The organism is Synechococcus sp. R50.1 (assembly GCF_047462115.1).
Classification (GTDB): Bacteria; Cyanobacteriota; Cyanobacteriia; order Thermostichales; family Thermostichaceae; genus Thermostichus.
On the sequence record NZ_JANSIN010000013.1, the window covers coordinates 1 to 56,227 of the forward strand.

Here is a 56,227-nt window from a genome sequence, read left to right on the forward strand (position 1 = left end):
TTGTACTTCATCAAAGCGCATTCCTCCCGGCAGTGACCCTACGGGTACAGTGCGGGGCTCCTGCGATTTCTAGCTGAGGCAGTGCTACAGCCACGGAGCCCAACCCTGGTGCCGAGCGGACAGATTCTGACGGCTTTGAATCGCTGCAGAGGGATGCACAAACTCATGGGCAATGCCTTGATAGGTCAGTTGCAAAGGACTCCGTCCCGCTAATGTGAACAGCAAGGGCCCAGAAGCACCACCGCTCACAGCAGCTCGTCGATCAGCCGCAGCACCTGCTGCAGCTCAGCACCGGGGATCCTTTGATGTTGTTCCAGGTTGATCTCCACCAACTGTTTGAGGGCAAGAAGCTTCAGGTTGACCTCCACCGCCGCCACCGCAATGGCTTGTGCTGCCGGCAAATAGCCACTGGCCCCCAAATCCAAAAGGGCAGCCCGCCGCAGATGGATGTTGTGGTGATTCAACACCGACAGCAGGCGCTGAGCAAAAGTCGGATCCCCAGTGAGACGATAGCAGGCCCGTGCCGCCGCACATTGCAAACGGATGGAAGTGTGCTCTAGGTAGGGACAGATTGGCTCCAGAGCAGCGGTCACTTGCAGTTGTCCAAGAGCCTCGACAATGGCTTCTAGGGCGGCTTGGGCTTCCGTCTGCAGTCCTTGCTCCACAAAGCGCAGCCCTTCCAGCAAAGCGGATCCCAGCTTTTCCACTTCGTCGGGATCCCTATGGAGGTTGTTGGCAAGGGCAATCTCAACCAGCGCCTGGGCAGCCGCTGCCACCACTTGGCCATCGGAGCAAGACAAAGCCGCCTTCAGGGGAGGGATCCCGGCGAGGGATCCCAGTTTACCCAAAGCACGAGCAGCATTGCGCCGCAGCGGATATCCCCCTTGAGCGGTGCGATCCGTTTCATCGGCCAGGGCCTCGATCAGGGCCGGGATCCCTTCGACGATGCGCATGCGTCCCAGCCACCAAGCGGCATAGTAGCGTTCCCCCGGATCCCCGTGGCGCAGCTTGGCGATTTGTCCAGCCGGGGTGAGATCCACCGATGGATCGGGATCCAGAGGAACAGCAGTGGTCATGGAATCGACAACGGAGAAGACACCGAGAAGGGATCAAGCGCTGCGGACACTGACGATCTTGGCGCCCGATTTGAGCAACCGCTGCATTGTTGCCGACAGTTGATCGGCAGAGACGAAAATCTGCTGGTTGGATTTGCGCACTCGGCTGGAAGTGGCCAGCGCCGAAGGCGGATTCAGCAGCCGGGTCACTTCCACACAGAACATGCGATCCGACTGGCCCGTTGGCGGCCCCAGGTGTTTGGAAATGGGGCTGGGCGGCAGCAGCCCCCGCACCCCAATGCGGCGAATGGCCGGGGTAAACCCGGTGGCCAAAGGCATCATCAAACGGGGTCTGGGCCCTTGGGAGCGATCGTTGTTGGCGTAGCCCCCGTAGAGAGCGAAGAGATTGGTAAAGTCGCGGGTGGAATGAGCCTTGCGGTATTCAAACCCACGCGGGTAGGGGACGATGTTGTCTCCAAAAGCTTCTAGGTATTCTGGGCTGTCGATGTAGGAATCGATCTCCGCGCTGTGGCCGCCAGATTGGTAGATGTCCAAATGGCGGGCGATGTCTTTGGGGCTGGTGGGAGCGCGTCCCAGCAGATGCTTGAAATTGAGCTCGATGGCCCGGGTTTGCGAGTTGGGGTAGAAAAACCGCTTTTTGTAGGCTTCGGACTTGGCGATCAATCGCACAAACTCCCGCACCGTCAGGCTGCCCTGGCGCAGCAGCGATTCCGCACTGGCTAGCTCCTTCCTATCGGCCCCAAACAAATGGTCGTTGCCCAGCACCTGACGGTAGATGGCCCGCAGCACCGCATTGAGCTGATCCTGGCTGGCGTTGGGGCGCAACTCCAGTGGGGTGGTCTCCGTAATGCCCCGGATCCCCATCCGGCTTGCCGCTGTAATTGCACTCATGCTAATTCCCCCGATTGAACTGAATGGACACAGATTGAGAACAAGCTTGCGTTTAGGGTCATTTCGATTCAAGCTAGGACATTGCACCCACACCTAAAGTGTTGGTTGCGTCGTCGCGTCGGCGTTGCGGAGCAATAATGCAGGGGGCCAAAAGGCTTTTCAAGGACTCCGTCCCGCTGGCGCGATCAATAGCCCAGGCGTCTCACCCTAGCCTGAAACGACTGTAGAAATCGAAAACTAAAATTAGAAATCAAAAATCGGCAGCCCCAAGCTGCAGAAGAGCAACAGTGGCGCCTTCCTATTGGGGAGACTGATCCGCAAACCCACGTGGTCAAACGTATCTCTCCGCAACGTAGCAGGCTCACCACCGTTGCCCTCAACAACCTTCCCTCGCCATCCCCCCTGGTTTATGGGATGAGCCAACTGGCTAGCCGGCGTCGCCCTTTTAGAGGGATCCCAAGCCAAGGGTTTAGCTGAGCGCGTTGATGGCGTAGTCGATGTAGGTGTTGGCCTCGGTGGCCGCTTGCCCGGTCAGGCCGTGGTTGGCTTTGATGTAGCGCAGGGCTTCGATGAACCAACTGGGGGAGAGTTCAAAAGCGGCGTTGATTTCGCGGATCCCGGCCAACTGATACTCGTCCAGAGGACCGGTGCCACCGGCTACCAAGCAGTAGGTGATGTAGCGCAGGTAGTGGCGCACGTCGCGGGCGCACTTGTCCTTGCCGGCTTGGGTGTGGCACTGCCCACCGGGTTGGGTGGTGTAGGGGAACTTGGCGTAAACCGCTTCGGTGGCACCGCGCACCAGCTCGTCGGCACGGCTGCTCAGAACTCGGGCGGCTTCCATGCTGGCGGCAGCCCGCTGAAAACGGCCATTGATGGCCTGCAATTCGCTGTTGCTCAGGTAGCGCCCTTGGCTGTCGGCAGTGGCGATGGCGTCAACAATTGGGGTTTGCATGATTCAAAACGCTCCTTTACTTAACTCAAGCTCAATGCAAAAAACAAAGCAAAAGATTCAAAGTCTCAACTGCAAAATCGCTGCAAAACAGGTTACTTTTCCAGGGATCCCCTGCCAACCCGAGTTGTCTTAGATCCCAGAGAGGTCTTCACAACTGGATCCGGACACAACAGAAACTTCAGTCCACAAGGGATCAAACCACAGCGGCAGCAGCGCGATCGAAGTAGGATTCGATTTCGGCAATCAGAGCGCTGCAGTCACCCCGGGTGATGCCGTTGGGGTCGTTTACCACAGCCACTGCAGCCTTTTTCATCTTTTGGATACCGTTGGCCACTGAGCTGCCGGGGGTGCCCAAGGCTTGATAGGTTTCCCGCAGGCCGTTCAGGCAGCGCTCGTTCAGCACACTGGCATCTCCGGCTGCCACTGCGTAGGTGATGTAGCGGAGAATAATGTCCATGTCCCGCATACAGGCAGCCACATTGCGGCTGGGGTAGGCAGGCCCACCGGGAGCGTTCAAATTGGGCTCCTCTGCAAACAACTGACGGATGGCATCGGTCACGATCTTGGAGGCATTGCTGGTGAGGCGGTTCACAGCATCCAAACGCTTGTTCCCCTCAGCAATTACCTGCTGGAGAGCGGCAAACTCGTTCTCTCCCAAAAAAGCGCCTTTGGAGTCAGCTTGGGCAACCACTTTGCCAAATACATCGTTCATGGTTTTGAATCTCCCTAGCGAAAGTAAAAGAGGTTATGAATCCACATTCCCTGCAGCGGACAAGAGAGCACCTGCCGGCCAGGAATGCAACACCGCTTGGATCCCCAGTGCCGAGAGGTGCTGTTTAACTCACAGAACCGCCGACGGGATCGAAGCCGATAGAACCAAGATGAGCAAGCGAAGCTCGCTCCCAGATCCAGGCCTTCATCCAAGGGATCGGACTTGGGCTAAGGAGCCTCAGCCGCTGCTGGCAACCTCAACTGGGCAGACGAGAAGAAGCTGGCTCGCCTTGTTTCCAGTCTTTTTCTACCGCGAAGGCAAGAAGCGATGAAATCAAAAAATGTAAATCGGCTTTACCTCGCGCAAAAGGTCTTAGATCGGTTTCCAACCTGCTTCCCATCTCGGATCCCAGGCTGTTCTCCCTGTCCTTCGCGGGAGTAGTTTTTTACAAAAGAGAATGTTTCTTTGCCTAGCTTTACAACATGAACAAAGATGTCAGCCCCGATCGCGGCTTTGCAGCTTGCAAGGGATCCATTTTCAGTATCGGAGCGAACATTCTCATAAAGGATACATAATTTAACACTTGCTGCAATCCTCGGTCGGGCCTGAGGTTGGGGCAAAATCTGAGAAGGTTCCCCTGGCTCTCCGGAGATTTTCGGTACATACCTCTACAGAATTCTCGATGCCCGCTTATGTCTATTGAGTCGGATCGCACTCCTTCCCCAGAGCTGCTGCAGATGGCGCGTTGGCTGGCAGGAGACTTCAGCAACCAAGAGCAAGCCTGGGAAAATCCACCGTTTTTCGCCCAGATCCGGGTGGCCTATCGCCCCTTGCCGGCCCACGTTTTGGGCGGGATCGGCTTTTATGTGGAGCAAGCCTACAGCGGCCATTTGGAGGATCCCTATCGGCAGGCGGTGGTGGAGTTGACTCAGGCGGGCGATGGGATCCTGATTCGCAACTATCGCCCTTTGGAGCCGCAGCGGTGGCGGGGCTGTGCTCGGGAAAGGGCAGACCAACTGAGTCAACTGAGGGCTGCCGATCTGGCCTATCTAGAGGGGTGTGATGTGCAGGTGAAGAGGCAGGGATCCCTCTTTGTCGGCGTGACAGAGCCGGGGTGCCGGTGTTGCGTGGTGCGCAACGGCCAAACCACTTATCTGCAGACCACCTTGCACCTGAGCGAGAGCGAGTTTTGCAGCCATGACCGAGGGATGGATCCCATCACCCACCGACAGGTTTGGGGGGCCCTGGCGGGCGCTTTTCGCTTCCAAAAGGTAGTCGATTGGCAGGCGGAGCTAATGCTGTAGGCTGCAGCCCATCCAGCCCCACAACTCCACAGTTGACAGCGCTATTGCGCACTCTCCCTCAGCCAGCTTTGTGTACACTGTCCTTGGCCGGGATCCAAATCCCCCAGGTTTGAGCGTGCTGTTTACCGGTTGCAACCGGGCTAGGCTCCTTTTAATTCAGTGTGGGTATTCAATGCAGGCGAGGTCGGGCCCAAAGGATGAGCCACGGTCTGGGTGGGCTTGGCACAGCCCTTGGGGAATGGTGATCGCCCTGGTTGGGATCTTGACCTTGCTGCTGCTCGGTGCCGGCTGTTCTGGCCAGGGGGAATCTGCAGCTTCCCCCCCTGCGTTGATCCCTCTCCCACCTCAACCGGGAACCGAGTCGATTCCCATGCCGGTGCGTACCCTGGGCAACAGCCGCTTCAAGCTCCTGGGCCTGACAGTGGGGGTGGCCGGGAGCGGAGCTGAGGTGTTACTGGATACCGGCTCGGCAGGTTTGCGCATCATAGCGACAGCAGCAGGTCGCTTTGGCCTGGAACGGACGGGGATCCCTTCCACTGTGACGTTCGGAGATGGCACGCAATTTATCGGGGTGTTGGCCCGCGCCCCCTTCAGCATAGGAGGGATCCCCAGTCGGGAGCCGGTAACGATTCAGTTGATCGACCGGATCACCTGTGTGGACGCCCTGGTGGCCAGTTGTTCAGAGAACTTGTTTGGAGAAGGGCGGCCCTTCGCCGGGATCCTAGGCACGTCCTTGGATGAGCGCAGCCCCGACCGCGAGCTGTTTAGTCCGCTCACCCGCCTTCCGGGCAATTTCCGCTCTGGGTACATTATTCAAACGGGGGGCTTCAACTCCACCCAGGGCCTGTTCACGGTTGGCCTAACGGCTGCCAACACCGTCGGCTTCAATTTCCGGCAGTTTCCCCAGGTGGGAAGCTTTCCCGACGGCACCCCCATCTGGCGGGATGAGGCTTTACAAGTGGCCTACAGCATCAGCAACACTTCTATTCAAAATGCTCTCAGCCCCACCGTTTTTGACAGTGGTTCTTCCGACATTTTTCTCAACGTCAGGCTGTTGGGGGCAGCTCCCTTCTCCACCTCGACCTTACCCCCTGGGGCAGAGTGGCGAGCGGTATTGGCGGGAGCTTTCGAGTATCGCATTCGAGTTGGCTTTCCCATTACGCCCAGTCGAGATCGGATTTTCGTCAACGGCAACCAGGGGGTGCAACTGTTGGGCATGCCGCTGTTTTTTAATATCGACGTTGCCTTCGATGTTGAGGGCGGGCGGATCGGCTTTCGCGTGCGTTGAGACAAAGTTGTTTTGAACCATCCCAAACGTTAACGTTGGGTTCAATTGCGGAGAAAAACTTGCCATGTTCGGTCGAGCCTTGAAAACCGGGAACAGCACGCCGCGCAGATGGCCTTGGGTTTGGGGACTGCTGTTGTTGTGTTGGTTGGGGCTAGGTGGGCCAGGGTGGGCCGTGAGCTTAGGGGATCCCTTGCCGGAGTGGGCTGAGTCTGTGCAGGTGGGACGACAGCGGCTGCGCGGGGTGGAGCAATACCGCGGCCAGGAACAAATCCGCGCCTATGGCAACGAAGCAGGACGGGTGTTTTGGATTCAAATCAACAGCAGCGCTGACTTGCCCCCGGATTACCGAGACTATTTGGGCGAATACCAACAATTTCTGGTAGAAGCTGTAGAAGTGGTGCCGTTGCGAGCCCGACGGCTGCGCTTCCGCCAGGGAAATCGCAGCGCCGAGTGGCAGGTGGTGGGCATGAGCGGTCGGTTTCAGGCGGAGGCGATCAGCAGAGATTTGGCTCCGCCAGGGTTGTTTGGAGATCCCTCGTGAAGAGCAGGAGAATTAGAGCTTATCCTAGAGATCCTAGAGAGAAACTTGAAACTAGAGTCTGCCAATGAATTTACTCCAGAAGAAAGTTGAGGTTACTCTTAATCGCTTCTTCGTCAAGGAGCTAACTCAAGAAGAGCTCACCTTCTATGAGTATAGTTGCAGGCCAAACCCTCTTCCAGATCTAGGAGAGGAGCAGAGGGCTCTCTCCAAGATTTGTAATCAGCTAGGTGTAATGGCTGTTCGTCTGGGAAATCGCATCATAACCCGAGAAAAAGTTCCGGCCAGTAAACTCAAAACAGAGGAATGGGAGTTGGAAGAGCTTGGTTCTAAGGCTCTAGATTGTACAGACCCTACAGAGAGACAGGCTCTAGAAACTTTCGAGCGCAAGAAACTAGATTGGAGTCTAAGATCTAAGTACAAAAGAACAGAGATTGAGCGATCAACAGGAGGAGGATTGATCTGGTGGGTTACGGGTCTGGAAGGAGTAGAACGGATTGAAGGAGTAAAACCACTTTGCGGAGATGGGTGGGAGGTTCACAGAGGAAGAGAGCTAGACGTTGTTATTAGACAAGATAAGAAGCTCTATCTAGAGATCGACATCCGATACCATTTCTACAGCCCATGGACGCTGCATGAGTGGCTGGAAAATTACCCAGATGTCTCAATTGAAATTGTACGAAACACATACAGGACAAAAAATAATAAATACCCAACTTGGGAGTATCGAGGCATTATTTCCAATCAGTCGCCAAGGGAAGTATGGTTAGCGGAGCTAAACACTAGCTTAGCGGATTATCATGTACAGAAGTACGGAGCAACTCCAGAAGAAGTTGATGGCTCTCTGGTGGTTCAAGTGGTCTCCAGAGAACGCAATTTCAGACAAAAGGCAGAGCCTATCCTTCATCTATCGCGGAGACTGTCGCCTGTTTTAACTTTGGAGATGCTAGCAAGTATAGAAGATCAAAGATGGACTGGCAAAAAAGTTAGCTCCTTGGTTAGCGAGCACATCAGAAAAAGTTTAGAAGAGAGATTGAAAGAGTCTAAAGAGACCGCAAAAACTATTATAGAAAATGTCTACAATATTTCTGACTTTCAGGCTGATCCCCTAAAAGCAGAAGGATACATTATGCCAAGGCCAAGGCTATTGGGGTTTGGTCATAGACAAGTCCAAAACCCCGCGAGAGTTAGGTACCAAGGATGTGCAAGAGTTGGCGAGACAAAGTTTGGACTTCTAAATCTTGACGATAATAAACGTGAGTATCCTACTGAGGTTCGCAAGTGCCTACTTGAAGTAGCTAAAAAGAGCGGAGCAAGAGTTGAAATAGACTTTTACGCAACCCGTCAAGATTTGCCTGAAGGCGACCTTGCTCAACAGAGGTTTTGGCAAAGCTGGGCCGACAAAGGGATCAAAACCGTTCTGGTTGTCATGCCCTTGTCGCCTAATGAGCACAAGCAAAAGATCCGCTTGCAAGCACTTCGAGCAGGAATAGCAACTCAGTTTATGATTCCTGGAGCTGACCCCTACAAAGCTCTAAATGTCGTACTAGGACTTCTGTGTAAAGCTGCGTGGCAACCCGTGTTGCTTGAACCCCTCGATCATCCTGAGTGCTCCGAGCTTACCATTGGTTTTGATGTGGGGACGAATCGAGAGCTTTACTACGGAACCTCTGCCTTCGCGGTACTGGCCAATGGTCAAAGCTTAGGCTGGGAGTTGCCCGATATACAAAGAGGAGAAACTTTTTCCGGCGAGGCAATTTATCAAACCGTGTCCAAGCTCGTCAATAGATTCTACAACAAATTTCATCGATACCCTAGAAAGGTTCTTTTGATGAGGGATGGCTTAGTTCAAAGAGGCGAATTTGATAAAACAATTGAGGAACTAAGAAAAGAAAAGATTGCTGTGGATATTGTTGGAGTGCGCAAAAGTGGCACAGTCAGAATGGGAAGAGAGGAAAAAGGAAGCTATAGAGACGCTGCAATGGGCACTGTCATTTTTGACCATGAACGAAGGTCATTTATGCTCGTAACAAGCCAGCCCATTAAGAAGTCCTCGGTGCCAATTGGCAGCGCAAGACCGCTGCGAGTTGTCCATGAACACGGCAACACTCCTTTGGAAGTTCTGGCTATACAAACTTACCATCTCTCCCAGCTTCATCCCGCCAGTGGTTTTCAAGCCTGTAGGCTTCCTTGGGTATTGCACTTTGCCGACAAAAGCAGTAAAGAGTTCCAGCGCATTGGCAACAGCATTTTTAGTGTGCTGCAGAACATAAACCGAGAGAAGTTGATTGCCGTCTAGCCAAGGGAGGGGATCCCCACCTGCCGGCCTTGCTAGGATTGGGGGGGTGGTTGGTGTTGCGGCTATGGAGATGAATGAGGTCTGGAAGACCTTTCTGAGCAATCCTGTTCCGTTCTGTGGCGGTTTTCTCAGCGGCCTGCTGCGTTTGGATGTGAAGCAAGATCCGCTGCGCAGTTGGCTGGAGTCCCAGGGGCTGAGGGTGGAGGAGCCCCCGCCTTCCGGTCGCTCCGACGGCCCCCAATCCATTTCCATTGAATAGGCGTACTCAATCGGCGGGCAGAGAGTAGGGATCCCTTCCGAACGCTTTCTCTCAGGTGTGGGAAGCGCTCTGATCCGGGCACAAGCAGCGACAAGAAGGGCAGCAAGAGCGGTGTTGCGAGGTGAGCTGATGTTCCCTGAACCCTCCCAATTTAGGAAGCGGCAGGGATCCCTTCGAGGCTGGGGCTATCTCGGCGGGGTGGTGTTCCTGGCAACGGGACTGGTCGGTCTGCCGTCAGGGGATCCAGCCGTGGCCCAATCGGCTCCCTCTTCTCTTGCCAGCCCTAAGCAGGATCCCCAAGCTTGGCTGGAGCGCTACAACGCCGCTCTAGAGCAATTGCCCCCTTTGCCCAACTTGCAATATCGCCAGCAGGTGCGGGTGGAGGGATCCCAAACCTTCACAGCCACGTTGGATGTGCTCTACCGCCGCGACGGCAGTTGGCAGGCTTGGGTAGCCGAAGGGGATCGCATCCGCCTCTTGGATTCGCGCCAATTGGAAGTGGTGAACCAGTCGGATCTGCTGCAGCTGTACTCGGTGTATGTGAGCCGACCGGAAGCCCTCTTGCCCTCGGTGAGCTTTTACTTGAAGGCGGATCCCAGCCGCTACCGCGTCCTCTCCTCAGAACGGGTGGATTTGGCTGGATCCCCTGTCCAGCACTTGCGCCTAGAGCCCATTCAGGAAGGCCAGTTGCGGGAGCTGTGGCTGGATCCGCAGTCGGGGCTGCCGCGGCAGGTGTTGCTGTTTTTGTCGGGGGTGTGGGGGCAGGCCTATGTCCTGATGGGGTTTACGGCGGTGCCAGCTCCCGAGGGAGGGGAGCGCTACTGGCTGCCGGAGAGCACCCGCATCAATTTGGGCTATGGCTTTTGGACCCTGGAGGGCTTGAACCGCCGCGTGTTCAGGGGATCCCTGTCCATCCAGCATGACTACCAGGACTACCGCATTTTGCCAGAAGGGACGCAGTTGCGCTTTTTGCCTTCGCAGCCGCCGGTGGATGCGCCGCCGGTGGTAGCCGGCCTGCCGGGGAGCGCTCCTCAAGCGGAGTTGGGAGATGTGCGGGCCTTGGGAGTGGATGAGCAGGGCAACCAGCAGTTCAGCATTGGCCTGGGCCGGCGCTCCAGCCCGGACAATTCCTTGGAAGACCGAATCGTTGCTTTCAACCTAACCCGACCCACCAGCCGCAACGCCCTGACCCAAATCGATACTTTAGCTCTTTTGCCTCTGGGGAATGGCCAGTTGCCCATCTATCTCTTCCAATTCGACACCGGTCGCCCCCTCTCGCCCCTGCAGGGGGTAGAGCGCCCGCAGGTGGATCCCAATGAGGTCTTCGCTCCCAGGCCGCCTGCCATCAGACTCTTCGGAGATTAGTTCCCCAATGCTGATAGATGCTGCCTATGGGGTGATCCCCATCCTGCCCCGCCCGCCCGCCCAGGAAGCTCCCGGACCCGGCTCTTCGCATTTGTATCTGCTCATCCAGCACCAGAAGGGGCATTGGGCTTTCCCAAAAGGGCACAAGGATGGCTCCGAAAGCGACCTGGAGGCGGCACAGCGAGAATTGCGTGAGGAAACCGGCTTGACCGACTACCAGCTCCTAACCCTGCCCGGCCAGCCTGACCCTCTGACGCTGCAGGAAGCCTACACCTTTACGGATCCCGAGGGGAACCGAGTAGCCAAAACCGTTACCTACTACGTGGCCTTGCTGCCGCCCCAATTTCCTCCCCCTGAGCTACAGGTGCAACCAGAGGAGGTGGCCGCCTACCGCTGGTGCTCCTACCCCGAAGCCTTGGAGCAGATCAGTTTTGAAGAGAGTCGGCAACTGCTGCGCCGCTGCCAAGCCCACCTGGAGCAGCTTTGGAAATTGGAGAAGACCTAAGTTCCGTATTTTTACGGAAGAGGTTTATCGGGGTTACCTTTATCTTGTCTTGCAGGCTTTCCGCGGGAAGTTCCCGAGTAAGAAAGCCAGCAGACAATCTGAGGGCTAGCCTTCACCTTTAGAGATTGGCTGATGAGCAATAGTCATCGATCTCCCCAGGAGGAGAGTTTTTCTGAATACGGATTGAACGCTGAAACTGCCTTTGAGTTCGTGCAGCCTTGGCCGTCTTGTTGGGCTTGGCTCATCTAAAGATCTCGTCTAAAGATCTCGTCTGGGTCAGGGCTGGGCTTGAACTGTATTCTGGAAAGCATTTTTTCACCGGCTTGTGGGGTAGCTAAGACTTCAGTCGTGTCATCAACCTCAGCGCAGGAAATTGTCCGAGCACGTCCTCTCGACCCATGAACCGTCCCCCCGTCTGTACAGAAGTCTCGGCCCATCTGCTGAACGCAGAGGTCAGCTTCACAGGAGTTGTTCGGTATTTCAGTGCCTTGGACAAAGGGGAGGGGCTGGGCACTTGGTCATTGGTGTTTCACCAAGGTCGCCTGGGGTTTGCTCACCACAGCTTGGAGCCCTTGGAGCGCTTGGATCGCCACCTGCGTCGGCTCAGCCATCAAGTCTTTTCTCTGACTCGCCAAAATTGCCTACGCATCCATCGGCAGGTGGAGGCGCTATTGGCTCAGGAGACTGGGCCTCTACCTGCAGACCTTCTGGGGCTGAGTTGGATGGTAACGGAGCAACTGCTGCCTTGGGAAGCTGCGCGCAGGTTGAATGCTTGGATCGGCGAGGAGGTGCTGCAAAATCTGTTGCTGGTTCCAGGGGGCTTTCAGCAGGAGATCATCCCACTGGACAACGTGCCCACCCTGGGCCAGTGGGATGGGGGATCCCTGCTCGACCTGATCCAAAAGCGGCTACGGGCATGGCAATCTTTGGGGCCTGAGATCACCTCCCCCTACCAACGGCCCTACTTTGCCAGCCGGGCCCAGGCAGAACGCCTTCCCGCCGAGCAACAGGAACGGCTAGGCCGGTTACTGAAGGGGTTTAGCTTCCGCCAGTTGAGCGCCCTTCTCGATCAAGACGACCTCCAGATCGCTCGCCGCCTACATCCTCTGGTCAAAGCCGGTATCCTTGTCCTGCGGGATCCCCAGCCCCCCTTTGATCGGCTGCCCAAAACCTACTCGGCCAAGCTTGAGACAGAATCACAGCCCTCAGAAACTCCCACCGTCCCTCTTCACCTGGCCAACGGGCTTGCAGATCTAGGCCCATCTCCCCAGGCCTCGAAAACCTGGATTGTGGCCTGTATTGACGACAGCGAAGCCATGCTCAGCGAGTTGCAGCGGTTGTTGGAAGGGCACAACCTGGTCATTCACACCATCAGCGACTCTTTGAAAGCCCTGATGAAGCTGACCACCCTCAAGCCAGATTTGATCCTGCTGGACGTGGGTATGCCCAACGTGGATGGCTACCAATTGTGCAGCCTCATCCGCAAATCCTCCGTGTTAAAGGATGTGCCGGTGGTGATGGTCACAGGCCACAAAGGTCTGATCGATCGGGTGAAGGCGCGCCTGGCCGGTGCCACCGATTACCTGACCAAGCCCTTTCGGCAGGAAGAATTGCTGCAGATGGTGTTTCGCTATCTCAGCTAGGGATCCCTCTAAAGGTTCGTCGAAAAAGAGATAAGGAGATGTCGATCATGGTGAAAGTTCTTGTGGTGGAAGATGTGGCCTCGGAGCGACAGCTCATCAGCGATTACCTCCGCTCAGAAGGCTATCAGGTGGTAGCGGTGGCCAACGCCCAAGAGGCATTGCAGCAGATCCGCAACGACAAACCCGATGTGGTGCTGACGGACTTGGTCATGGAAGGCATGAGCGGGCTGGAATTGTGCCGCCAAATCAAGAAAAACCCGGAAACCCAAAAGTTGCCCGTTGTGGCCTGTACTTCTAAAAATCAAGAGCTGGACAAACTCTGGGGCATGAAGCAAGGGATCGATCTTTATCTGACCAAGCCTTTTACCCGCGAAGACATTTTGCGGGCCGTGAAATCAGTAGTGCTCAGCCCGAGCTCATGATTTTTGCCACTTCTGTCCTTGCTGAGCTGCGCCTCCAGTTAGGATCCCTGTGATTATCACGAATTGTTCTTAGGAGATGTCTTAGAATTGGCAGAGCGAGAACGGCAATGGCGGTAGCTTTCTCCCCACACAGCCCTACTTCTACCCGTACCGGCGAGCTGTACTTACATCTACAGTTGGGGGTAGACTGTCGGGCCCTTTTGCCCATGGCATTTGCCCAGGAAGCTCTAATTGTTGGCCCGCACCACTTTACCCCTCTCCCCAACCAGCCCGCATGGGTGCTGGGCTTGTTCAACTATCGCAATCGCATTCTCTGGGGACTGGATCTGCCGCAATTTCTCGGCCTAGAGCCCTTGGACTTTGGGCAGCCCGAACACCACTTGGTGGTGATGCGCCCAGAATTTGGGGGCTCTGCATCGCCAGTGCGAACAGGCTTGGGCCTGGCAACCCAACACGTGAAAGGAGTAGCTCGAGTGCCCGCCGAGGAGATCCAACCCTTAACAAAAGCCCAGGCAGCACAAAACAACTTTCGACTGGAGAACTTCTACGACTCTTGCAAAGGGCTGGTGTTGGAAGGGGATGAGCCTCTCTGGGTGCTCGACCCTCTTGCCATTGTCCAAAAGCTCAACTCAGTTGATTCCTCGGCAAACCCTTGATCTTGGCGACCTTTTCCCCGACTTACCCTCACTTAAAGGCAAAATTCTATGGTTTCCTTCCGTCCCCTCTTTCTCAGGCCTGCTCCATCTTCCCGGCCCCAACGCAAAGTCGCGGGATCCCGCCTGGCCCTGGCAATCAGTTTTCCTCTGGGCATCAGCTCCCTGCTGTTTGCCGTCTCTGCCGGCAGCGTAGCCCGCACCTATTTCGAGTTCAAGCCGGCGATCTCGCGGCAGTTCACCCTGCAAAACCTGAGCGATCAGGTGATCTATTTGGATGAAGTCTTGACCATGTCTGCCCGCATGGCCGCTGCCAGCGGGGATCTGTCCTGGGAAGAGCGCTACAACATCCATGTCCCTCAGTTGGATGAGGTGCTGGCGGAGATTCAGCAATTGGATCCCGCCTCTTACGAAGCCTATGCAGCCAAAACCACAGCAGCCAACATCAAGCTGGTGGAGTGGGAAGTGCAGGCTTTTGATCTGATTCGGGCCGGCGAGCAGGAACGGGCTTTCAACTTGCTGCACAGCCCTGAGTACGAAGAGCAAAAGCGCATCTACGCCGAAGGGATCAACCAAACCCTGGAGGCCATTCGCAGCAACATTCAGGCCAGCGTCCAGCTTTACGAGCAAGATCTGCTGCAGGCTTTGATCTTTTCCGGCATCAGCTTCCCGATTCTGCTGCTGAGCTGGGGGATCATTTTGATCCTGGTGCGCAACTTTGTGCGGGAACGCAACGCCACCTACGAGCGACAAGTTTCCGACACCCGACTGGCCCAGCGGTTTGCCGATATTGCCCGGATTCGCCAAGAGCAAGAGCTGATCGATCCCCTAACTGACTTGTTGGGCGAGATGCGCCAGCGCTTCGGTGCCGAACGAGTGGCCTTCTATCGCTTGACCGCTCCCGAAGAGGCGCAGGTTATCGCTGAATCTCACGACAGCCGCCTGCCCGACACCTTGGGCACCCTCCTCCGCAGGATCCCGGCTCCGATCCAGCAGGCTCTCCACGGCGGGCAAGTTTACGCTTTTGGCCCGGTGCCTAGGCCAGATCTGGGCGCCGACTACCTGCAGAGGCTGGCCACAGCCCAACTGAAAGCCGAGATGATAGCGCCGGTGGTGCGTGGCGATGAGCTTTACGGTTTTTTGGCAATAGGCCGCGCCCAAAGCCAGAGCTGGTCTGACGAAGAACAGAAAACCTTGGCAGAGCTGGCCAACCGCCTGGGTCAAGCTTTGGGTAACCTGGGGGCGCTGGAGCAAAAAGCCGTGGCCGCCCAGGAACGGGAGCGGTCGGAAGCGCTGCAAAGAGAGCTGCTGCAGCTTATCAGCGAGGTCACAGAAGCCTCGCGGGGGGATCTCACGGTGCGGGCGCAGCTAACAGCCGGACAAGTTGGCATCATGGCGGACTTTTTCAACGTCATTATCGAGAGCTTGCGCGACATCGTGATTCAAGTGCAGCAGGCCGCCGGTCAAGTCAACCAATCCATTGGTCGTGACGAGGCAGCCATTCGCGAGTTGGCCGAAGCCGCTCTCCGACAGGCCACCCAAATCGAAGAGACCTTGCGCTCTGTCGAGCAAATGACGCTCTCAATCGAGGAGGTAGCCGATAAAGCCCAACAGGCCGCCACCGTTGCCGAATCTGCCGCCGCCACGGCCATCAACAGCAGCTTGACTATGGATCGCACAGTGCAAAACATCCTGCAACTGCGGGAAACGGTGGCCGAAACGGCCAAGAAGGTGAAGCGGCTGGGGGAATCTTCCCAGCAGATTTCCAAGGTGGTGTCCTTGATCAACCAGATTGCGCTGAAAACCAACCTCTTGGCGGTGAACGCCAGTATCGAGGCAGCCCGTGCCGGCGAAGAAGGGCGAGGTTTTGCGGTGGTCGCCGAGGAAGTCGGGGCACTGGCGGCCCAGTCGGCAGAAGCCACCCGCGAGATCGAGCGCATTGTGGAAGGGATCCAACGGGAAACCGGCGAGGTGGTACAGGCGATGGAAACCAGCACCGGCCAGGTGGTGGAGGGAACCCGCTTGGTGGAAGCAGCCAAGCAGAGCCTGGGACAAATTGTGGAAGTCTCGCGGCAGGTGAACCAGCTCTTTCAGGCCATTGCCCGCTCCACCGATGCCCAGGCAGATGCATCTCAAACGGTGCGCCAGTTGATGCAGCAAATCGCCAACATTGCCGCCCAGACGGCGGCAGCCTCGCAGCAGGTGGCCAACTCTCTCCAGGCTACGGTGGCGGTTGCCCGTCAGTTGCAGACTTCTGTGTCCACCTTCAAGGTGGGGGAGGCGGTTTAGCATGGGGCCGAATCCCACTTCCCTCGACCCACGCGAGTGGCAGGTTAGGCTGCAGTTTTTGGACGAAGCCCAGGCTTACCTCGACACCCTGGAGGCAGGGGTGTTGGGCCTGGGATCCCAGAGTTTGGATCGCCCCCGTTTGGATCGCTTGCTGCGGGCTGCTCATTCCATCAAGGGCGGGGCGGCCATGATGGGCTTTCCGGTGCTTAGCGACTTGGCCCATCGCCTGGAAGATGGTTTCAAGATCTTGCAGGTGGATCCCCAAAAAGCCGACCCCGCAGTGGAGCGCAACCTCTTGGCGGCGTTGGATTGCATGCGCCAAATAGCCCAGCAGCACCGCCAGCAGCGGCTTTTGGACGAATCTTGGCTGGCAGAGCGGGTGCAGCCTCTTTTCGATCAATTGCGAGAGCAGTTGGGAGAGTTGCAGCCTGAGGACAACGTCCAAGTCCTGGCAGCAGAGGCCGGGGGCGATATGCGGGTGCTGCTGTTTGCAACCGAGGTGGAGGCCTGTCTGCAGCGGTTGGAAGGTGTGCTGGCCCACCCCGAGCAGCCCTGTTTGCGGGAGGAGTTTCTCATTGCTGCCCAAGAGCTGGGGGCGCTGGGGGAAATGTTGGATCTGCCTGCCTTTGCCACCCTGTGCGGCTCAGTAGTCCAAGCTCTGGAGACGCTGCCGCCAAATGCCAAGGAGCAGGTGTTGCCCGTTGCTCAGGCGGCTTTACAAGCTTGGCGACGCTCGCAGGCCCTGGTGCTGGTCGGTCAGGTCGCTCTTCTCCCCAGCTCCTGGGATCCGGCAGAGCCTCCAGTTTCCCCCCCGCCAGAAGCCCCTCCCCCTGCAATGGCAGGAGCCACCGAGCTGCCGGATTCGATTCCAGCCGGGGCCAAAAGCGCTGCCGAGATGCTACGGGTGCCGGCTCGCCCTCTGGAACAGTTGGGGGAGCTGTTGGGAGAGCTCATAGGGGAGCGCAACCGCTTAAACAGTCGCCTGCAACGGCTGCGGGAGCTGGTCAGCTTGTTCAAACGGCGGGTTCGCACTCTAGAAGAAACCAACAGCCGCCTGCGCAGCAGCTACGACCGCGTCGCTGCCACCGTGCCTGCTTCTGTGCTCTTGAAAAAAGAAGGGGATCCCGGCCTGACCTTGGCCGATACCTTTGACCTCTTGGAGATGGATCGCTATGGAGAGATGCACCTGCTGACCCAAGAGGTGATGGAAACCGTTGTGCAAATTGATGAGGTAACCCACGATATCGACACCACCCTGCAGGAGACCGAAGGCAGCGCCCGCCAGCTCAGCCGCCTCTCCAGGCAAATGCAAACCCGTCTCGACCAGGTGCGCATGCAGCCTCTATCGGATTTGACGGATCGCTTCCCCAGAGCGCTGCGGGAGCTGAGCTTAGCCCATGGCAAGCCCGTGGAGCTGCGGGTCTTGGGGGGATCCACCCTAATCGAGCGCTCGATTTTGGAGGCCTTGGCGGATCCCTTGTTGCACTTGGTGCGCAACGCCTTTGACCACGGCATCGAGGCTCCAGACACCCGCCTGGCCCAGGGCAAGCCGGCCAAGGGCCTCATCGAAATTGCCGCCAGCCAACGGGGCAACCGCACTCTGATCACGGTGCGAGACGATGGGGCAGGGATCTGTCTGGATAAAATCCGGGCCCGCGCCTTGCAGATAGGGTTTTCCGCTGCCGACCTGGCTGAGGCCAGCTCCCAGGAGCTGCTGGAGTTGATCTTCCAGCCGGGCTTCAGCACCGCCGAGCGAGTCAGCGAGCTATCTGGACGGGGAGTGGGTCTAGACGTGGTACGCACCAACCTGCAACGAATTGGCGGCCAGGTGCAGGTGGAATCTTGGCCGGGACGGGGCACGCTGTTTACCCTCACTCTGCCCGTTTCTTTGAGCGTCACCCGCGTGCTGCTGACAGAATGCCAGGGGTTGATGTTGGCTTTTCCGGCCAACGCAGTGGAAGAATTGCTTATCCCCCCGCAGTTGCCTGCCGATTCCTTTCTCTGGGAAGGGGAGCAGATCCCTTTAATTCCTGTGGGCCACTGGTTTCGCTTCGCGCGCTGGCAGCCTCGCCGGGAAATTGACGAGACCCCCCTTCTCGACCGACCTGTGGTGCTGCTGGTGGTAGAAGACAACCGGCCCTATGGCCTGTTGGTGGATCGCTTTTGGCGGGAGCAAGAGGTAACTCTGCGCCCGGTGGAGGGAGGTCTGCCTCTGCCGTCGGGATTCTCCGGCTGTACGGTTTTGGCCGATGGGCGAATCGCTCTTTTCGTGGATCCGCCTGCCCTCTTGAGCTGGCTGCTCGCCCAGCGGGATCAGCCCTGTCAGTCGGCAAGGGATCCCCTTCCCCAGCCCAGGTTTGCCGCCCAGCCCACCCTGCTGGTGGTGGAAGATTCGGTCAACGTGCGCCGCTTCTTGGCCATGACCCTAGAAAGAGCAGGGTTCCGGGTTGAACAGGCTCGCGACGGACAAGAGGCCCTCGAGCACTTGCAGAGAGGAATTCCCATCCGAGCAGTGATTACCGACATTGAAATGCCGCGGCTGGATGGCTTTGGCTTGCTGGCCCAGATTCGTGCCCACCCCCTGTATGACCAGCTTCCCGTGGTCATGCTCACCTCCCGCAGTGGCGAGAAACACCGCCAACTGGCCCAGCGGCTGGGAGCCAGCGCCTACCTCTCCAAGCCCTTCCAGGAACAGGAGCTGATCCAAAAGCTGCGGCAACTGCTGCAACCAGCCTCTTCGGCACCTTCCACCGGCGTTTTGATGGCGAGGTAGTCCATGCCCCTGCTTTCCCCTCTGCGCCTGCGTCGTCTGGCTCGGCAAGAACAACTGAGAAACCGGCAGACCTTGATTACTTTCCAACTGGGCTCCTACTGCTTCGGCCTCCCTGTTGATCGGGCGCGGCGAGTTTTTAGCTGGGCAGAGTTTCAGCTTGCTCAGGAGGGCGGCCCCCAGCTTTTGGATACCGGTCGTTTGTTGCTGGGCCGAGGGATCCCTTTTCAACCGGAAGGGGTTATTCTGTTGCAGCCAGGCAGTTCTGAGGACGGATTGTCCGACCAGATCGACAACCCAGAAACAGGGGCTCTGCCCATTCCCACTCAGCCCCTCCTGCGCCGTCTGCCCTCTTCCCAGTTGCAGCCTCTCCCCAGCCGCTATGCAGCTCAGGCCCGCCAAAGGGGTATTGTGCAGTGGATCCCGCCAGTTGAAGGTCAGCTCCCCCTGTTGGTGTTCGACCCTCATCTCTGGCCTGCCTGTTCTTGAGAAGGGAGAAGGGGCAGTTGCAGCTCTGGATTCTCCACGCGGGTTAGCTCCCAGCGAAAGGGCTCCCCACCCCGTCGCTGCCAATTCAATTGGAAGGGTTGCTCCAGCGCATTCACCTGATCTCGCGTCAGGTTGGCCAAGGGGCCGCCGGATCCCTCGATCACAAACCAGAGAGTGGCCTGTCCTTGGCGACTGGGATCCCCTGGGCCGAGCTGCACCTGCAGCGCTTGGGGTTGGAGGCGCAAGCGAAAAAATTGCCCGAAGATCTCGCGGCTGTAGGCCAGCGCCCGCTGCTTATCCAGGCCCCAACCATCGCTATAGGCCTCAGAGACCAGCATCTCCACCTGATCCCAGTTGCGCTGCTCCACCGCCCGCAGCAATCTCTCCGTGTGGACGCGGATTTGTCGCTCAGGCCGCCCGTATTGCCAAAAGGCTCCCACCCCGATAGCCAAGACGACGGATCCCACCACCCCCCAGCGCAGCCAGGGGGGAAGGGGTGAAGGGGGAGAAGAGACAGAAGCAGACAAGGGATCCCTCTTGGGCAGTAGGGGGATTGCTCCCTCTAGCCTACGGGATCTACATGTGAGAAGATCAAAGCCTGACCCCGAAATCTGTGCAGCCTCTGCCGGTCACAGCACGCTCCCGAAATTTAGCCAACCGGTCATGACCAAGTCCAACGACCGCCTACTGCTGGAGTTTGAGCAGCCTGTCGCCGCCCTAGAACAACGGATTCAGGAAATTCGGGCCTTGGCAGAAGAAAACGACATCGATGCCTCTGAGCAAATTCGCCAATTGGAAGCCAAAGCCGAAGAGCTGCGCCGTGAGATCTTCAGCCAGCTCACGCCGGTAGAACGGCTCCAGGTGGCCCGTCACCCCCGCCGCCCCACCACCCTGGATTACGTACAGACCATCTGTGACGACTGGTTTGAGCTGCACGGGGATCGCCACGGCCAGGACGATCCAGCCATTGTGGGCGGGTTGGCCAAGCTGGGGGATCAGCCGGTGATGATCCTAGGCCACCAAAAGGGTCGCGACACCAAAGACAACATCCACCGCAACTTTGGGATGCCCAATCCCGCCGGCTACCGCAAAGCCCTGCGGCTAATGGAACATGCCCACCGCTTCGGCCTGCCCCTGCTCACCTTCATCGATACGCCGGGGGCTTACCCAGGCGTTAAGGCGGAAGCCGAGGGCCAAGGAGAGGCCATTGCCACCAACCTGCAGACCCTTTTCCGGCTGGAGATCCCCATCATCTGCACTGTCATCGGCGAAGGGGGATCGGGCGGAGCCTTGGCCATTGGGGTGGGCAACCGCATCCTGATGTTCGAGCACGCCGTCTACTCCGTGATCTCGCCGGAAGGCTGCGCGGCTATTCTCTGGAAGGATGCCAAGAAGGCTCCCCAAGCGGCGGCAGCCCTGCGCATTACCGCCCAAGACCTGCTGCAACTGGAGGTGATCGACGAGATCCTGCCAGAGCCGGTTGGCGGCGCCCACCGCGCGCCCTTGGAAGCTGCTCAAACCCTCAAAGAGGCTCTTCTCAGGCATCTCAAGGAACTTTCTAGCCTGAGCGGGCGAGAATTGCGCGAGGAGCGCTACCAAAAGTTTCGCCGCATGGGAGCGTTTCTGGAGCTTTCTGAATAGACTTATGCATCCCTGATTTATAGTCGTTTCAGATTAGGGTGAGACACCTGGGCCATTGATCGCGCCAGCGGGACGGAGTCCTTGAAAAGCCTTTTGGCCCCCTGCATTATTGCTCTGCAACGCCGATGCGACCAACATTTTAGGCGTGGGTGCAGTGTCCTGGTTTGAACTGAAATGACTATATTTGGGCTATATTTGGGGTTTAATTTGGGGTTTATTCGAGGGGAGAGGCCCTTTAGGAGCTGCTCTGGGATGAACTTCCGAAAGCACTCCGCGCCCTCAACCTGACCAAGAGGGGGCTAACTCCTACCAGGTTACCCGATCCCGCAGTTGCTCAATCCGGGCTGGGCCAATGCCATTGACCCGTTGCAGATCCTCCAAAGAGGAGAAGGGGCGGGCCTCGATAATGCGCTGCGCCAGGGCGGGGCCAATGCCGGGCAACTGTTCCAGCTCCGCCGCCGTGGCCGTATTCAGGTTAACGCGAGGGGATCCCCCAGGAGACGCCACCGGAAAAGCAACCGACGGGGAAGGGGATCCCGCCTCAGGAGGAAGAACGACCTCGACTTCCAGCAGCTCCGGCTCAGGTAGGGAAGCCGCAGCAGGGACAGGATTGGGGCAGCGACGGGATCCCTCTTCTGCCTGTTGTTGCAGGCGGCGGCTGGGGCCAAAGCGGGCATCGGCAATGAGCCGGTCGAACTCCCGCACAAAGTGATCCACCACTCGGCTATTGCGGATGATCAGGAGGTTTTCATCGTTGACGTGATTGGCGGCCATCGACCAGTTGTGGGATCCGGTGATCACGGTGGCGTTGGCGGTGCCAGGATCGACGAGGGCAAACTTGTGGTGTAGCTTGTCCCCCAGGGCCAGGTTGGGTGTCCCCACCGATTGGGCGGGCGTTGTCCAGGGCAGGCGGGCTGGATCCACGGTACAGTCTTCGCCGGGCAGCAGGAGCCCCCACATCTCCAGGGTGCGGCTGTAGTCTCGGAAGGCAAAACCGGGGTCGAACACCCCGCGGATTTCTACGTTGCGCTCCTGGCGCAGTTGCCTGAGTTGGTTGGCAATGCCCGGATCCGTAAAGACGAACAGAGCCAGATCCACCTGTTGCCGGGCTTGGGCCAGGGTGGCGGCAATAATGCCGTTGGAGGTGGCTTCGTAGGGCAGGGAGCGACTGGCAGGAGAAAAGTGAACCCTCACAATGGCATCGTCAATGTACACCGTTTCCAGGGGACGCTTGAGCTTTTGCACGCCGAAGCGGCTATCGGTCAAGCCACCGGGGCCATCGCCCCACATGAGATCGAATTCCTCGGTGTAGAGGCGGGCCAGCTCCGGGCTGTCCAGCAGCAGCAGATGGTTGGCATTGCCGACACTGCCAGGCGCATCAAAGTCCCCGTGAATATCAGAGAGGGTGAAATTGGCCGAGCCGGTCAAGACTTTCTGCCCGTCGATCACCACAAATTTGTGGTGCATCAGGCCACTGCCCTTGGAACCATCGGCGGTATCGTCCAGCCAGGGCACCTGGCCTCCATCCAGCAAGGCGTACACATCCCGCGTGGCGACCTCCTCAGCCGAAAACCGTCCATCCCGGTTCACATCCACCAGGTTGCGGTACTCCTCGAACTTGCTGCGGCTGCGCTCGTCCAGCGCCCGCACTTGGTCAGGGGTGAGTTGGTGCCAGGCCCGCACGTAGGTGTTTTCGGTAATGAAGCGCACCGGGATCCCGGCCTGTCGTCGCTCCACTAGGGCTTGGGCAATGAGCGGTAGGTTCAGCTCTTTCACGGCAATATCCACCGACTGACGAGCGGAGCGAATCTGGGAAATGATCAACTCTTCCAGGTTGTAGCCGTAGCGGCGGATCTGGCGGTAGGGATCCCGATAGGTGCTCTCGCGGCTTTGGTTGAACACCACCCGGATACGGGGGTGCTGCGGCAGAGGGGCCAGGGTGGGCAGCTCCGGCTCTTGGGGGTAGGGTCTGGGCCGAGGACCCACCCAGTAGCCGATCAAGACCAGAACGAGAAGCAGAGCAACCCAGGGCAGCCAGCGGCGGAGTTGCCGCAACCACGACGGGATCCCGTTCATGGCCTTTCTCCTCTCCAGCAATCACACCCCCAGGATACCGAACTTTATCGCAGCCACTTCTACGCGAAGGCGATCCCTGCTCTGCTCTACAGCTAACCGTGCGAGAGCGGCTGCTACCCCTAAGATGATGACAAATGTTTTAGAGTATTAACTTTTGTTATGAACTACAAAGCCCTCACCCTTGGGCTGACGGCGGCTGCTTGCTTAGCCTTGGTAGGCTGTGCCAGTTCCAGCAGCGATACGGCCATTGCCCCGCCGACGCCTACCCCAACTCTCTCTCCCAGCCCTACGCCGCTGCCCAACCTCGTCGCCGTTGCCGCCGCCAACCCCGACTTCAGTACCTTGGTGACGGCCCTGCAGGCAGCGGGCTTGGTGGGGACTTTGCAGCGGGAAGGTCCCTTCACGGTATTCGCTCCCACCAATGCTGCTTTTGCCGCTTTGCCCCCTGGCACGGTGGAATCTTTGCTGCGACCTGAGAACCGGGCAGAGCTGGTGCGCATTCTCACTTACCACGTGGTTCCTGGCTTGGCTCCTTCCAGTGCCCTCAGATCCGGCCAGCAGGTAACGACTTTGCAGGGATCCCCCGTCACCGTCACGCTTCTTGAGGGCGGACGGATTCGCATCAACAACGCCAACGTGATCGCCGCGGATATTCAAGCTTCCAACGGCATCATCCACGTCATCGACACCGTCTTGATCCCGCCTCGCTAGGGGTTTCGGGCATCATAGGATAAAGTCAAGTTCGGCGGTTGACCGAGGAGGCCCGGCGTGGAAAGGCCGAAGTGGGTAGCCATTGTTACAGGAATCCTGGCCATTACTCTGGGGGTGGGCTACTTGCTGCTGGTGCAGCTATTGGACTATCGCGGCGGCCAATTTTTGCCGGCACCACTGGATCCGCCAGGGATTCTGGGAGAGGGACTTAGGCTTTTGTTGGGGATCCCTGGCTCATTTGGCCGGTTGAGCTGAGGGTGTTTTTGACTTCCTGCTTCCCCTTCCTCTTTTACTTGCGGGTGGCTGATCCCCAGCAAAACTCTTGACAAAATTGTATGCTCAGCTACAGCAAGCCCTATGCTGGAGAAGCGGTTGCAGATTCAGTTGACAGCGGGGGCTGTCCTCTGGGATGACCGGTCGATTTTGGCTTTTTGATCTGGAGATCTGGGCAGGCTGTGGGTTGGGATGGTGCTGTCGCGCTCCACTTGGGTGTGGTTGTGGGCAGGGCTGGGTTTGGCGGCCCTGAGCCAATATCTGCAATGGGTTAGCGGGATCTACAGCTTCGTGGCTCCCCACTCCGAGCCTCTTGCGGATCTGGTGGTGGGCGCCATCCTTGGGGGGACAGCAGCAGCAGGTCTGGCAGCGCGCCATTGGTGGCAGCAGGCTCGCCGACGGCAAAGTGCTCCAAGTCAGCGGACACAACCGCTGCGGCGGGTTAAGTTAACTCGGAATCAGGTGCAAGCCGATCTGGAAGATGCCGATCGCCTGATCCAGAAGCTGCAGAATGACATCAGTCGCCGTGCCCTGCGTGCCAAGCTGCAAGAGATCAATCAGCGGCTTAACCAGGAGGAATTGCATCTGGTGGTGTTCGGCACCAGTTCCGCCGGCAAGACCTCGTTGATCAATGCCTTGATGGGCCGACCAGTGGGCGAAACAGCCCCCACCCTGGGCACCACCCAGCAGGGATCCATCCACACCTACCAATTGGAGGGCTTGAACAGCCCCATTTCCCTCACTGACACACCTGGGCTGCTGACGATTGGAGGGGCAGGGGAAGCGGAAGCCCGCGCCTTAGCCCAGAAAGCCGATCTGCTGATCTTGGTGGTGGCCGGGGATCTGCTGGCTTCGGAATATGCCGAAATGCTGGAGCTGGCCCGGCTGGGCAAATCCACCATCCTGGCCCTCAACAAAACCGATCAGATGCTGCCGGAGGATGTGGAGACCATCTTGACCCATTTGCGCCGGCGCACTGCCGGTGTGATCCCCGCCGAACAGGTGGTGGCCATCGCCGCCGATCCAGAACCCCTGAAGGTTCGCTACTACTCCGAAGATGGCTCTGTGCGGGAAACTTGGGAGCCGCAGCCCCCCGATACGGAGGCCCTCATCCAACAGATGGCTCAACTGCTGCAGCAGAAGGGATCCCACCTGCGCTTGGCCAATGCTCTGTTGCAAACCCGAACCTTGACCGAAGCTGCCCAACAGGCCCTACAGGAGGAGCGCTGCCAGCAGGGTCGTCAGATCGTGGAACGGATGCAGTGGGCCACCGCTGCTGCCCTGGCGGCAACCCCTCTTCCTGCTTTGGATGTGCTGGCAGGAGTAGCCATTCAGGCACGCATGATCGGGGAACTGCACCAGGTGTTTGACCGACGCATTACCTTGCGCCGGGCCCAGCAAATTGCCCAGAGTTTGGCGCAAATGGTGGTGCAACTGGGGGGGCTGGAGCTGGCTACTCAGGCTTTGGGCTCTCTGCTCAAGGCCAGCCCCTTGATGGTGATGGGGATCCCCCTGCAGGCAGTGACGGGGGCCTATCTGACACGGGTGGCGGGGCTCAGTTACCTAGAGTGGCTGTCTTCCGGGGATCCCTGGCAAGAGGAAATCCTGCAAGAGCGGATTAGGCAGCAGCTCCAAAACCGTCATCCTCTGGCCTTTCTCACCCAACTGGCCCGCCAAGCCCATTCCAACAGCTAGTCGAAGCATCCATCTTTTCGCCGCCACAGGCCCAACCTATCCCGTTCTCCGCCCGCTGCGGAAAATCCATTACACTGAGTACAGCTTTTTCTAACTTAACTTTGTAGAAGTTCTGTAGATTAGCAGGCTCCAGGTCACACAAGAGAGAACATTTGTACCAGCCATACTCAGTGTTGCCGGAAAAAGTTGCACAATTTGTTAATCACAAGTCAAGCCCAGTCCATCATTTTGTAGTCTGCTGCCCTAAACTGGCTCCGTTTGCGCCTTATGTCTTCCATCAACCCGACCTTGCCCATTCAGTGGATCGACGCGGATTCGGGAGAGGTGGTGGAAGAATGCCCTTGGGAGAGCAGTCCCCATCCGGGCACCTACGTCCAACTGGCAGAGCAGCACTACCTGGTTCTGGAAAAGCGTCATTCCTACCGGCTCCGGCAAGGCAAATACCACCTGTGTGGGATCCGCGCCCTGGTGCGTTCGGTCACCCCACCTCAGGAAGTGGGAAGGTTCCTGGGGGATCCCTCCTGTCGGTTTAATGCTCACTCGCCCTTGCTGCGTTGTGCCGTCAACCCCAGCGGGCCCTGTCAGGGCTGCCCCCACTACGAGTCGGCCCCGCGTTGCTAGCCCTCCAGCTCCAGAGCCAACACCTGGGTCAGCGCACGGTTGGTCTTTTCGCGAAACTCGGCCACGCTCACCCGTCCCAGCAAATACACGGCCAGCAACATCACCGCTGCCTCCACCCCAAAGACGGTGGCATAGGCAAGCACTGAAGAAGTGGGGAAGAGAATGCGCCCCAAATCGAGCAAAGCCCCGCCGAGCAAGGTGGAAACCGCCTGGGACATGGCCTGGGCCAGACCCCAAGCCCCGATAAAGGTGCCTGCCGTCTCCGCTGCCGTCAAGTCCAACATGAGGGTAATGGCGCCATTGGTGGTGATCCCAGAAGCCAAACCAAACAGGATCATACACAGCTGCAGCAGCCGTGGATTGCCTGTAAACCCTGATGCAATGGTCAGCCCAAAAGAGATGGCCACCAGCAGACAGCCCAGACGGGCCGTTGTCTGTTTGCCCAGCTTGGGCACAATGAAAAATCCGGTCAGCACAATCCCTGCCAAAATACCCAGGCTCCAAAAGGCATTGAGCTGGGTGCTCTGGGCCACCGTCATGCCAAACACCTCGCCGCCGTAGGGTTCTAGGATCGGCTGTTGGATAAACAGGCCCATGGTCATCAACACCAAGAAGCCGAAAAAGATCAGGGTTTGGCGGCTGGCGGTCAGCACCTTGATGGCCGTGCCAAGGGTGATTTGGTCTTCCCGTCCGGCCAGGGTGGAACGGGATCCGTAGCGGGAATAGCGCTTTTCCACCCCCCAGGTGGCAACCACCCCCAGCAGGATCACCACGGCTGGAATGATGATGAAGAGGCGATTAATGGTGCTCTGCAGGTTGTCCGGATCCAAGCCCCGCAGCAGAACTGCCGAGCCAATGGCCCCGCCGGCAATCCCCACCATCAACATAGACCAGACGATCCCCACCAACTTAGAGCGGTTGTCCTCGTCTGACACATCCACCAGCAAAGCCGCAAAAGGCGTGGAGCAGGCGCTGAGGCAGAGACCATAGAGGGCAAACATCAAACAGGCCAAGCCTACCCAGCCATAGGTGGCTCCAGACCAACCCGTGGCCGCAAAGCTCTCCCCCAAACCCCACACCACCTGCACCCCCAGGAAGATGCAGACCGCAAACAGCACCGATCCCAGACGCACATAGCCGGTGCGATGCAGGCCAAACAGGGGCTTGGCATCCGAGAGCTGCCCAAACCAAACCCGAGCCGGGGAGACCAACTGGTGCATGGCTAGGGATCCCCCCACCACCGTTGCCGGGATGGCCAGCAGATCCGTGTCGATCATGACGCGGTTCAGCACTCCCAGAGTGAGCAGCGACATCATTCCCAAGCCCATTTGAAACAGGCCCAGGCGGAACATGACATGCAGCGGCAAGGGCTGAACCTGCGCCTGAGGCTCTGGAGAAGTTGAAGTTACAGAAGCGTTGACCTCGGGATCCCGGCGGATATTGGCCATGATCTGGAATGATTCGAAAGGGTGCTACAGCCTTTTATCGTAGCCCAGGCAGCCTGGGATCCCGGCAAAAGCATGGGGTTGCCAAAAGTGAAACCGCCACGTCCTCTCCCCTTTTGGGAGCTATTGTCAGGGTATAGTCCCCCAATTTCCAATCCTCAGGAATATTGCTATACGCGCCCCCATCCCCTGGCTGCTGAGTTCACTGAGCTGGGTGGGCATTTCCCTGGCCGCTCCGCCGATGGTGTCTACTTCTCAGGCAACCCCTATGGATTTTCCCCTCCACCAGTCCCTTTCTTCCCCCTCGCCTTCAGAGTGGGCAGAGTACTTGGCCTACAGGCAGGTGATTGACCAGACGATTTCCATGACCTGGGATCCGCAAGCGCGAGCCTTGGCAAAGCAGTATGGGCTGGATATCGTCAACATCACCTGGGAAGATACCGGACGCCACAAGGGATCTGCCCTTGGCCCCAACATCAGCGACATGACCATCCAGGTACACCAGCTCAACCCCAGAACGGGTCACTACGAGCTGAGCTTGATGCCGGTGATCCGCTACCCCAACTTTGCCGATCTGTCTGCCGACCTGCCCCTCGATAGCCTACAGGTGCTGGTGGGCAACGAAAAAGGAAAACCCCTGCAACCCGTGTCGCTGCGAGAGCTGCTGGGGAATCTGCGCCGCTACTTACATGATCCCGGCTCTTGGGCCGGCAACCGGAACTCCCTGCTGGCTCCACGGGATAGCCATGTGTTGGTGAGCGCCCAAGCTGCCTTTTTGCCCATCCCTGCCGGGGGCTCTGCCCAATTCAACCCGGTGTTGTTCAACTACCAATCCTATCCCGGTAACCCAGCCGTGCTGGCAATCTTGGCCACCCGCGAGGGCACCAGCATTACGGTGATCGAGAACCGCACCGAAGATAGGGTGGGCGGGGCTATTTGGGGCCAGCGCCTTTTCTTCAATCAAAACGGTGAACGGGCCAGCCTCACCGGGCAGCGCCTCAGCGATTTTCGGGCCGAGCAAGCCGCCAACCCAACCCCCGGAGATCCCCATTCGGCGGAAGTAGCAGAAGAAGCCCTGAACCTGGTGATGGTGATCCAAGTACCTCTCCAGCAGCGGCAGCCGCCGCGAAGGGAAGTTGAGGATATCTCTGTCAATTTCGGACCCGCAGCCGACCTGGCCGGCCTCAGCAATGTAGAAGCCGCTGTCATCGGACATGGAGAGGTAGAGGGCCCCTTCACCGAGATCAACAACCTGGACATCGAGCGGGATCCCCGCTTTCCCATTCGGGTCACGGTCCAGTTCTACAAAGCCACCGACAATGGCGTGGTCTCCGCCGAGGACATGGCCCAAATCCACCATCAAATTGCCCGCGTCTACCGAGAGGCCGATTACGTAGGCAGCTTGGTGATTCAGGGGGATACAGGCCGACCTACGGAGTACGACCGCGATGCAGAGACAGAGCGCCCCTTTCCCTTTCCTGGGTGGCCGTGGCGTTAGGGCCTGCTGCGCATTCTTCCCACAACCTGCAAGCGAGGGGCAGCATCTTCTCGCCCTAGAGTTTCTCTACTACACTGACAACTGACCTGGTGCCAAGAGGAGGGGGTGTCGGCCCGATATCCTCGGCAAGGTCTGGGTCTGTAGAGGCGGTTGCCAAAGTATCCTCTTTTGAGGCGGAGGTGCTTGCCTGTACCAGCTCTTGCCCAAGGCAGTGGGGAGCTTTTCCTGCAACACTATGGCTGACGCAGTTCCCGTTCGGCGCTACGACCTGTTTGTGCAGGCTTCCCGGCTGCTGCAGCGCTACCGGCAGCTCACGCCGGAACTCCGTCCCATAGGGCTAGAGGTGGCTCTGGCCATCCAATATCACCGTGCTCAGGCCGGATCGGGATCTCTGCTGCCTTGGGTGGGATCCCCTCGCGGACTGCCCTTGCAGCAAGTGGCCCAGCGCATTTGCGACCCGTTTTACAGCAAAACCCACCCTCTTTTACCGACCTTGCCCGAAACCGGCGAGCCTTTGGTGTGGCCTCTGTTCAACCAGGGGGAAAACGGTTTGATCCGGCCCCTGGCCCCGAGCAAAGTGGGCGGGAAACTGGCGGAACGGCGCTGGCTCAAAGCCTGCAACAGCCAGGAAGGGATCGGCTGTCATGCCTTGGCGGCCCACTTGTGGCAAGACGAGCGCTTTTTGGCCGAAGACCGGGATCTCTGTCCTTTCCGCCTTTATGATGGGCGCTACCCCTTGAGCGTGGATCAAGGGCGACAGACTTGCGGCTTTGACGATCACCCCTGTGGCTGGCAGCCGGGACACCCCAAAATGTTGCAGGTGGTGGGCAAAGGCAAACAGGCCGAGATCCTGCTCCCCCACTGGACGGATGACATGTGGGCGATGCTCATTCCCTCCCATCGTCCGCTGCCGATTTACCCGCTCTTGGTGATGCTTTACTTTGGCCAGGAAACTTTGCAAAAGGGGCGGAGCAGCCTCTCCATCGAGCAATTTCGTCTGGATTTTCAGTTTAGCCAGTCTCAACTGCGCCTGTTGTTCGACACCCACCCTGAGCACCCCTTGAATCGACACCTGCTTACCTGGGCTCAGCAGCCAGAGGTGGAGTGGGGATCCACAGAACTCTTGCCCCAGATGCCGCCCCTCCTGCATCAACCTGCCGGGGGCAAGGTGGTCTTGGATCCCGATGAGCCGCCCCAGTTCCGTAGCAGTGGGATCCCTCACAGCGCCGGGACAGACCCGCTGATGGCAGAACGCCGCCGTCGCCGTCAGTTGGAGCGCAGCGAACGCCACAACGAGATCTTGCACCAGTTTCGCCGCTGGTTCCGCCTGGCAGGATTGGAAGTCCGGGAGGATCAGCATACCTTTGACTTTTTGGCCGTGGCGGACGGGCATCTGCTTTTGGCCGAAGTGAAGCTCCTGCACCACAAGGATGCGGCAGAGGCTTTGCAGGAAGTGGTGGGACAGTTGCTCTACTATGAGCGCTTTGCCCTCGGCCCTTGGATCGAGCAGGGCTTTTCCGTCCAGAAGGCCGCCGTTTTCGATGGACCGCCGCCGGATCCCTATGTGCGATTTCTAGAAGACCTGGGCATTGCCACCTACTGGATCAACGAGCAGCAGATGATCGATGGGCCGGAAAACTCTTTGCGTCTGCTGCGCCAGATGGGGGTGCGGGTACGACCGGATCCCGAATTGGGGGATTAGGGGAAAAAGCCTGCCCATGTTCTCCCCTGAGTTTTGACTCAGGCGGGGGTAACTTCTTGTCTTCTTAAGCGTACCTTAACTGCCCCTTTACTCAGATTCCTTCCTGAAGATGGTGTCCATATAGACGGTAAAAATACGGGATCCTTTGAAGTTTCGGGAGGAGTGAAGCAGATGTGGTCTAGGGTTACTTCGCGTCGTGTTGCCCAATCAATTGCGGTGCTAGTTTTTGGTTTGGTGCTTTTGGTTTCTCTGCAAGGGTGCGGCTCCAGAAGAACTCTTTTGCCAAAACTTACACCTGTGCCAGCACCGACCCCGACTTCAACACCCACAGCCACGCCAACACCGACGCCCACACCGACCCCGACTTCAACACCCACAGCCACGCCAACACCGACGCCCACGCCGGGAGGCTGTGATCCCAACGCCAACCTGATCCCAGTTGGCACTGTCCAGGGCACTGGCTTCACTTCCCCTCTGGTGAACCAAACAGTCACGGTTTCTGGAATCGTAGTAGGAGACTTTGAAAATGAGGGGGTGGCTGGCCAAACCTATCTCCAGGGCTACTACCTACAAGATGATGGTGACGGGAATCCCGCCACATCAGATGGCATCTTCGTTTTCAGTGGCACAGCTAATAACGTCAGGCTTGGGGATAGGGTTCAGGTGACCGGAACGGTTGCTGAGTTCCGCCAGCAAACCCAGCTCTCCAACGTCACCAGCTTTACTGTCTGTAGCTCTGACAATCCGTTGCCGGCCCCAGTGCAGATCTCTCTACCGCTGACTGCGGAGCAAAGGGAAGCTCTGGAAGGAATGCTGGTCACATTTGGAAATCAGCCCCTGTTTGTAACCGACTCCTTCTTGCTGGGACGCCACGGGGAGCTGAGTGTGGCCACAGAGCGGTTGTTCACTCCTACGCAAATTGCGGCTCCCAGCCAGGCAGCTGCCATTCAAGCGGAAAACGACCGAAAGCGGATTCGCATTGATGACCGGCTGCTCACCCAAAACCCAGATCCGGTTATCTACCCCACTCCGGGTGGCCTGAGCGCGGCTAACACTGTGCGCGGCGGCGATCGCGTCAGCAACATCACCGGGATCATGACCCAGTTGCGAGGCCGGAATGTCAGTGGCGATGTGGATGCGACCATCGACTACCGTATCCACCCCAATGATCCCAACAACTTGCCCAGGTTTACAGCCACCAACCCTCGCCCGCAAAACCCACCCTCAGTAGGGGGCTCCCTGAGGGTAGCTAGCTTTAACCTGTTCAACTACTTCAACACCTTCGGCAACGCCTGCTTCCCCAATAACTCCTCCTGTCGGGGAGCCAGCAACGCCACCGAGTTCACCCGCCAGCGGGATAAGCTCATCGAGGCTATTCGCCGCATGGATGCCGATATCGTAGGCCTCAACGAGTTAGAAAACGATGGATACGGTTCGAATAGTTCCATTCAGGATTTGGTGAACGGGCTCAACCAGGTCATGGGGGCAGGAACCTACGCCTTTGTGAATGTTGGAGTGCCCAACCTGGGCGGCGATGCCATCACCAACGGCTTTATCTACAAGCCAGCTACGGTTGAAATTGCCCCCGGCACTAACCCGGCCTTCCTGGACACAGGGGAATTCACCCAAGGCCCCGGACGCTTCCATCGTCCTCCTCTGGCTGTAACCTTCCGGCAGCGGAGCAACAACGCCACCTTCACTGTTGTGGTCAACCACTTCAAGTCCAAGGTTTCTCCCTGCGATCCTATTGACAACGATCCCTTCCAAGGCAATTGCAACGGCAACCGCACCCGGGCCGCTCAGCAACTCTTGAGCTGGCTCGCCACCAATCCAACTGGCTCCACCGATCCGGATGTGTTGATTATGGGGGATCTCAACTCCTACGCTATGGAGGATCCGATCAAAACTCTGGAGGCGGGCGGGTTCACCAACCTCAATGGCCCCAACAGCTACTCCTTTAGCTTCCAAGGACAGTGGGGATCTCTGGATCATGCCCTGGCCAACAGCAGTCTGAGACCCCAAGTTACAGGCTCAGCTAAGTGGCACATCAACGCTGATGAGCCCGTGAGCTTGGACTACACCCTGAGCTTCAAGAGTCCCTCTCAGCAGAGCCTATTCTACGCCAGCGATCCCTTCCGCTCTTCCGACCACGATCCGGTGCTCGTTGGCTTGAACCTGACTCCGGCCCCAACACCGACGCCGACGCCCACACCGACACCAACTCCTCCTTCCGTTAACCTGCCTTTGACTGAAGGCTTTGATAACTGCAACCCTGCTCCAGCCGGCTGGCAGATTGTGGATGTGGACGGCGACACCAGTCGTTCCTGGCGTTGTGTCAACTCCCTTGCCGAGGCCAACGCTTTCAACGGTCAGCAACCGGGTAATGACTGGCTGATCACTCCTCCTCTGAACCTGGCTTCCGTCAGCAACCCAGTTCTGACCTTCCGCAATCAGAGTTCTTTTAGCGATAACGGCCTTCCTCCTTCGCAACAACTAAGCGTTCTTTACTCCACCAACTACAGCGGTGCAGGCACTCCAGCGGCAGTGAATGCAGCCACTTGGACTGCTCTGACGATTCCCACTCTCTCTACGGGCAGCTTCGTCGACTCCGGCCCGATTTCTCTGGCTGGGATCCAGCCTTCCAACCGTGTTTACATTGCCTTCCGCTATCGCTCTTCTGGTACAGCTTCCGGCTCGGCCACTCGCTGGCGGGTGGATAGTGTCAACATCTCCGGGAACTAGGTGTGGGATCCTAGTGCCAACCTGAGTTTGATTGGCAGTGGCTGGGAAAGTGGATCTGCTTCCTCAGCCGTAACGCTCTCCTATGTGGTCTTGGCCGGGATCCACCGTTGCTCAGCGGGTTTCGAGCAGAGGGATTGACTTTTGGAGCACGGACTAAAGGGAGAGGAGCCGGGGGTGGTTGCCTTTGGCGGCACGGAGCGCTTAAGACACTTCGGGAGAAAAATGGTTGAGGATCCGGGGGGATTGCAATGTCCTCGTCTCAATCGAAATGACCTCATTATGGGATCCCCACCTGGGCGCAGATTTGCCCCTGTCGGTCGAACAACGTCACCGCCAACAGCAGGGATCGACCGGCATACTTTTGCACATAGCCTGTGGCTCGCTCCAGGATTTGGCGAGCCAACTCCTGCATCACGGGTGCTGCCCAGCCAAGGCCATCCAGATGGTGCACCGCTGCCTCTACTGTCCGCAACTCCAGCACTTGCCGTGCCTGTTCTGCCGTTCCCCCACGCCGGATCAGGGCTGCCGCCAGAATTTCCAAGCGGGCATCGGCCACGTGGCTGGAAGTGGTGAAGATCCCCCCTGCCAGCTTGATCAGCTTGCCGTGGTAGCCGATCAAATGAATGGACTCCGCCCCCCGCAGCGCCGCTTCCACCAGCAACGGCCCTATCCAATTGGCTACTCGCAGGATCTGGTCTTCCGGGATCCCTTGCCCCAGCGCCACCTGCTGCCCATGGCTGCCCACGCAAAAGATCAAATGCTTGTGCCGCTCCAACTTTTGTTGCAGCTCTTGGCGGGCTTGCTCTAAGCTCTCAACACTTGAGGAAGGCTCCACCTCCGCCCGCGTTCCCAACAGGGCCAGCCCTTCCAGCACCCCAAAAGCGGCATTGGAGGTGCGCTCCGCCAGCAGCTTTCCTTCAGGCAAGATAATGCGAACCCGCAACCGGCAATCGGGGGGGATCCCGGGCAAAAGATTGATCTCAAACAAACGGCGGGCATAGGCATAAATGGCCGGGCTGCCATCGGTGCGTCGCCCCAGCCCTTCCCCGGCTTCCAAGATCAAGGGGGAATCCTCGGGATCCCTCTCCTCCAACCTCACCCAAGCCCAGACCGGTGTGTCGCGGGTGAGATCCAGGTGGGGGCCGGGATCCGAGCGGGTAATGGCCAGAGCTGTTGTCTTCTCCAAGGCAGCTACCTGCTCCACCGGGATCCGGATCCAAGCCTCAAGGGACTGGGGCTCAGCCTGCACCGCAATCGCCAAGCGCCCCCCTTCCTTCTCCAAAGGGATCCCCAGAAGGTGGTGAAGAGCAGCTCTGGCCGAAGCAACGGCGAAAACCGGCAAGGTATAGCCCCGCGGTCGGGATCCCTGAACAGCATCCTGCATCTGCACAGCTTTTTGCTTCGGAAATGGATGACCGGAAAACCAAAATCTCCGGAAAATGCACACCTCAATTGTGGCTTGTGAGAGAACCCAGGAGTTTCGGGGAACACCTCCCGGAAGCAATCGTTAAATGATCTGGGGGAAGAAGAGGGGATCCGAAATTTGCCTTTTTCAATGAAGGTAGTCGAAAACTGGGGCAGCTATGAGCGAAGCAGTGCAGCACTACCTTGAGCGTCTGGAGTCGCAAATACAGGAGCTAAAAGCTGCCATCGAGCGGATGCCCGAGCAGGTGGTGGCCGTTCTCCTGGCTACCCAGGAAGCCAAAAAAAACACCCCCACCCCCTCCCGTTACAGCGTTCTAATCTCAGACTTGGTGGAAGATGGCAGCCACAACTTCCTGCTGGATGATGAACCCACCGTGGTGAGCAACCGCAGCATGGGGCATGAGCTGGCCCCCGAAGCCCAAATACAGCGCCTGAGTGCCCAGTTAACCGCTGCCTACAACCGCATTGCCGCCCTTGAGGAGCAGCTCTTGGCCCAGCGCTTGCAACACTAGACTAAACCACTAAACTGACACTCATCTAGCAAGGCTTCAGCGGGGGGCAGCAGAGGGCTTGCCTTTGCGTTGCACATCCTGCATCTGGAAGCCGTGTTTGCGCAGCTCTTGATCCAGCACCAGCTCGTTTTCCACGTGATCCACAAACAACACGCCGTTGAGGTGGTCGATTTCGTGCTGGATCACCCGCGCCAGCAAATCGTCCGCTCGAAGGGTGCGGGGCCGCCCCGTTTCATCCTTGAACGAAACCACAATCCCTTCTGGGCGCATGACCTCGCAGAATACCCCCGGAATGCTCAGGCAACCCTCCTGCCCGGCAACGGCCTCGCCAATGTACTCGCGAATCTCCGGGTTGATCAGCACCAGGGGTGGCACCTCCGGCTTATCGGGATAGAGATCTACCACAATCATGCGCTTAGGAATGCCAACTTGCGGAGCCGCCAGACCAATCCCATCGAAGCTGTACATGGTCTGTAGCATGTCCCGGGCAAGCTGGCGGATCTCCTCATTGACCTGGCTAACGCGCTTGGCCGGCTGCCGCAGCACCTTGTCCCCCATGCGATAAATGTGCAGGGGCGGATGCTTCAGCTTCACTTTGGGAACGGCAACAGAAAGGGTAGCCACCATCTGGCAGATCTCACAGAATAACAGCAGGTATCAGGCCTGGATCCCCATTCTACATTCAGTCCTGGTTGTGCTGAAACCACTGTTGCCTAGCTCTCCTCTCCCTTTGGAGAGGGGGTAGAGGCTTGTTTGGGATGATCATGGCTCAGGGTTGCTGTCGCCAGCCTCTGGAAGTCGTTGGGACTGCTGGTCAATTCCCTGCTTAAAGCCCAGGGCCACCAAAATGTTGGAAAGGGTGAGAAAAGCTTCCGCCCCTCCATGCAAGGGATCCACATTGGCCAGGGAAGTGCCGTAGTGCATCTGAGCGTACAGCCCTGCCGGGATGCTGACGGCCACAAAAAGCAACAACAGCCAAAATCCAACCAAAGCCAAACGTGGGATCCGGCGCAGCCGCGACAGGAAGAATAAAAAGACCAAGTAAGGGAACAGAGAGAGGGCAAATAAACTGTTCATCGCCTAGTCGGGATCCCCCTTCTGTGCAGGCTCATCCACCCTTTCAGCCCGCCAAATGCGGTAAGCAGCCCAAGCCAAGGTGCAGTTGCCCAGCAAGGTGAAGCTGGCCTGTGCAGTGACCACCCAGTCCAACTTGGGGTCGTTGTCAAACCAGTGCCAGGTGATTGCGCACATTGCCCCCGACAAAGCGGGCAGCATCGCCCAGCTCAAACTTCGCCATTCGGGCCGGCCCACTCGCTCCCCAAATTGCCACACGAGAACAACAGCAGCGATCCACTCCAAAACACTGGCAACGTGAATCCACCAGGTGGGAAGTGAAAGGGCGTGCATCAGGCGCTGAGGGAATGACGCAGCAGTTGGCGGTAAGTGGCCTCCTGCAGCAGCATTTGCTTGTGCAGTTTGACCAAGATGTCCTTGGCCTGCTCGGGGCTCATGCGAGAAACCAAGGTCTCGAAAGCCCGCTGGCGAAATTGCTGCTCCAAAGAGAGCTCTAGCGTTTCATCCATCATTATCACCTCAGAGTGCTCAGGTAGAGAGGTCTGCAAAGAGTTCCAACAGCGCAGATCTGGCCAGGTAGTGCAAGCAGGATAATACATATCTTAACAAATCGCAACAACGTGACAAGATGCCGGATCTCGACGTGCCGGAAGGGAGCTTGGCCGAGGCGAGGGCAGAGAACCTCAACCCAGTGGCAGAAAAGTACAGGCCCGTCAAGTTGGACAAAGGTGCATTTTGGATGGGGAAGGGGGAAGATTTTCCGGCAGGGATCCCTTTACATCCTTTCACGTTGTGCGACTTAGCAAGGCTCCATGATAGAAGTGAAGTACTCTGGAGCTTTGTTGCCACCCTTGCTGATTGGTGACTTACTTTGCTTGAATTGCCATGACCATTTTTGTGGGGAACCTAAACTATAAAGCCTCAACAGAAGAACTGAAAGCTTTCTTCCAGCAGAGGTGGAACGTTAAGTCGGTTACAATCCCGATAGACCGAGAGACAGGTCAGACACGAGGCTTCGCGTTTGTGGATCTGGCAACCGAAGCTGAGGAGGACGAAGCCATCGAGAGCGCGAACGGGCAGGAATTCATGGGCCGGCCTCTGCGTTTGGATCGAGCCAGGCCCCGCCGCCAAGCCTAAGCAAAGATTGTTCAACCCTGGGTTTGCCATTCTGGATAACCAAAGGACTCCGTCCCGCTAACGCGAACGGCAAGGTTTATCCCAACAGATGGGAGAGCTGCAAAGTCTCCAAGAGCGCCCAAGATGGTAAGGTTGCTACATCTTTCCGACATTCATCTGGGCAGTGGCCTTGCCTACGGCCACATTAACCCGGCCACCGGCCTGAATACCCGTTTGGAAGATTTTGTAGCTTCTTTGCGCTTGTGCATTGACCATGCTCTCAACCAAGCGGTGGATCTGGTGTTGTTTGGGGGCGATGCTTTCCCCGATGCGACACCCCCCCCTCTCCATCAAGAGCTTTTTGCCCAACAGTTTCGCCGCCTGGCCGATGCAGGGATCCCAACCGTCCTGTTGGTGGGCAACCACGATCAGTACGGGCAGGGACAGGGAGGCAACAGCCTGGCTATCTACCGCGCTTTGGGGGTCTCAGGCTTTATTGTGGGGGACAGACTGGAAACTCATCGGATCGAAACTCGCGGTGGCCCGGTGCAGGTGACCACTTTACCTTGGCTGAGTTGCTCTGCTCTACTCGCCCAACAGGAAAGCTTGGCGCTTGAAGGGGAAATCCTCGCGCATCAGCTCCTGCAGCGCCTCCGCCTAGCCCTAGAAGGGGAGATCCGCACCCTGCAGCCAGGGATCCCGGCGATTTTGTTGGCTCACGTCATGGTGGAGACGGCCCGCTACGGAGCAGAACGCCATCTTTCGGTGGGCAGAGGGTTTACAGTGCCCCTTTCGCTGCTGGCTCGACCTGCCTACCAATATGTTGCCTTGGGGCATGTCCACCGTCACCAGGTGCTGTGTCGGGATCCCTTGATGCTCTATCCCGGCAGCATTGAGCGGGTGGATTTTGGCGAAGAAAAAGAGGAAAAAGGCTGTGTGCTGGTGGAAGTCACCCCTACGGGGGCCAGCTATGAATTTTTGCCCCTGCCAACCCGTACCTTTCACACCATTCGCCTGGATCTGAGCGCAGATCCACCCCAGCAGGCGCAGTCTAAGCTGCTGGCCGCCATCGCCAAGGCCCCCGTGGCCGGCTCCATCCTGCGGTTGATCTACCGCATACGGCCCGACCAGCTAGAGTGCATTGATGAGCGGGCTCTGCACAACGCTCTTGCCCCTGCTTTTAGCTACACCATCGCCCCAGAAGTGGTCAGCCCCAGCCGCATCCGTCTGCCGGGATGGGATCCCAGCCGACTTGAGCCCCTGACGGCTCTGGAGCAGTATCTGGCCGACCGCAGCGATCTGGCCCCCTTGCACAACGATTTGCTGGCCGCGGCCCGTCAGTTGTTGGAGGAATATGTGGATCCTTTACAAGACTGGGCCCCCAACTGGGAGGAGCTGGGATCTTCAAGCCTTGCCCCAGTGGAAGAGGAGCAGTTGCCTTTGTTTTGATTGGTTTTGAGATGCTCTCTTTGTCGCCTCAGGGTTCATAGGGGTGGGGATGGGGGATCCCTGTACGAAGAAATCAGGACAGGAGTGCTCGCCAAAGCTGCGGGCTCCTCAAGTTTCAAGTGATCTGAATCACTTCGAAATGGCAAAAAGCAACACAAACTGGGAATCGGGTTGAAGACGTTGGCAACGACGGCATCAGCTCACTCACAGGGAACTGACTCAGACTGGTAGACCTCACACTGCCAGTCTTTTTTTGTTTGAGGTTTAGGTATTGTGAAGCTGCAGCAAGCAGGGGATCCCTTTCATAATCATTCACAAGATTCTTATCTTTATCTCCATAGAGGTCTGTTATCAAAAGACAAATAACCATCTGTTCTCGGCAAAGGCTACCAATTTGGTAAGTAGCCGTCAAGTGTGCCGAGTGTATAGAAGGTTGGTTCTTGGAGCATTTATTTTCTTGCAACAAGGGGTAATCTGTAGGAACGGCATACCTTGAGGAAGTAGGTTCTATGAACAGCATACTTTGGTTTCTCCTAATCGGAGCCCTAGCAGGTTGGCTGGCAGGAAATATCCGACGCGGCTATGGCTTTGGCTTGATAGGCAACATAATTGTTGGTGTTTGCGGGGCATTTTTTGGAGGATTCCTCTTCGATTTACTTGGCCTGTCGGCTACGGGCTTGTTGGGAAGCTTGTTGATGGCCACGATTGGGGCTTTGGTTTTGTTGGCGTTAATTGGCTTCGTTCGTCGGGCTTGATCTTTAAACTGCTCGCAAGAGTTTGCGTTTTCGTTGCAATCTTGATTGAACATTTACCGGAGAAGGAGAATTTTTATGAGCATTCGTGTTCTTTCGGCAGCGATGATTGGCTTAGCCATCCCCAGCATGGGTCTGTTGACAATGCCATCTGCTTCTGCCCAGCACTTGTTTGATTTGGGAGTGCGCCAACTGCAGCCGGGCACCATCATTCCCGTCCAGAGCTTCAAGGGAGAAGAGCCCCAGTACTTCAGTCCCAACAGCACCCACCCACTTACCCTGCGGGTAGCCCAGGACATCTACAACGGCAGCGGCCAATTGGCGATTCCAGCAGGCAGCGAGGTGCGAGGCAGCTTGCGACCGACTCAGGGAGGGGCCAGGTTCTTCGGCACAGCTTTGATTGCCAATGGGCGACTTTACTCGGTGCAGATGTCTTCTGATTTGATCCACTGATTTGATCCACACTGAGAAAGACCCGCGCCACTATTCTGCCGAAGCGATTGCTCAAGATGCAGCCATTGGTGCTGTGGGGGGTACGGTGCTGGGCTTGCTCACAGGAGGCGTTTCTGCTTTAGGGGTTATTGGCGGAGCTGGAGCCGGAGTGGCGGTGGGCAATATCACGGCACCTCAAGTCGTGGTGTTGCGCCCTAACCAAACGATTAACTTGGCTTTGGACAGTCCGGTGCGTCTGTGATCGACAAATTTTTGATCTGGTTTTGATTTGGTTTGATCTGGAAGCAAAAAGGATCCCGGTTTTAGGCCGGGATCCCTGTTTGGTTTTAGGGATTTTTTCGAGGAACACCACCTTCAGTGCAAGTAGGTGTAGGCCCGCAGATTGTCTTCAAAGTGCTGCTGCAAGGCGCGGGCTTGATCCAGCGTGATCTGCCCTCGCTGCAGGGCGGTCTCGGTGGCGTGGTGGAGGGTCTCCACCAGATCTTCGCTGTTGTACTGCACCCAGCTCAGCACCTCGCCGATGGTGTCCCCCTTGATGACTTGGGAAACGTGGTAGCCGCCGGGGCGGGAGCGAATATGCACCGCGTTGGTATCGCCAAACAGGTTGTGCAGATCTCCGAGAATCTCCTGGTAAGCGCCCCCCAGAAACACCCCCAGCAGGTAGGGATGTCCGTTGGGGTCGTGCAGCGGCAAGACCGAGGTGATCTGCCCATCTTCGCCAAAGAAGCGGTTGATCTTGCCGTCGCTGTCGCAGGTGAGATCGGCCAGGGTGGCCCATTGGCGTGGCTCCTCATCCAGACGATGAATCGGCATGATGGGGAAGACCTGGTCGATGGCCCAGCTATCCGGCAGGGATTGGAATAGAGAGAAATTGCCGTAGTAGATGCTGGCCAGCATCTCGTCCAGATCCAGGAGATCCACTGCCACGGGGTGCCCTGCTTGGTGCTGCTCGTAGGCCAAGGTGCAGATCTTGTCGGAGCAGTTCCAGAACAGCCGCTCCACTTCAGCTCGCTCCTGCAAGCTGAGGGATCCCTCAGTGAACTGGCGCAGGGCGGCCTCCTTCAGCTCCTGACAACGGCGGTAATTGACCACCAGAGTATCGGGCTGGATTTGGTAGTAAAGCTGGTTTAGCTTCTGGATCACCTCCGCATCGGAAGTGAGCTGGGTGGGCATCGGGTAGGGGCTGGCAGCGTTGACATCTTGCACGTCAAACACCAGCACCGACTGGTGGGACATCAGGGCGCGTCCGCTTTCGGTCACCAGTACCGGCGGCTGGATCCCGTGGGGTTCCAGGGCGGTGAGCACGGTCTGCACCACGGTGGCGGCGTAGTCCTCCATGCTGTAGCTCTGGGAAAAAGGATTGGGGGACTGGGATCCGTCGTAATCAACCCCCAAGCCGCCGCCGATATCCAGGTAGCCCATGGGGGCCCCCAGCTTGGTGAGTTCGATGTAGATTTGGCTGGCTTCCCGCACGGCTCGTCCATGCACGCTCACCATCGAGATCTGGGAGCCGATGTGGTAGTGCAACAGGCGTAGACAATGCAGCTTGCCCGCTTCCCGCAGCCGTTCCACCACTTGCAAAATCTCGGTGGCCGTGAGGCCGAACTTAGCCCGATCCCCAGCCGAGGTGCCCCAGCGTCCACTGCCCTGGGCGGAGAGCTTGGCCCGTACCCCCAAGATGGGGTCAATGCCCAGTTGGTCGGCAGCCTGCAGCGCCAGCTCCAGCTCTTGCAGCCGCTCCAAAACGATGATGGGTGTGCGCCCCAGCCGCTGGGCCAAGAGAGCCGTCTCCATAAAATCCCGGTCTTTGTAGCCGTTGCAGATCAGCAAAGCCCCGGGAGTATCCAGCAAAGCTAGGGCAATCAACAGCTCCGGCTTGGATCCCGCCTCCAGGCCAAAGTGGTAGGCGCGACCGTGCTTCACCACTTCTTCTACCAGGTGGCGCTGCTGGTTCACCTTGACGGGATAGACCCCTCGATACACGTTGGGGTAGCCAAAGCGCTGGATGGCCTGCTGAAAGCTCTCGCAAATTTGCCGCATGCGGTCGGCCACGATCTCGGGAAAGCGAATCAAGAGGGGCAACTGCAAACCCCGTGCCACCAGATCCATCACCAAGTGGTACAGGTCAATGCCCGGTTCCTGCTGCTGTAAGCCCTGTGGGGTCACCTCCACATGACCGGCGGCGTTGATACGGAAGTAGGGATCCCCCCAACCTGAGATGCGATAGAGCTTTTCGCTGTCTCGCAGTGTCCAGGGAGAACGAGTCAAAGTCGGCATAGTAGTCCCCCAGATACCGAGATGTGAACAGCGCAGGATTTCTGCACAGAATCCACAATATATTGCCATATTCCAGAATATGTCAAGGTTTTTCCAATGCGGGGGGACTCAGGCCCAAAAACCGCTAAGCCTTGCCAGACAAGGCTTTGGCTTGGGGATCTCTGTGCAACTGCCGCAGAACTCAGCTCGCTCAATCTCTTGTTTGCGCTGTTTTTCTTTGTTTTTCTCTTGAATTCTCCATTTTCTGTCTTTCCTTTCTGGACTTGGGTTGGATCCTGAGTTTTGCTGGGAAGCGTAGCGAGGAATACGGGGATGGCGCAGAGGGAAAGACAGCCACCTGGGGAAAGTGGGCCACGCACGGGATCCCAAGAGCTCTCGCCGGCAACCCTTGACAGGGCCCCGCAGGCAAGACAAGGATCGGGGCGGTGACCTCGGAGAACCTGAACCATGGCTCAACTGCCCCGCTTCCGTCGCCGAGAAGTGTTGCTTTCTTTATTGGCCACCGGCGCTACCTTGAGCGCCTGCCAAAGGGGATCCCGTTCTGACCAACCCAGCGGCAGGGATCCCGTTCCTGCCTCCGGCAGCCAGTCCTCCGACAAAGTTTTGCTGATCAACGGGGCCGGGTCCACCTTTCCGGCTCCTCTTTACTTGCGCTGGTTTTCCGATTACCGCCAGGTGGATCCCAAGGTGGAGATCAATTTCCAACCGGTGGGCAGCGCCGCTGGGATCCGGCAATTTATTGACCAGACAGTGGACTTTGCCGCCAGTGATGTGGCCATGACCGATGCCGAGATCGCCGAGGTGAAGCGGGGTGTGGTCATGATCCCGATGACCGCAGGCAGCATTGCCGTAGGCTACAACCTGCCGGGGATCCCTTCTGGACTCAAGCTGTCTCGACCCGTTTTGGTGAAGATCTTTCGCGGCCAAATCGACCAGTGGCGGGATCCGGAGATCCTGGCCCTGAACCCGGAGCTAACCATTCCCGATCTGCCCATCACCGTCTGCTACCGCTCCGATGGCAGCGGCACCACCGATACCTTTACCCGCCACCTGGCGGCCATCGATCCGGCTTGGGCCTCGGAAGTCGGTGCTGGCATGTCGCTGGAGTGGCCGGTGGGCATTGGGGTAAAGGGCAACGAGGGCATGAGCGCCCAAATGCTCCTCAGCGAAGGGGTGATCGGCTACGTGGAGTCGGTCTATGCCCGCGAGCTGGATCTGTCGGTGGCAGCTCTGGAGAACCGCCGCGGCGAGTTCATTCTCCCCTCCCCGGAAGCCTCGGCCCTGGCCTTGAGCGAAATTGAGCTGCCGGAAAACCTGCGGGCTTTTGTGCCGGATCCCGCTGGCCCTGGAGCGTATCCCATCGTCACCTACACCTGGATCCTGACCTACCGCCGGTACTCGGATCCCGCCATGGCCGCCGCCCTGCAAGCTGTGCTCCGCTGGGCCCTTACCGAAGGACAAGCCCTGGCCGAGGAGATGGGCTACCTGCCCCTGGCCGCAACCGTTGTGAACCGCGGCCTGGAGGCGCTGCAGCTTATCCAGAGCTAGCCTGGCAGCAGTCCCCCAAGAGTTGCCAATAGCTGCCAACCCAGGCCATACCCCAAGCGGCACCGAAAGCAAGGCTGCTGCAGGTACGGAGATCCGTAACCGGTCTGCCCTTCAGCCCCGAGAAATGGGCGGCATTCTCGCCCTGGCCTCGCCAACCAGCTGGTTAGGATCGACCCAGGAAGTGACCAAGCATCTGCCGGATTTTCACAGATTGGCTGCCCAAGCTACTTCACACAGGCTGGCGGCGGTAACCGAAGCAATGTACTCAAGAAGAGGAGAATAAGGAGCCGATGGGAAAAGTTGTAGGAATTGACCTGGGCACAACCAACTCGGTTGTCGCCGTAATGGAGGGGGGTGTCCCCACCGTCATCGCCAATGCTGAGGGTACTCGCACCACACCCTCGGTGGTCGCCTTCACCAAAGATGGAGAGCGCCTGGTGGGCCAAATGGCCCGCCGCCAAGCGGTGCTCAACCCGGAAAACACGTTTTACTCGGTTAAGCGGTTCATCGGTCGTAGGTACGATGAGCTGAATGCCGATTCCAAGCGGGTCTCCTACCAGGTGCGGCGGGACGAGCGGGGCAATGTCAAACTGTACGCACCCCGCCTGAACAAGGAATTTGCGCCGGAAGAGATTTCGGCCATGGTGCTGCGCAAGCTAGCGGATGATGCCAGCCGCTACCTGGGCCAACCGGTCACCCAAGCGGTGATCACGGTTCCTGCTTACTTTAATGACTCGCAGCGGCAGGCCACCAAAGATGCGGGCCGCATTGCCGGTTTGGAAGTGCTGCGCATCATCAACGAGCCGACAGCAGCCTCTTTGGCCTACGGCTTGGACAAGCGCAACAACGAGACCATCCTCGTCTTCGACCTGGGCGGCGGCACCTTCGACGTGTCCATCCTGGAAGTGGGGGATGGTGTTTTCGAGGTGAAATCCACCAGCGGCGATACGCAGTTGGGCGGCGATGACTTCGACAAGAAGATCGTCGATTGGATGGCCGAGCAGTTTAAGCAAATGGAAGGGATCGACCTGCGGCAAGACCGGCAGGCGCTGCAACGGCTAACGGAAGCTGCGGAAAAAGCCAAGATCGAGCTGTCCAGCGTTTCCGAAACCACCATCAACCTGCCCTTCATCACTGCCACTGCCGATGGGCCCAAACACCTAGAGCTGAAGCTCTCCCGCGCTCAATTTGAACACCTCTGTGCCGACCTGCTGGAGCGCTGCAAGGGGCCGGTGGAACAAGCCCTGCGGGATGCCAAGCTCACCAAGGCCGACATCAACGAAGTGGTGCTGGTGGGGGGATCCACCCGCATTCCGGCGGTGCAGCGGCTGGTGAGGGAGCTGCTGGGCAAAGAACCCAACCAAAGTGTCAACCCCGATGAGGTGGTGGCGGTTGGGGCGGCCATCCAAGCGGGTGTGCTGGCGGGCGAAGTCAAAGACGTGCTGCTGCTGGATGTCACCCCCTTGTCCTTGGGGGTGGAAACCCTGGGCGGTGTGGCCACCAAGCTCATCCCGCGCAACACCACCATCCCCACCCGCAAGTCGGAGATCTTCTCCACTGCCGAAGATGGGCAGACCTCTGTGGAAATCCACGTGGTGCAAGGGGAGCGAGAGCTGGCCCGCGACAACAAATCTCTGGGCCGCTTCAAGCTGGACGGGATCCCGCCGGCCCCTCGCGGTGTGCCGCAGATCGAGGTCACCTTCGACATCGACGCCAATGGCATCCTCAAGGTGACGGCCAAAGACAAAGGCAGCGGCAAAGAGCAGAGCATCTCCATCACCGGCGCCTCTACTTTGGATAGCAAAGAGGTGGAGCGCATGATTGCTGAGGCAGAAAAATACGCTGCCGAAGACCGGGCCCGCCGGGAGAAAATTGAGCGCCGCAACAAGGCCGACTCGCTGGCCTACCAAGCCGAGCGGCAGTTGAAGGAGTTGGGCGACAAGATCTCCTCCAGCAAACGCAGCCAAATCGAGACTCTGGTGCGAGAACTGCGGGAGGCCATCCAGCGGGAGGACGACAGCGCCATCCAGAGCAAAGAGCGGGAGCTGCAAGAGGCTCTCTACGCCATGAGCAGCGAGCTGTATCAACAGCCGGGGGCCTCCTCTGGCCCCACTCCCGGCTCAGGGAAAACCTCCGGCGGCAGCGATGATGTGATCGATGCCGACTTCACCGAGAGCAAGTGACTGCTCAGGGATCCCTCCGTGGGCCGCGGGCCCAGGGCGGATCCCGCCCTTACTTGTAGCGCCGATAATGAGGAGGGACGGGATGGGCGATGGCGTCTAGCCCGCCTCCTCATTTTCTTCAGTAGGTCGGAGGGAAGGAGCCCTTGCCGGGGACGCCTAGCCTCGTGGTTTTCTGCCCACTCTCAGCGATTTGCCTGCGGACGCCTCCATGCAAAACTTTAAGGACTACTACAAGATTTTGGGGGTCAGCAAAACGGCCACTGCCGATGAGGTGAAACAAGCCTATCGGCGCCTAGCCCGCAAGTATCACCCAGATGTCAACCCCAACGACAAAGCGGCTGAAGAGAAATTCAAAGACATTAACGAAGCCTACGAAGTTCTCTCGGATCCCAGCAAGCGCAGGCAATACGACCAATTTGGCCAATACTATCAGCAGGGCGGGTTTCGCTCCAGCCGCGATGTCTACACCTACAGCAGCAGCCCCTTCAGCCAAGACTTTGGGGGGAGCGGATTTGGGGGGAGTGGCGTCGATTTCAGCCAATTTGATGATTTTCAAGACTTCATCGATCAACTGCTGGGCCGGGTGCGCAGCCAAACCACAGACCGCAGCAGCGGATTTTCGGGATCCACTGGCAACACCAGTTACGATGCTGAGGCCACCATCCAGATCAGCATTCCAGAAGCTTTTGAGGGGGGCAAGCGTCGCCTGCGGGTGGGCGGGGATCGCGTGCTCGAGGTAAACATCCCGCCGGGAATTACGCCAGGGAAGCGGATTCGCCTGCGCGGCCAAGGCCACCCCAACCCCAACGGCGGTGCCGGTGATCTGTACCTTAAAATTGAGCTGAAAGACCACCCCTTCTATCGCCTAGAGGGATTCGACGTTTACTGCGATCTGCCCATCAGCCCCAGCGAAGCGGTTTTGGGCGCCCAGGTGGAGGTGCCCACCTTGGATGGGGTGGTGAAGCTGCGGATCCCACCTGGCATGCAGCCGGGGCGAAAGTTGCGGCTGGCGGAAAGGGGATTTCCCAAAGGCAACGGAGAACGGGGGGATTTTTACGTGGTGGTGCAGATCCATTTGCCCACCCAGATCTCCGAAGAAGAGCGAGAACTTTACGAAAGGCTGCAGCGGGTTCAATCCTACGATCCCCGCGCCGCCCTTAAGCTCTAGCATTGATATTCTCCGATATTCTCCCACGGCCAAAGCCTCAAGATTCTTGACAAGCGCTCCGCGCCGCCTGAAAGCAGGAAGCCGCCCTTCTAGCTTGCTTCCGGTAGCGGTAGGGCAGGGCTGGAGGCCCAGCCTTGGGGTCAAGATGGGGTCCTGCTGGAATCTGGTTGCGTCGGCGGGACGGGAGCTGCATTTGCTTCCAGAGGTTCCTGACGAGAGCATCCCTGGCTCCATTGCAGTTGCCGCAGGATCCCGCGCAACAAGGCCACCTCGGCTACGGTCAGGCCGGCTCGCTGGAACAGGGCGCGAAACTTGAGCATTTTGCGGCGGGCTGTGTGGGGGTGCAGGTAGCCAATTTGCAGCAACAGCGCTTCCAGGTGAGCGAAAAAGCCTTGCAGCAGCTCGAAGGGGGCAAGCCTTTGAGGCGAGGGCATAGGAGGAGCAGGGGAAGGGCTCTGGCAGACGAGGGTGTACAGCTCATAGCAACAAATGGCCACGGCTTGGGCCAAGTTTAAAGAGGGATAGGTCGCATCGGTGGGGATCTGGATCTGGCGATGGCAAAGGGCCAGCTCCTCGTTGCTCAAGCCGCGATCTTCGGGGCCAAACACGAGGGCGGCAGGGCCGGCGGCCAGCAGAGCGGGAAAGGCTTGGCGGGGGGACTGAATTTGCCATTCGGGTGGGTAGGTTTGGCTGCGCCCCGTTGTCCCGAAAACCTGCACACACCCTTGCAGGGCTTCGGGCAAAGTTTGCACCTTCCGGGCTTGATGGAGCAGGTCTGCCCCATGCACGGCTGTGGTGATCGCTTCCATATCGAGGGGATCGCATTGGGGATCCACCAGCACCCACTGCCTGAAGCCCATGTTTTTCATCACGCGGGCAATGGCGCCGAGGTTGCGCGGCCCAGCCGGCTGCACCAATACAAGCCGTACCTGCGCCAGTTGTTCAGGGCCAGAGTGGGTTGACATACTCCATGCCCTAAAGAGCAAGGATTCTTGACGCTTCACAGACCGATGCCAGCAAGCTGGTCTTACTAGGACTCCGTCCCGCTGGCGCGAACAGTCTCCACATCCGTTCTAGAGTCGGGCGCTCGCCTTGGCGGCGCGGAGCGCTTTGCCCCATCCCGACTTGCTCTATGCTTCGGGAAGCATTCCCATCCCGGTCGTGGACTGTGCCACAACCGTCGCAGACCACCACCCGAGTAGCTAGGTCAAGCTTGCCCCAATGCCAGCCACACTTCGAACAGTGCTGACTGGTTGCTGCCCAGCGGTCAATGACCCGCACTTCCCTGCCGTACTTGCCCCCTTTTGCCTCGCACAAAGCGCGAAACATCCCCCACCCTTGCCTGCTAATTGCCCTGGACAGTTTGCGGTTTTTCAACATCCCACTTACATTCAGGTCTTCCAAACAAACCACTTGGTTTTCGCTGATGAGCTTGGTAGACAGCTTGTGCAGGAAGTCCAACCGCAGGTCAGCAAGGCGACGGTGCAACTTGGCCATCCTCAGCCTTGTCCGCTCCCACCGCTTTGACCCTTGGACCCGTCTGGCCAATGGCTTTTGCAACTGAGCGATGCGCCGGTACAAAGGCTCATCGTTGGGGCTGTGGTACTGAGCTCTGTTACTTACAGCGGCAACGGTTTTGATGCCCAAATCCACCCCAACGCTGGGAGACTGAGCAGGAACACGCATAGGCTCCACCTCTACGACGAAGCTAACAAAGTACCGCTCCGCGCAGTCCTTGATTACGGTTACAGAGCTTGGTTGACTTGGCAGCGGACGGCTCCAGATAGGCTGGATAGTTCCTATCTTGGCGAGATGCACACGCTCCCCTTTCAGGGAAAAGCTATTGGCCACTAAAGTCAATGACTGCTTTGATTGTTTCTTCTTGAAGTGTGGAAAACCTCCTTTGTTCTCAAAAAAACGCCGGTACACTTGGTCTAAGTGCCTCAAGGATTGCTGTAGGGCAACACTGGATACCTCCTTGAGCCATGCCACTGATTGCTTTAACCCTGTCAGCCGCTTTGACAAAGCGTTGTACCCTGGATACTTGCCAACGGCTTGGCAGTGGGCCAGGGCCTCGTTCCAGACAAACCTGACACAACCGAATACTTTGGCTAGGGCTTGCTTCTGTTGGTCTGTAGGGTAGAACCTATACCTATAGCGGGCTTGCATGGGTTGAAGTTAGGTTGGCGCGTCATCTTAGCATATGGGATTAAGGAGAGACCGCAACAGCGTTTCCAGCTTGCAAGCGCACTTGGTGTTTGTCACCCAATACAAACGCAGGATACTAACGCAGGAAGGTTTGGACTTAATTGCGGCAGCATTTAAGAGCATTGCCCAATCGATGGATTTTGAGATTTTAGAGTTTAACGGTGGAGCAGACCATATTCATCTTTTGATTTTCTACCCACCTAAGTGGTCTATTTCCAGATGGTTAACGCTCTCAAGAGTCTCCAGTCGCAGGTACGGCCAGGCTAAGTTTCCCAAGCCCTACGGCAAAACTGCCTTGTGGAGCCCTAGCTATTTTGCATCGAGTGTGGGTGGGGCTCCTCTACAAGTCTTAGTTGCTTACAGCCAAAATCAAGAAAAGCCGCCCTCAAGGGCGGGGTTTTAGACCCAAATTTTTGATAAAGTCAGAGCACGGTTAGCCCGGAGGAGTGACAACGGCATGAAAGCCATGATCCTGGCAGCAGGCAAAGGCACGCGAGTGCGGCCCATCACCTACATGATGCCGAAGCCGATGATCCCCATTTTGCACAAGCCTGTCATGGAATTTTTGGTGGAGCTGCTGCGGGAACATGGGTTTAACCAAATTATGATCAACACCAGCCACTTGGCCCACCAAATCGAAGACTACTTCCGCGATGGGCAGCAGTGGGGGGTTCACATCGGCTTTTCGTTCGAGGGTCACTTTGAGAACGGCCAGCCGGTGGCCCAGGCCCTGGGATCCGCAGGGGGCATGCGCAAGATCCAGGATTTCTCCGGATTTTTCGACAGCACCTTTGTGGTGCTCTGTGGGGATGCGCTAATCGACCTAAACCTCACGCAGATCGTCAACTTCCACAAAGCCAAGGGAGCGCTGGCCACCGTGGTGTTGCGGGAGGTGGATCCCAGCCAGGTCTCCAGCTACGGAGTGGTGGTAACCGATGAGACGGGTCGCATCACTGCCTTCCAAGAAAAGCCCAGGCGGGAAGAGGCCCTCAGCCACACCATCAACACCGGCATCTACGTTTTCGAGCCGGAAGTGTTCGACTACATTCCCCCCGGCTGCCCCTACGACATCGGCAGCGATCTCTTCCCGGCCTTGGTGAAAGCGGGCGCTCCCTTTTATGGGATCACGGCTGACTTTCAGTGGGTGGACATTGGCCGCACCCACGACTACTGGCTGGCAGTGCAAAAAGTGCTGCGCGGCGAGATCAAGGGGGTCAAGGTGCCCGGGATCCAGATTCAACCCGGCGTATGGACGGGGATCAACATCCGCGCCAACTGGGATCGCATCCACATCGAGCCACCGGTCTACATCGGGGCCAGCAGCTATTTGGCGGACGGGGTCAAACTCATCGGCCCCACGGCAATTGGCTACGGATGTGTGTTGAATGAAGGGTGTACGCTGGATGGCAGCTTGATTTTTAACTACACCCAGATTGCGGCAGGCGTGACCCTACGCCACCAGATGGTGATGGGTCGCTACTGCATTTCCTCGGATGGCAATGCCATCGACACCGAAGAGTCCAACCTCACGTGGCTGATCGGAGATGCCCGCAGCAATGCCAACGGCAAATCCCCATAGCGCCCTCTACCTCTACGGGATCGTCGCTGCCCCTGGCCCGCGTCATCTGAGTGTGGTGGGGCTGGACAAGCAGCCGGTGCAGGTTCATGGGCTGGGATCCCTGGCCTTCTTGTATTCCCAGGCTCGACAAGAGCGCTACCTGGCCAGCCGGGCCAACTTGCTTGCCCATGAAGCCGTGCTGGAAAAAGTGATGAACGAGGGACATCGGGCTCTGCTGCCCCTGCAATTTGGTCTGGTGGTCAGCGGCTGGGAGCAGGTGGAACGGGACTTGGTGCAGCCCCGCTTGGCGGATCTGCTGGCTCTGCTGGAGCGCCTAGAGGGCAAGCGGGAGGTGGGAGTAAAGGTCTTCTGGGATCCCGAGCAGGAGCTCAAGCTGGGGCTAGAGGAAAACCCTGCCCTCAAAGCTCGGCGGGACGAAATGGCCGGCGCTCCTTTGGGATTGGACGCGGTAGTTGAGATCGGACGGGCTCTAGAGCAACTCTTGGAGCAGCGGCGTCAGCGCATTGCCCAAGCCTTCACAGCAGCCCTAAGCCCCTTGGCCAGCGACCGCGTGGAAGGAGATCTGCTCACCGAAAACATGGCCTACAACGGCTCGTTTTTGATCAATTGGGAAGATGAGCCGGTTTTTGCCCAAAAAGTAGAGGAGCTAGACCAGACCTTCCAGGGGCGGCTGCGCATTCGCTACAACAACTTCACCGCTCCCTACAATTTCGTCAAACTTTGACACACTCAGCTGTATTGGGTCACTTCTCTACAAAAGACAAGAGGAGACCGCTCGGCTGAATGGTCGAAGGCAGGGATTCTTTTGGGGATCCGCTCAGGTATTATGGGGATAGGCACTGCAGTGGCTAAGCCGAGGGAGACGGTATGGAGTGGCTTATTTTTATCCTGTTTTTAGCTCTGGCGGTCGGGATGTTAGCCCTGGCCTTTTATTTATCAAGACAAGAAACGTCGAGAAGCTCTGGAGCAGGTGGCCGCACAGCTAGAAATGCGGTTTTCTGCCCAATTGCCGGAAGAGATCCGATCCCGCCTGGTTCAAGCCGGCTTTGGGCTGTTTGAGCAAGGTTATGGGCGGCGTTTCTATAATTCGATGTCCAAGCGGCTGATCGATGGCACTGAGATTACCGTTTTTGATTACCAATACACCCGCGGCAGTGGCAAGAGTTCTAGCACTTATCGCCAGTCCGTCTTCTACGCCTATCACGAGGATCTTCATCTGCCCCGTTTTCGGCTGCACCCCGAAAATGCCCTTTTCCATGGCATCGCCAAAGCTTTTGGCATGCAAGATATCAATTTCGAGAGCCACCCTAAGTTTTCTCGGAGCTATCTCTTGCGAGGACAGGATGAAGCTCAAGTTCGGCTACGTTTTCATCCCGGCGTCCTCAGTTTTTTGGAGCAATATCCCAACTATTGTGCCGAAGGGGCCGGCGCCCACCTCATTCTTTGGCAAAATAACCGACAGGTGAGTCCCGAAGAGATAGCAAAATGGATGCGCTTGGGGGAAGAGTTGACGCAACAGCTGCGGCGTAGGTAGCAGCAGAGCCTACGGCCCCCCGCCGCGAACGGTCAACCTCGGCCTAAACCTCACCCCAAGAGGGTGCGCTGCAATCTCAAGAACCTCTCTACTGAGCGCCGAGGGCCGCCAACAAATCATCTGCCAACAACACCGCCGTATAGACCAAAGCCTGTCGTTGCTCAGGAGACAAATCGCCAACAGGAGTCTGGGGATTGCTCACGATACCCTGCAGTACTCTGCTGGCTATGTATTCCCGCTTGGAAACCCCTGGGCTGGAGATAGTGGGGTTGTCGAGAGAGAACTTCTGATGGTGCTCGAAGGGGAAGGCGTATTCGGGGGCAACCGGCATCGCTCGACTCCAGATGGATCTCTACACTCTGCTTTGCCTATTTTCCCATCCTCTCTCGCTGGGGATTTTAAAAAAGCGGTGCCTCAAAAAAGACATAACGGGTTATCGTAATCAGAGAGATCCCTATGTGGGGGAAGGATCTGGGCTGCTCTCCCTTGGGAACAGTGGACATGCATTTGAGGGATTCTTTTCGACGCACCAAAATTGTTGCCACCATCGGCCCTGCCAGCTCAAATCCAGCCATTCTCAGGGAGATGATCCTGCAAGGGGCAACCACCCTTCGCCTGAACTTCTCCCATGGGGATCACGAGCTACACCGCCGCAGCATTCGCCTGATCCGCCAAACCGCGATGGATCTGGGCATCCAGGTCGCCATTTTGCAAGACCTGCAGGGGCCCAAAATCCGCCTGGGCAAGTTCGCCGAAGGCTCGATCACCCTCAAGGCTGGGGATCCCTTTGTGTTGACCAGCAAACCTGTCTTGGGATCCCAAGAGCGCAGCTGGGTCACCTACGACAAGCTGGCCCAAGAAGTGCCCGAAGGAGCGACGATCCTCATCGACGATGGTCGAGTGGAGATGCGGGTGGAAGCCGTGGATCCGGAAGCGGGCGAACTCTTCTGCCGCACCATTGTCGGGGGTACCCTCTCCAACAACAAGGGGGTCAATTTCCCCGGTGTGCGCCTGAGCATCCGCGCCGTGACCCCAAAGGATAAAGAAGATCTCTACTTCGGCCTCAACCAAGGGGTGGATTGGGTGGCCCTCAGCTTTGTGCGGGATCCCTCTGATGTGCTGGAGCTGCGGGAGCTCATCGCCTCTGCCAAACGGCCTTCTTCGGGCTCAGCCGACAAGCGGGTACCCATCATCGTCAAGATCGAGAAACACGAGGCCATCGAACAACTGCCCCAGATTTTGGCCCTCAGCGACGGTGTGATGGTGGCACGGGGAGATCTGGGGGTAGAGCTGCCCGCGGAAGAGGTGCCGATCCTGCAGAAGCGGGTGATCGCCCTGGCCAACTCCCTGGGGATCCCGGTAATTACGGCCACCCAAATGCTGGACAGCATGGTGCACAGCCCCCGACCCACCCGTGCCGAGATCTCCGATGTGGCCAACGCCATTTTGGATGGCACCGATGCCGTTATGCTCTCCAACGAGACGGCTGTGGGCAAATACCCTGTCGAGGCCGTTGCCACCATGGCCCGCATTGCCGTGCGCACCGAGCGCGATTACTTTGACCTGACCTACGCCGACCGACGACAACGCCTTCGCACCCTTGCCATGCAGGAGCTGAGCCAAAACAACGGCAACAGTCCTGCCGGGATGCGGCCCAAAACCCTGATCACCGACTCGATTAGCCGCGCCGTGGGGGAGATCGCCCAAGAGTTGGATGCTGTAGCCGTGATGACCCTGACCAAAACAGGGGCTACTGCTCGCAATGTCTCTAAGTTTCGCCCCCGCACTCCCATCCTAGCCGTAACCCCCCATGTGGAAGTGGCACGGCGGCTGCAGTTGGTTTGGGGAGTTCATCCGCTGTTGGTTATGGATTTGGCCACCACCCGCCAGACCTTTCAAGCGGCCATCAGCTTGGCTCAGGAAGATGGCTTGCTCAAGGATGGCGACTTGGTGGTGCTCAGTGCAGGAACCCTGCCAGGCGTTGCGGGATCCACCGATCTGATCAAGGTGGATGTGGTGAAAGCGGTGGTGGCTCAAGGCAAAGGGTTTGGCAAAGGCATTGTCAGCGGCCCGGCCCGCATCTTGAGATCCAGCCTCGATGCCAGCAAAATCACCGCCGGAGACATTTTGGTTGCCCAATCCACCGACGCCAACTATGTGGAGGCGATCAAACAGGCAGCCGGCGTGATTACCGAAGAAGAGGGAGCCTCCTCTCATGCAGCAGTCATTGGCCTGCGGCTGGGAGTGCCGGTGCTGGTGGGGGTCAAGGATGCTACCCGCTTAATCCGGGATGGATCTATCGTCACTCTGAACCCAGAAAAAGGCATAGTGACCGCAGGAGCCGATGGCTTGGGCTTTTAAGCGGGCCTTAAGGTTGCCTGCAATACAAACTTGTATCTCTTGCTACGAAACGAGACCCAGTTCTATGATGGGGGTAGCGAGGCAAGATTTTCCCTGACCCTTCGGTGCGTCCCATCCATTCCACGTGTAGGTTAAGCTATGCCCACTTTACAAGCCACCCACTATGCGGTTGAGGCCATCCAGGAGGAAGCTCGTCGCCTCATTCAGCAGGGGGTCTTACGCCGCTCTGCAGCCATTGCCCACCTGCAACCCTTTTTCCCGCAGCGGGAGTGGCAGGCGATTGCCCAAGAGCTGGAGCTGCAAGACTACTGCCCCTCGGATCCCCTCTGCGATTTGATCGGCAACTGCGAGGAGTGGGGCGAAGACTAAGCCTCGATCTGCCGAGGATGGCAAGCGGTCGGCGTTGGCAGACAGCCAATGCCTCTTTTTATTCCAGCCGTTTTTTCCTCCTCTAATCTGTCGGCGGCTAAGCTGGATGAACTATAGTCAGTAATTAAACATCCCTTTTCGCCGGGTTCGCATGGGTCAGACGGCTGTCATTGCCACCTCAGATAGAGGTCTCGACTTGAATAACCTCAGTTTTGAGGTGCCAGGGTGGCTGCGTGCTCTGCTTTCCGGTGCCGAGGATCCCGGCGATGGGCTGCGGCCCTACACGGCTGAAGAAGCCGATCTGCTGCGCCGTGCCTTTGAGTTTTCCTATTGTTTGCATCAGGGCCAAAAACGCAAATC

53 protein-coding genes (1 of these 53 cut by a window edge) are annotated in these 56,227 nt (G+C 57.9%); 37 read left to right on the forward strand and 16 right to left on the reverse strand.

Going from position 1 to position 56,227, the window contains the following annotated elements; translation table 11 throughout:
* Positions 1-245: 245 nt before the first annotated feature.
* The 4 genes from NW870_RS05225 to NW870_RS05240 form a co-directional block, all read right to left on the reverse strand.
* A complete protein-coding gene (locus NW870_RS05225; RefSeq protein ID WP_414374276.1) occupies positions 246-1,076 on the reverse strand; it encodes a HEAT repeat domain-containing protein in 831 nt (276 codons plus the stop codon).
* A 33-nt stretch (positions 1,077-1,109) separates the two neighbouring features.
* The gene (locus NW870_RS05230) at positions 1,110-1,967 is read right to left on the reverse strand and encodes a phycobilisome rod-core linker polypeptide (RefSeq protein ID WP_011434279.1); all 858 of its coding nucleotides are present in this window, start codon (positions 1,965-1,967) and stop codon (positions 1,110-1,112) included.
* A gap of 469 nt (positions 1,968-2,436) precedes the next feature.
* On the reverse strand, positions 2,437-2,919 hold the full coding sequence (locus NW870_RS05235; RefSeq protein ID WP_011434281.1) for a phycocyanin subunit alpha: 483 nt from the start codon (positions 2,917-2,919) through the stop codon (positions 2,437-2,439).
* A gap of 193 nt (positions 2,920-3,112) precedes the next feature.
* Positions 3,113-3,631 (reverse strand): phycocyanin subunit beta, encoded by a 519-nt coding sequence (locus NW870_RS05240; RefSeq protein ID WP_011434282.1) that lies wholly within the window; start codon positions 3,629-3,631, stop codon positions 3,113-3,115.
* 692 nt (positions 3,632-4,323) lie between these two features.
* Between NW870_RS05240 and NW870_RS05245 the strand changes: the two genes are divergently transcribed.
* From NW870_RS05245 to NW870_RS05305, 13 genes are all read left to right on the forward strand, one after another.
* Positions 4,324-4,935 (forward strand): chromophore lyase CpcT/CpeT, encoded by a 612-nt coding sequence (locus NW870_RS05245; RefSeq protein ID WP_414374278.1) that lies wholly within the window; start codon positions 4,324-4,326, stop codon positions 4,933-4,935.
* A gap of 238 nt (positions 4,936-5,173) precedes the next feature.
* Positions 5,174-6,223: a hypothetical protein gene (locus tag NW870_RS05250; protein ID WP_414374280.1), complete on the forward strand. Its 1,050-nt coding sequence runs from the start codon at positions 5,174-5,176 to the stop codon at positions 6,221-6,223.
* Positions 6,224-6,287: 64 nt separating this feature from the next.
* A complete protein-coding gene (locus NW870_RS05255) occupies positions 6,288-6,764 on the forward strand; it encodes a hypothetical protein (RefSeq protein ID WP_414374281.1) in 477 nt (158 codons plus the stop codon).
* 232 nt (positions 6,765-6,996) lie between these two features.
* A complete protein-coding gene (locus tag NW870_RS05260) occupies positions 6,997-9,060 on the forward strand; it encodes an argonaute PAZ domain-containing protein (protein ID WP_414374284.1) in 2,064 nt (687 codons plus the stop codon).
* Between the two features lie 70 nt (positions 9,061-9,130).
* The gene (locus NW870_RS05265) at positions 9,131-9,319 is read left to right on the forward strand and encodes a hypothetical protein (protein ID WP_414374286.1); all 189 of its coding nucleotides are present in this window, start codon (positions 9,131-9,133) and stop codon (positions 9,317-9,319) included.
* Positions 9,320-9,448: 129 nt separating this feature from the next.
* Entirely contained in the window at positions 9,449-10,684 is a 1,236-nt protein-coding gene (locus tag NW870_RS05270; protein WP_414374287.1) for a hypothetical protein, read from the forward strand.
* 7 nt (positions 10,685-10,691) lie between these two features.
* Complete coding sequence (locus tag NW870_RS05275) at positions 10,692-11,189, forward strand: bis(5'-nucleosyl)-tetraphosphatase (RefSeq protein WP_414374289.1); 498 nt, start codon at positions 10,692-10,694, stop codon at positions 11,187-11,189.
* Between the two features lie 398 nt (positions 11,190-11,587).
* Positions 11,588-12,832, forward strand: a complete 1,245-nt coding sequence (locus NW870_RS05280) for a response regulator (protein ID WP_011434290.1) — start codon at positions 11,588-11,590, stop codon at positions 12,830-12,832.
* Positions 12,833-12,879: 47 nt separating this feature from the next.
* Positions 12,880-13,254, forward strand: a complete 375-nt coding sequence (locus NW870_RS05285) for a response regulator (RefSeq protein ID WP_011434291.1) — start codon at positions 12,880-12,882, stop codon at positions 13,252-13,254.
* A gap of 107 nt (positions 13,255-13,361) precedes the next feature.
* On the forward strand, positions 13,362-13,910 hold the full coding sequence (locus tag NW870_RS05290) for a chemotaxis protein CheW (protein ID WP_011434292.1): 549 nt from the start codon (positions 13,362-13,364) through the stop codon (positions 13,908-13,910).
* A 48-nt stretch (positions 13,911-13,958) separates the two neighbouring features.
* Positions 13,959-16,196: a methyl-accepting chemotaxis protein gene (locus NW870_RS05295; protein ID WP_414329978.1), complete on the forward strand. Its 2,238-nt coding sequence runs from the start codon at positions 13,959-13,961 to the stop codon at positions 16,194-16,196.
* 1 nt (position 16,197) lies between these two features.
* Positions 16,198-18,969, forward strand: coding sequence for a hybrid sensor histidine kinase/response regulator (locus NW870_RS05300; RefSeq protein WP_011434294.1), 2,772 nt, complete (start codon positions 16,198-16,200; stop codon positions 18,967-18,969).
* Positions 18,970-18,972: 3 nt separating this feature from the next.
* Positions 18,973-19,455: a hypothetical protein gene (locus tag NW870_RS05305; RefSeq protein WP_011434295.1), complete on the forward strand. Its 483-nt coding sequence runs from the start codon at positions 18,973-18,975 to the stop codon at positions 19,453-19,455.
* Here NW870_RS05305 and NW870_RS05310 read toward each other — a convergent pair.
* Positions 19,431-19,982 carry a hypothetical protein gene (locus tag NW870_RS05310; protein ID WP_414374291.1) on the reverse strand — a complete coding sequence of 184 codons (552 nt, stop codon included), beginning with the start codon at positions 19,980-19,982 and terminating at the stop codon, positions 19,431-19,433. The two genes, NW870_RS05305 and NW870_RS05310, sit on opposite strands and share 25 nt — an antisense overlap.
* 136 nt (positions 19,983-20,118) lie before the next feature.
* Here NW870_RS05310 and NW870_RS05315 point away from each other — a divergent pair, with 136 nt between their 5' ends.
* On the forward strand, positions 20,119-21,096 hold the full coding sequence (locus tag NW870_RS05315; protein WP_414356843.1) for an acetyl-CoA carboxylase carboxyltransferase subunit alpha: 978 nt from the start codon (positions 20,119-20,121) through the stop codon (positions 21,094-21,096).
* 306 nt (positions 21,097-21,402) lie between these two features.
* Here NW870_RS05315 and NW870_RS05320 read toward each other — a convergent pair whose 3' ends face one another.
* Positions 21,403-23,172, reverse strand: coding sequence for a phospholipase D-like domain-containing protein (locus NW870_RS05320; protein WP_414356844.1), 1,770 nt, complete (start codon positions 23,170-23,172; stop codon positions 21,403-21,405).
* Between the two features lie 159 nt (positions 23,173-23,331).
* Here NW870_RS05320 and NW870_RS05325 point away from each other — a divergent pair, with 159 nt between their 5' ends.
* The 4 genes from NW870_RS05325 (at position 23,332) to NW870_RS05340 (ending at position 26,472) form a co-directional block, all read left to right on the forward strand.
* The gene (locus NW870_RS05325) at positions 23,332-23,883 is read left to right on the forward strand and encodes a fasciclin domain-containing protein (RefSeq protein WP_011434299.1); all 552 of its coding nucleotides are present in this window, start codon (positions 23,332-23,334) and stop codon (positions 23,881-23,883) included.
* A 57-nt stretch (positions 23,884-23,940) separates the two neighbouring features.
* A complete protein-coding gene (locus tag NW870_RS05330) occupies positions 23,941-24,138 on the forward strand; it encodes a hypothetical protein (RefSeq protein ID WP_414356846.1) in 198 nt (65 codons plus the stop codon).
* A gap of 210 nt (positions 24,139-24,348) precedes the next feature.
* Positions 24,349-25,851, forward strand: coding sequence for a DUF697 domain-containing protein (locus NW870_RS05335; RefSeq protein WP_414374293.1), 1,503 nt, complete (start codon positions 24,349-24,351; stop codon positions 25,849-25,851).
* Between the two features lie 267 nt (positions 25,852-26,118).
* Entirely contained in the window at positions 26,119-26,472 is a 354-nt protein-coding gene (locus NW870_RS05340) for a DUF6464 family protein (protein ID WP_414349734.1), read from the forward strand.
* Here the strand turns inward: NW870_RS05340 and NW870_RS05345 are convergent.
* Positions 26,469-27,920, reverse strand: a complete 1,452-nt coding sequence (locus tag NW870_RS05345) for a BCD family MFS transporter (RefSeq protein WP_414374294.1) — start codon at positions 27,918-27,920, stop codon at positions 26,469-26,471. The genes NW870_RS05340 and NW870_RS05345 overlap by 4 nt on opposite strands.
* Before the next feature lie 265 nt (positions 27,921-28,185).
* Between NW870_RS05345 and NW870_RS05350 the strand changes: the two genes are divergently transcribed.
* From NW870_RS05350 to NW870_RS05360, 3 genes are all read left to right on the forward strand, one after another.
* Positions 28,186-29,415 carry a hypothetical protein gene (locus NW870_RS05350; RefSeq protein ID WP_414374296.1) on the forward strand — a complete coding sequence of 410 codons (1,230 nt, stop codon included), beginning with the start codon at positions 28,186-28,188 and terminating at the stop codon, positions 29,413-29,415.
* Between the two features lie 235 nt (positions 29,416-29,650).
* Complete coding sequence (locus tag NW870_RS05355; protein ID WP_011434306.1) at positions 29,651-31,117, forward strand: hypothetical protein; 1,467 nt, start codon at positions 29,651-29,653, stop codon at positions 31,115-31,117.
* Between the two features lie 171 nt (positions 31,118-31,288).
* A complete protein-coding gene (locus tag NW870_RS05360) occupies positions 31,289-33,859 on the forward strand; it encodes an ExeM/NucH family extracellular endonuclease (protein ID WP_414374297.1) in 2,571 nt (856 codons plus the stop codon).
* Between the two features lie 277 nt (positions 33,860-34,136).
* Here NW870_RS05360 and cbiD read toward each other — a convergent pair whose 3' ends face one another.
* Positions 34,137-35,243: a cobalt-precorrin-5B (C(1))-methyltransferase CbiD gene (gene cbiD, locus NW870_RS05365; RefSeq protein WP_414374298.1), complete on the reverse strand. Its 1,107-nt coding sequence runs from the start codon at positions 35,241-35,243 to the stop codon at positions 34,137-34,139.
* Between the two features lie 199 nt (positions 35,244-35,442).
* Between cbiD and NW870_RS05370 the strand changes: the two genes are divergently transcribed.
* Complete coding sequence (locus tag NW870_RS05370) at positions 35,443-35,796, forward strand: hypothetical protein (protein WP_011434310.1); 354 nt, start codon at positions 35,443-35,445, stop codon at positions 35,794-35,796.
* A 36-nt stretch (positions 35,797-35,832) separates the two neighbouring features.
* On the opposite strand, the gene def is transcribed toward NW870_RS05370, so the two are convergent.
* From def to NW870_RS05390, 4 genes are all read right to left on the reverse strand, one after another.
* Positions 35,833-36,423 (reverse strand): peptide deformylase, encoded by a 591-nt coding sequence (def, locus tag NW870_RS05375; protein WP_414374300.1) that lies wholly within the window; start codon positions 36,421-36,423, stop codon positions 35,833-35,835.
* Positions 36,424-36,558: 135 nt separating this feature from the next.
* The gene (locus NW870_RS05380) at positions 36,559-36,873 is read right to left on the reverse strand and encodes a DUF3593 domain-containing protein (protein WP_414374303.1); all 315 of its coding nucleotides are present in this window, start codon (positions 36,871-36,873) and stop codon (positions 36,559-36,561) included.
* A gap of 3 nt (positions 36,874-36,876) precedes the next feature.
* A complete protein-coding gene (locus tag NW870_RS05385) occupies positions 36,877-37,203 on the reverse strand; it encodes a DUF2499 domain-containing protein (protein WP_414374306.1) in 327 nt (108 codons plus the stop codon).
* A complete protein-coding gene (locus NW870_RS05390) occupies positions 37,203-37,382 on the reverse strand; it encodes an NblA/ycf18 family protein (RefSeq protein ID WP_238376817.1) in 180 nt (59 codons plus the stop codon). The genes NW870_RS05385 and NW870_RS05390 overlap by 1 nt, the downstream gene beginning before the upstream one ends.
* 373 nt (positions 37,383-37,755) lie before the next feature.
* On the opposite strand from NW870_RS05390, the gene NW870_RS05395 reads away from it, so the two are divergent.
* From NW870_RS05395 to NW870_RS05415, 5 genes are all read left to right on the forward strand, one after another.
* The gene (locus NW870_RS05395) at positions 37,756-38,007 is read left to right on the forward strand and encodes an RNA recognition motif domain-containing protein (protein ID WP_011434316.1); all 252 of its coding nucleotides are present in this window, start codon (positions 37,756-37,758) and stop codon (positions 38,005-38,007) included.
* 123 nt (positions 38,008-38,130) lie between these two features.
* Entirely contained in the window at positions 38,131-39,435 is a 1,305-nt protein-coding gene (locus NW870_RS05400; RefSeq protein ID WP_414374308.1) for a metallophosphoesterase family protein, read from the forward strand.
* Positions 39,436-39,944: 509 nt separating this feature from the next.
* Positions 39,945-40,190, forward strand: coding sequence for a GlsB/YeaQ/YmgE family stress response membrane protein (locus tag NW870_RS05405; protein WP_414350218.1), 246 nt, complete (start codon positions 39,945-39,947; stop codon positions 40,188-40,190).
* 75 nt (positions 40,191-40,265) lie between these two features.
* Entirely contained in the window at positions 40,266-40,640 is a 375-nt protein-coding gene (locus NW870_RS05410; RefSeq protein ID WP_414350220.1) for a hypothetical protein, read from the forward strand.
* Between the two features lies 1 nt (position 40,641).
* On the forward strand, positions 40,642-40,881 hold the full coding sequence (locus NW870_RS05415; RefSeq protein WP_414329398.1) for a hypothetical protein: 240 nt from the start codon (positions 40,642-40,644) through the stop codon (positions 40,879-40,881).
* 113 nt (positions 40,882-40,994) lie between these two features.
* On the opposite strand, the gene speA is transcribed toward NW870_RS05415, so the two are convergent.
* Positions 40,995-42,917: a biosynthetic arginine decarboxylase gene (gene speA, locus NW870_RS05420; RefSeq protein WP_414349960.1), complete on the reverse strand. Its 1,923-nt coding sequence runs from the start codon at positions 42,915-42,917 to the stop codon at positions 40,995-40,997.
* A gap of 447 nt (positions 42,918-43,364) precedes the next feature.
* Between speA and pstS the strand changes: the two genes are divergently transcribed.
* The 3 genes from pstS to NW870_RS05435 all read left to right on the forward strand — a co-directional run bounded on the left by pstS (position 43,365) and on the right by NW870_RS05435 (position 47,816).
* Positions 43,365-44,465: a phosphate ABC transporter substrate-binding protein PstS gene (pstS, locus tag NW870_RS05425; protein ID WP_414349959.1), complete on the forward strand. Its 1,101-nt coding sequence runs from the start codon at positions 43,365-43,367 to the stop codon at positions 44,463-44,465.
* Between the two features lie 290 nt (positions 44,466-44,755).
* On the forward strand, positions 44,756-46,648 hold the full coding sequence (dnaK, locus tag NW870_RS05430; protein WP_414329477.1) for a molecular chaperone DnaK: 1,893 nt from the start codon (positions 44,756-44,758) through the stop codon (positions 46,646-46,648).
* Positions 46,649-46,856: 208 nt separating this feature from the next.
* The gene (locus tag NW870_RS05435; RefSeq protein WP_414374311.1) at positions 46,857-47,816 is read left to right on the forward strand and encodes a DnaJ C-terminal domain-containing protein; all 960 of its coding nucleotides are present in this window, start codon (positions 46,857-46,859) and stop codon (positions 47,814-47,816) included.
* Positions 47,817-47,956: 140 nt separating this feature from the next.
* On the opposite strand, the gene NW870_RS05440 is transcribed toward NW870_RS05435, so the two are convergent.
* Both NW870_RS05440 and NW870_RS05445 read right to left on the reverse strand, forming a co-directional pair.
* The gene (locus tag NW870_RS05440) at positions 47,957-48,781 is read right to left on the reverse strand and encodes an RNA methyltransferase (RefSeq protein WP_414374314.1); all 825 of its coding nucleotides are present in this window, start codon (positions 48,779-48,781) and stop codon (positions 47,957-47,959) included.
* A gap of 10 nt (positions 48,782-48,791) precedes the next feature.
* Entirely contained in the window at positions 48,792-49,985 is a 1,194-nt protein-coding gene (locus NW870_RS05445) for an RNA-guided endonuclease InsQ/TnpB family protein (RefSeq protein WP_414374316.1), read from the reverse strand.
* A 34-nt stretch (positions 49,986-50,019) separates the two neighbouring features.
* On the opposite strand from NW870_RS05445, the gene tnpA reads away from it, so the two are divergent.
* The 4 genes from tnpA (at position 50,020) to NW870_RS05465 (ending at position 53,137) form a co-directional block, all read left to right on the forward strand.
* Positions 50,020-50,427 carry an IS200/IS605 family transposase gene (gene tnpA, locus NW870_RS05450; protein ID WP_414357785.1) on the forward strand — a complete coding sequence of 136 codons (408 nt, stop codon included), beginning with the start codon at positions 50,020-50,022 and terminating at the stop codon, positions 50,425-50,427.
* A 54-nt stretch (positions 50,428-50,481) separates the two neighbouring features.
* Positions 50,482-51,603, forward strand: coding sequence for a sugar phosphate nucleotidyltransferase (locus NW870_RS05455; RefSeq protein ID WP_414374319.1), 1,122 nt, complete (start codon positions 50,482-50,484; stop codon positions 51,601-51,603).
* Complete coding sequence (locus tag NW870_RS05460; RefSeq protein WP_414374322.1) at positions 51,581-52,327, forward strand: GvpL/GvpF family gas vesicle protein; 747 nt, start codon at positions 51,581-51,583, stop codon at positions 52,325-52,327. The genes NW870_RS05455 and NW870_RS05460 overlap by 23 nt, the downstream gene beginning before the upstream one ends.
* 264 nt (positions 52,328-52,591) lie before the next feature.
* Positions 52,592-53,137: a hypothetical protein gene (locus NW870_RS05465; protein WP_414374324.1), complete on the forward strand. Its 546-nt coding sequence runs from the start codon at positions 52,592-52,594 to the stop codon at positions 53,135-53,137.
* 88 nt (positions 53,138-53,225) lie between these two features.
* On the opposite strand, the gene NW870_RS05470 is transcribed toward NW870_RS05465, so the two are convergent.
* Positions 53,226-53,468: a hypothetical protein gene (locus NW870_RS05470; protein WP_414351871.1), complete on the reverse strand. Its 243-nt coding sequence runs from the start codon at positions 53,466-53,468 to the stop codon at positions 53,226-53,228.
* Between the two features lie 170 nt (positions 53,469-53,638).
* Between NW870_RS05470 and pyk the strand changes: the two genes are divergently transcribed.
* The 3 genes from pyk to NW870_RS05485 all read left to right on the forward strand — a co-directional run.
* Complete coding sequence (gene pyk, locus NW870_RS05475) at positions 53,639-55,498, forward strand: pyruvate kinase (RefSeq protein ID WP_414374333.1); 1,860 nt, start codon at positions 53,639-53,641, stop codon at positions 55,496-55,498.
* A gap of 138 nt (positions 55,499-55,636) precedes the next feature.
* The gene (locus NW870_RS05480) at positions 55,637-55,867 is read left to right on the forward strand and encodes a DUF4327 family protein (protein WP_414374327.1); all 231 of its coding nucleotides are present in this window, start codon (positions 55,637-55,639) and stop codon (positions 55,865-55,867) included.
* Positions 55,868-56,018: 151 nt separating this feature from the next.
* On the forward strand, positions 56,019-56,227 hold the start of the coding sequence (locus tag NW870_RS05485; RefSeq protein ID WP_414374329.1) for a RelA/SpoT family protein. Its footprint extends 2,074 nt past the window's final position; 209 of the gene's 2,283 nt are visible here — the first part of the coding sequence; its start codon is at positions 56,019-56,021; its stop codon lies off the right edge, out of view.

What these genes read in the sequence shown, in the direction of transcription:
- NW870_RS05225 (WP_414374276.1), bottom strand. Translation starts at nt 1,076, where the DNA reads ATGACCACTGCTGTTCCTCTGGATCCCGATCCATCGGTGGATCTCACC.
- NW870_RS05230 (WP_011434279.1), bottom strand. Translation starts at nt 1,967, where the DNA reads ATGAGTGCAATTACAGCGGCAAGCCGGATGGGGATCCGGGGCATTACG.
- NW870_RS05235 (WP_011434281.1), bottom strand. Translation starts at nt 2,919, where the DNA reads ATGCAAACCCCAATTGTTGACGCCATCGCCACTGCCGACAGCCAAGGG.
- NW870_RS05240 (WP_011434282.1), bottom strand. Translation starts at nt 3,631, where the DNA reads ATGAACGATGTATTTGGCAAAGTGGTTGCCCAAGCTGACTCCAAAGGC.
- NW870_RS05245 (WP_414374278.1), top strand. Translation starts at nt 4,324, where the DNA reads ATGTCTATTGAGTCGGATCGCACTCCTTCCCCAGAGCTGCTGCAGATG.
- NW870_RS05250 (WP_414374280.1), top strand. Translation starts at nt 5,174, where the DNA reads ATGGTGATCGCCCTGGTTGGGATCTTGACCTTGCTGCTGCTCGGTGCC.
- NW870_RS05255 (WP_414374281.1), top strand. Translation starts at nt 6,288, where the DNA reads ATGTTCGGTCGAGCCTTGAAAACCGGGAACAGCACGCCGCGCAGATGG.
- NW870_RS05260 (WP_414374284.1), top strand. Translation starts at nt 6,997, where the DNA reads ATGGCTGTTCGTCTGGGAAATCGCATCATAACCCGAGAAAAAGTTCCG.
- NW870_RS05265 (WP_414374286.1), top strand. Translation starts at nt 9,131, where the DNA reads ATGAATGAGGTCTGGAAGACCTTTCTGAGCAATCCTGTTCCGTTCTGT.
- NW870_RS05270 (WP_414374287.1), top strand. Translation starts at nt 9,449, where the DNA reads ATGTTCCCTGAACCCTCCCAATTTAGGAAGCGGCAGGGATCCCTTCGA.
- NW870_RS05275 (WP_414374289.1), top strand. Translation starts at nt 10,692, where the DNA reads ATGCTGATAGATGCTGCCTATGGGGTGATCCCCATCCTGCCCCGCCCG.
- NW870_RS05280 (WP_011434290.1), top strand. Translation starts at nt 11,588, where the DNA reads ATGAACCGTCCCCCCGTCTGTACAGAAGTCTCGGCCCATCTGCTGAAC.
- NW870_RS05285 (WP_011434291.1), top strand. Translation starts at nt 12,880, where the DNA reads ATGGTGAAAGTTCTTGTGGTGGAAGATGTGGCCTCGGAGCGACAGCTC.
- NW870_RS05290 (WP_011434292.1), top strand. Translation starts at nt 13,362, where the DNA reads ATGGCGGTAGCTTTCTCCCCACACAGCCCTACTTCTACCCGTACCGGC.
- NW870_RS05295 (WP_414329978.1), top strand. Translation starts at nt 13,959, where the DNA reads ATGGTTTCCTTCCGTCCCCTCTTTCTCAGGCCTGCTCCATCTTCCCGG.
- NW870_RS05300 (WP_011434294.1), top strand. Translation starts at nt 16,198, where the DNA reads ATGGGGCCGAATCCCACTTCCCTCGACCCACGCGAGTGGCAGGTTAGG.
- NW870_RS05305 (WP_011434295.1), top strand. Translation starts at nt 18,973, where the DNA reads ATGCCCCTGCTTTCCCCTCTGCGCCTGCGTCGTCTGGCTCGGCAAGAA.
- NW870_RS05315 (WP_414356843.1), top strand. Translation starts at nt 20,119, where the DNA reads ATGACCAAGTCCAACGACCGCCTACTGCTGGAGTTTGAGCAGCCTGTC.
- NW870_RS05320 (WP_414356844.1), bottom strand. Translation starts at nt 23,172, where the DNA reads ATGAACGGGATCCCGTCGTGGTTGCGGCAACTCCGCCGCTGGCTGCCC.
- NW870_RS05325 (WP_011434299.1), top strand. Translation starts at nt 23,332, where the DNA reads ATGAACTACAAAGCCCTCACCCTTGGGCTGACGGCGGCTGCTTGCTTA.
- NW870_RS05335 (WP_414374293.1), top strand. Translation starts at nt 24,349, where the DNA reads ATGGTGCTGTCGCGCTCCACTTGGGTGTGGTTGTGGGCAGGGCTGGGT.
- NW870_RS05340 (WP_414349734.1), top strand. Translation starts at nt 26,119, where the DNA reads ATGTCTTCCATCAACCCGACCTTGCCCATTCAGTGGATCGACGCGGAT.
- NW870_RS05345 (WP_414374294.1), bottom strand. Translation starts at nt 27,920, where the DNA reads ATGGCCAATATCCGCCGGGATCCCGAGGTCAACGCTTCTGTAACTTCA.
- NW870_RS05350 (WP_414374296.1), top strand. Translation starts at nt 28,186, where the DNA reads ATGGATTTTCCCCTCCACCAGTCCCTTTCTTCCCCCTCGCCTTCAGAG.
- NW870_RS05355 (WP_011434306.1), top strand. Translation starts at nt 29,651, where the DNA reads ATGGCTGACGCAGTTCCCGTTCGGCGCTACGACCTGTTTGTGCAGGCT.
- NW870_RS05360 (WP_414374297.1), top strand. Translation starts at nt 31,289, where the DNA reads ATGTGGTCTAGGGTTACTTCGCGTCGTGTTGCCCAATCAATTGCGGTG.
- cbiD (WP_414374298.1), bottom strand. Translation starts at nt 35,243, where the DNA reads ATGCAGGATGCTGTTCAGGGATCCCGACCGCGGGGCTATACCTTGCCG.
- NW870_RS05370 (WP_011434310.1), top strand. Translation starts at nt 35,443, where the DNA reads ATGAGCGAAGCAGTGCAGCACTACCTTGAGCGTCTGGAGTCGCAAATA.
- def (WP_414374300.1), bottom strand. Translation starts at nt 36,423, where the DNA reads ATGGTGGCTACCCTTTCTGTTGCCGTTCCCAAAGTGAAGCTGAAGCAT.
- NW870_RS05380 (WP_414374303.1), bottom strand. Translation starts at nt 36,873, where the DNA reads ATGAACAGTTTATTTGCCCTCTCTCTGTTCCCTTACTTGGTCTTTTTA.
- NW870_RS05385 (WP_414374306.1), bottom strand. Translation starts at nt 37,203, where the DNA reads ATGCACGCCCTTTCACTTCCCACCTGGTGGATTCACGTTGCCAGTGTT.
- NW870_RS05390 (WP_238376817.1), bottom strand. Translation starts at nt 37,382, where the DNA reads ATGATGGATGAAACGCTAGAGCTCTCTTTGGAGCAGCAATTTCGCCAG.
- NW870_RS05395 (WP_011434316.1), top strand. Translation starts at nt 37,756, where the DNA reads ATGACCATTTTTGTGGGGAACCTAAACTATAAAGCCTCAACAGAAGAA.
- NW870_RS05400 (WP_414374308.1), top strand. Translation starts at nt 38,131, where the DNA reads ATGGTAAGGTTGCTACATCTTTCCGACATTCATCTGGGCAGTGGCCTT.
- NW870_RS05405 (WP_414350218.1), top strand. Translation starts at nt 39,945, where the DNA reads ATGAACAGCATACTTTGGTTTCTCCTAATCGGAGCCCTAGCAGGTTGG.
- NW870_RS05410 (WP_414350220.1), top strand. Translation starts at nt 40,266, where the DNA reads ATGAGCATTCGTGTTCTTTCGGCAGCGATGATTGGCTTAGCCATCCCC.
- speA (WP_414349960.1), bottom strand. Translation starts at nt 42,917, where the DNA reads ATGCCGACTTTGACTCGTTCTCCCTGGACACTGCGAGACAGCGAAAAG.
- pstS (WP_414349959.1), top strand. Translation starts at nt 43,365, where the DNA reads ATGGCTCAACTGCCCCGCTTCCGTCGCCGAGAAGTGTTGCTTTCTTTA.
- dnaK (WP_414329477.1), top strand. Translation starts at nt 44,756, where the DNA reads ATGGGAAAAGTTGTAGGAATTGACCTGGGCACAACCAACTCGGTTGTC.
- NW870_RS05435 (WP_414374311.1), top strand. Translation starts at nt 46,857, where the DNA reads ATGCAAAACTTTAAGGACTACTACAAGATTTTGGGGGTCAGCAAAACG.
- NW870_RS05440 (WP_414374314.1), bottom strand. Translation starts at nt 48,781, where the DNA reads ATGTCAACCCACTCTGGCCCTGAACAACTGGCGCAGGTACGGCTTGTA.
- NW870_RS05445 (WP_414374316.1), bottom strand. Translation starts at nt 49,985, where the DNA reads ATGCAAGCCCGCTATAGGTATAGGTTCTACCCTACAGACCAACAGAAG.
- tnpA (WP_414357785.1), top strand. Translation starts at nt 50,020, where the DNA reads ATGGGATTAAGGAGAGACCGCAACAGCGTTTCCAGCTTGCAAGCGCAC.
- NW870_RS05455 (WP_414374319.1), top strand. Translation starts at nt 50,482, where the DNA reads ATGAAAGCCATGATCCTGGCAGCAGGCAAAGGCACGCGAGTGCGGCCC.
- NW870_RS05460 (WP_414374322.1), top strand. Translation starts at nt 51,581, where the DNA reads ATGCCAACGGCAAATCCCCATAGCGCCCTCTACCTCTACGGGATCGTC.
- NW870_RS05465 (WP_414374324.1), top strand. Translation starts at nt 52,592, where the DNA reads ATGCGGTTTTCTGCCCAATTGCCGGAAGAGATCCGATCCCGCCTGGTT.
- NW870_RS05470 (WP_414351871.1), bottom strand. Translation starts at nt 53,468, where the DNA reads ATGCCGGTTGCCCCCGAATACGCCTTCCCCTTCGAGCACCATCAGAAG.
- pyk (WP_414374333.1), top strand. Translation starts at nt 53,639, where the DNA reads ATGCATTTGAGGGATTCTTTTCGACGCACCAAAATTGTTGCCACCATC.
- NW870_RS05480 (WP_414374327.1), top strand. Translation starts at nt 55,637, where the DNA reads ATGCCCACTTTACAAGCCACCCACTATGCGGTTGAGGCCATCCAGGAG.